58 protein-coding genes are annotated in these 55,081 nt (G+C 72.1%); 31 read left to right on the forward strand and 27 right to left on the reverse strand.

Translation table 11 applies throughout. The annotated features are described in order from the left end of the window. Positions 1-213 precede the first annotated feature (213 nt). Together NUM_RS07165 and NUM_RS07170 are read left to right on the forward strand one after the other, a co-directional pair. Positions 214-1,251: an ABC transporter permease gene (locus NUM_RS07165; protein ID WP_207123859.1), complete on the forward strand. Its 1,038-nt coding sequence runs from the start codon at positions 214-216 to the stop codon at positions 1,249-1,251. Next, positions 1,248-2,048: an ATP-binding cassette domain-containing protein gene (locus NUM_RS07170; RefSeq protein ID WP_207123862.1), complete on the forward strand. Its 801-nt coding sequence runs from the start codon at positions 1,248-1,250 to the stop codon at positions 2,046-2,048. The genes NUM_RS07165 and NUM_RS07170 overlap by 4 nt, the downstream gene beginning before the upstream one ends. A 181-nt stretch (positions 2,049-2,229) precedes the next feature. On the opposite strand, the gene NUM_RS07175 is transcribed toward NUM_RS07170, so the two are convergent. Beyond that, positions 2,230-3,135: a phytanoyl-CoA dioxygenase family protein gene (locus NUM_RS07175; protein WP_207123864.1), complete on the reverse strand. Its 906-nt coding sequence runs from the start codon at positions 3,133-3,135 to the stop codon at positions 2,230-2,232. 144 nt (positions 3,136-3,279) lie between these two features. On the opposite strand from NUM_RS07175, the gene NUM_RS07180 reads away from it, so the two are divergent. Beyond that, the gene (locus NUM_RS07180; protein WP_207123866.1) at positions 3,280-4,203 is read left to right on the forward strand and encodes a helix-turn-helix transcriptional regulator; all 924 of its coding nucleotides are present in this window, start codon (positions 3,280-3,282) and stop codon (positions 4,201-4,203) included. A 104-nt stretch (positions 4,204-4,307) separates the two neighbouring features. Here the strand turns inward: NUM_RS07180 and NUM_RS07185 are convergent, their stop codons facing one another. After that, positions 4,308-5,051, reverse strand: coding sequence for a TetR/AcrR family transcriptional regulator (locus NUM_RS07185; RefSeq protein WP_207123868.1), 744 nt, complete (start codon positions 5,049-5,051; stop codon positions 4,308-4,310). Positions 5,052-5,122: 71 nt separating this feature from the next. On the opposite strand from NUM_RS07185, the gene NUM_RS07190 reads away from it, so the two are divergent. Continuing rightward, positions 5,123-5,599, forward strand: a complete 477-nt coding sequence (locus NUM_RS07190) for a VOC family protein (RefSeq protein WP_207123870.1) — start codon at positions 5,123-5,125, stop codon at positions 5,597-5,599. A gap of 58 nt (positions 5,600-5,657) precedes the next feature. Beyond that, positions 5,658-6,347, forward strand: a complete 690-nt coding sequence (locus NUM_RS07195; protein WP_207123872.1) for a hypothetical protein — start codon at positions 5,658-5,660, stop codon at positions 6,345-6,347. A gap of 76 nt (positions 6,348-6,423) precedes the next feature. Here the strand turns inward: NUM_RS07195 and NUM_RS07200 are convergent, their stop codons facing one another. Next, positions 6,424-7,053, reverse strand: a complete 630-nt coding sequence (locus NUM_RS07200) for a hypothetical protein (protein ID WP_225918387.1) — start codon at positions 7,051-7,053, stop codon at positions 6,424-6,426. Between the two features lie 204 nt (positions 7,054-7,257). On the opposite strand from NUM_RS07200, the gene NUM_RS07205 reads away from it, so the two are divergent. From NUM_RS07205 to NUM_RS07215, 3 genes are all read left to right on the forward strand, one after another. Continuing rightward, positions 7,258-7,917 carry a GntR family transcriptional regulator gene (locus tag NUM_RS07205; RefSeq protein ID WP_207123874.1) on the forward strand — a complete coding sequence of 220 codons (660 nt, stop codon included), beginning with the start codon at positions 7,258-7,260 and terminating at the stop codon, positions 7,915-7,917. A gap of 36 nt (positions 7,918-7,953) precedes the next feature. Then, positions 7,954-9,006, forward strand: a complete 1,053-nt coding sequence (locus NUM_RS07210; protein ID WP_207123986.1) for an aldo/keto reductase — start codon at positions 7,954-7,956, stop codon at positions 9,004-9,006. A 130-nt stretch (positions 9,007-9,136) separates the two neighbouring features. Continuing rightward, positions 9,137-9,715 carry a TIGR03086 family metal-binding protein gene (locus tag NUM_RS07215; protein WP_207123875.1) on the forward strand — a complete coding sequence of 193 codons (579 nt, stop codon included), beginning with the start codon at positions 9,137-9,139 and terminating at the stop codon, positions 9,713-9,715. 65 nt (positions 9,716-9,780) lie between these two features. On the opposite strand, the gene NUM_RS07220 is transcribed toward NUM_RS07215, so the two are convergent. Then, on the reverse strand, positions 9,781-10,692 hold the full coding sequence (locus tag NUM_RS07220) for a GNAT family N-acetyltransferase (RefSeq protein WP_207123877.1): 912 nt from the start codon (positions 10,690-10,692) through the stop codon (positions 9,781-9,783). 158 nt (positions 10,693-10,850) lie between these two features. Between NUM_RS07220 and NUM_RS07225 the strand changes: the two genes are divergently transcribed. The 3 genes from NUM_RS07225 to NUM_RS07235 all read left to right on the forward strand — a co-directional run bounded on the left by NUM_RS07225 (position 10,851) and on the right by NUM_RS07235 (position 12,516). Beyond that, on the forward strand, positions 10,851-11,333 hold the full coding sequence (locus NUM_RS07225) for a hypothetical protein (protein ID WP_207123879.1): 483 nt from the start codon (positions 10,851-10,853) through the stop codon (positions 11,331-11,333). Beyond that, entirely contained in the window at positions 11,330-11,854 is a 525-nt protein-coding gene (locus NUM_RS07230) for a hypothetical protein (protein ID WP_207123881.1), read from the forward strand. The genes NUM_RS07225 and NUM_RS07230 overlap by 4 nt, the downstream gene beginning before the upstream one ends. Before the next feature lie 77 nt (positions 11,855-11,931). Further along, positions 11,932-12,516 (forward strand): dihydrofolate reductase family protein, encoded by a 585-nt coding sequence (locus NUM_RS07235; protein WP_207123883.1) that lies wholly within the window; start codon positions 11,932-11,934, stop codon positions 12,514-12,516. A gap of 18 nt (positions 12,517-12,534) precedes the next feature. Here NUM_RS07235 and NUM_RS07240 read toward each other — a convergent pair whose 3' ends face one another. The 7 genes from NUM_RS07240 to NUM_RS07270 all read right to left on the reverse strand — a co-directional run bounded on the left by NUM_RS07240 (position 12,535) and on the right by NUM_RS07270 (position 20,619). Next, positions 12,535-12,849 (reverse strand): CU044_2847 family protein, encoded by a 315-nt coding sequence (locus NUM_RS07240; protein WP_207123885.1) that lies wholly within the window; start codon positions 12,847-12,849, stop codon positions 12,535-12,537. After that, complete coding sequence (locus NUM_RS07245; protein WP_207123887.1) at positions 12,849-16,331, reverse strand: serine protease; 3,483 nt, start codon at positions 16,329-16,331, stop codon at positions 12,849-12,851. Before NUM_RS07245 ends, NUM_RS07240 begins: the two co-directional genes overlap by 1 nt. A 63-nt stretch (positions 16,332-16,394) precedes the next feature. After that, positions 16,395-17,195, reverse strand: coding sequence for an alpha/beta fold hydrolase (locus NUM_RS07250; protein ID WP_207123890.1), 801 nt, complete (start codon positions 17,193-17,195; stop codon positions 16,395-16,397). Between the two features lie 224 nt (positions 17,196-17,419). Then, positions 17,420-18,166, reverse strand: a complete 747-nt coding sequence (locus NUM_RS07255; protein ID WP_225918388.1) for a DUF998 domain-containing protein — start codon at positions 18,164-18,166, stop codon at positions 17,420-17,422. 76 nt (positions 18,167-18,242) lie between these two features. Then, positions 18,243-18,902, reverse strand: a complete 660-nt coding sequence (locus tag NUM_RS07260) for an NADPH-dependent F420 reductase (RefSeq protein ID WP_308440553.1) — start codon at positions 18,900-18,902, stop codon at positions 18,243-18,245. 62 nt (positions 18,903-18,964) lie between these two features. Next, a complete protein-coding gene (locus NUM_RS07265) occupies positions 18,965-19,900 on the reverse strand; it encodes an SDR family oxidoreductase (RefSeq protein WP_207123893.1) in 936 nt (311 codons plus the stop codon). A gap of 86 nt (positions 19,901-19,986) precedes the next feature. Beyond that, on the reverse strand, positions 19,987-20,619 hold the full coding sequence (locus NUM_RS07270) for an NADPH-dependent F420 reductase (protein ID WP_207123895.1): 633 nt from the start codon (positions 20,617-20,619) through the stop codon (positions 19,987-19,989). A gap of 179 nt (positions 20,620-20,798) precedes the next feature. Between NUM_RS07270 and NUM_RS07275 the strand changes: the two genes are divergently transcribed. Then, complete coding sequence (locus NUM_RS07275) at positions 20,799-21,710, forward strand: LysR family transcriptional regulator (protein ID WP_207123896.1); 912 nt, start codon at positions 20,799-20,801, stop codon at positions 21,708-21,710. Positions 21,711-21,747: 37 nt separating this feature from the next. Here NUM_RS07275 and NUM_RS07280 read toward each other — a convergent pair whose 3' ends face one another. Next, complete coding sequence (locus NUM_RS07280) at positions 21,748-22,359, reverse strand: TetR/AcrR family transcriptional regulator (RefSeq protein ID WP_207123898.1); 612 nt, start codon at positions 22,357-22,359, stop codon at positions 21,748-21,750. A gap of 143 nt (positions 22,360-22,502) precedes the next feature. On the opposite strand from NUM_RS07280, the gene NUM_RS07285 reads away from it, so the two are divergent. Both NUM_RS07285 and NUM_RS07290 read left to right on the forward strand, forming a co-directional pair. Next, positions 22,503-23,237: an SDR family NAD(P)-dependent oxidoreductase gene (locus NUM_RS07285; RefSeq protein WP_207123900.1), complete on the forward strand. Its 735-nt coding sequence runs from the start codon at positions 22,503-22,505 to the stop codon at positions 23,235-23,237. A gap of 33 nt (positions 23,238-23,270) precedes the next feature. Further along, positions 23,271-23,906: an NADPH-dependent F420 reductase gene (locus tag NUM_RS07290; RefSeq protein ID WP_207123901.1), complete on the forward strand. Its 636-nt coding sequence runs from the start codon at positions 23,271-23,273 to the stop codon at positions 23,904-23,906. 84 nt (positions 23,907-23,990) lie between these two features. Here the strand turns inward: NUM_RS07290 and NUM_RS07295 are convergent, their stop codons facing one another. Continuing rightward, entirely contained in the window at positions 23,991-24,974 is a 984-nt protein-coding gene (locus NUM_RS07295; RefSeq protein ID WP_207123903.1) for a zinc-dependent alcohol dehydrogenase family protein, read from the reverse strand. 81 nt (positions 24,975-25,055) lie between these two features. On the opposite strand from NUM_RS07295, the gene NUM_RS07300 reads away from it, so the two are divergent. Continuing rightward, on the forward strand, positions 25,056-25,499 hold the full coding sequence (locus tag NUM_RS07300) for a winged helix-turn-helix transcriptional regulator (protein WP_207123905.1): 444 nt from the start codon (positions 25,056-25,058) through the stop codon (positions 25,497-25,499). Positions 25,500-25,575: 76 nt separating this feature from the next. Here NUM_RS07300 and NUM_RS07305 read toward each other — a convergent pair whose 3' ends face one another. Further along, on the reverse strand, positions 25,576-29,463 hold the full coding sequence (locus NUM_RS07305) for a beta-galactosidase (protein ID WP_207123907.1): 3,888 nt from the start codon (positions 29,461-29,463) through the stop codon (positions 25,576-25,578). 236 nt (positions 29,464-29,699) lie between these two features. Here NUM_RS07305 and NUM_RS07310 point away from each other — a divergent pair, with 236 nt between their 5' ends. From NUM_RS07310 to NUM_RS07320, 3 genes are read left to right on the forward strand one after another with little or no spacing between them, the layout of a single operon-like run. Next, positions 29,700-30,401 carry a TetR/AcrR family transcriptional regulator gene (locus NUM_RS07310; protein ID WP_207123909.1) on the forward strand — a complete coding sequence of 234 codons (702 nt, stop codon included), beginning with the start codon at positions 29,700-29,702 and terminating at the stop codon, positions 30,399-30,401. 21 nt (positions 30,402-30,422) lie between these two features. Next, a complete protein-coding gene (locus NUM_RS07315; RefSeq protein ID WP_207123911.1) occupies positions 30,423-32,096 on the forward strand; it encodes a glycosyltransferase family 39 protein in 1,674 nt (557 codons plus the stop codon). A gap of 43 nt (positions 32,097-32,139) precedes the next feature. Continuing rightward, positions 32,140-32,676, forward strand: coding sequence for a GNAT family N-acetyltransferase (locus tag NUM_RS07320; protein ID WP_207123913.1), 537 nt, complete (start codon positions 32,140-32,142; stop codon positions 32,674-32,676). Positions 32,677-32,811: 135 nt separating this feature from the next. Here the strand turns inward: NUM_RS07320 and NUM_RS07325 are convergent, their stop codons facing one another. The 3 genes from NUM_RS07325 to NUM_RS07335 all read right to left on the reverse strand — a co-directional run bounded on the left by NUM_RS07325 (position 32,812) and on the right by NUM_RS07335 (position 36,356). After that, positions 32,812-33,756, reverse strand: coding sequence for a phosphotransferase family protein (locus NUM_RS07325; protein ID WP_207123914.1), 945 nt, complete (start codon positions 33,754-33,756; stop codon positions 32,812-32,814). Between the two features lie 159 nt (positions 33,757-33,915). Then, the gene (locus NUM_RS07330; protein ID WP_207123915.1) at positions 33,916-34,680 is read right to left on the reverse strand and encodes a GNAT family N-acetyltransferase; all 765 of its coding nucleotides are present in this window, start codon (positions 34,678-34,680) and stop codon (positions 33,916-33,918) included. A 305-nt stretch (positions 34,681-34,985) separates the two neighbouring features. After that, positions 34,986-36,356: an MFS transporter gene (locus tag NUM_RS07335; protein WP_207123916.1), complete on the reverse strand. Its 1,371-nt coding sequence runs from the start codon at positions 36,354-36,356 to the stop codon at positions 34,986-34,988. 121 nt (positions 36,357-36,477) lie between these two features. On the opposite strand from NUM_RS07335, the gene NUM_RS07340 reads away from it, so the two are divergent. Continuing rightward, a complete protein-coding gene (locus tag NUM_RS07340; protein ID WP_207123917.1) occupies positions 36,478-37,356 on the forward strand; it encodes a LysR family transcriptional regulator in 879 nt (292 codons plus the stop codon). Positions 37,357-37,471: 115 nt separating this feature from the next. Next, complete coding sequence (locus NUM_RS07345; RefSeq protein WP_207123918.1) at positions 37,472-37,852, forward strand: VOC family protein; 381 nt, start codon at positions 37,472-37,474, stop codon at positions 37,850-37,852. 42 nt (positions 37,853-37,894) lie between these two features. Here the strand turns inward: NUM_RS07345 and NUM_RS07350 are convergent, their stop codons facing one another. From NUM_RS07350 to NUM_RS07370, 5 genes are all read right to left on the reverse strand, one after another. Then, positions 37,895-38,398, reverse strand: coding sequence for a hypothetical protein (locus NUM_RS07350; protein WP_207123919.1), 504 nt, complete (start codon positions 38,396-38,398; stop codon positions 37,895-37,897). A 96-nt stretch (positions 38,399-38,494) separates the two neighbouring features. Then, positions 38,495-38,734 (reverse strand): hypothetical protein, encoded by a 240-nt coding sequence (locus NUM_RS07355; protein ID WP_207123921.1) that lies wholly within the window; start codon positions 38,732-38,734, stop codon positions 38,495-38,497. Then, entirely contained in the window at positions 38,731-39,126 is a 396-nt protein-coding gene (locus tag NUM_RS07360; protein ID WP_308440554.1) for a MerR family transcriptional regulator, read from the reverse strand. Before NUM_RS07360 ends, NUM_RS07355 begins: the two co-directional genes overlap by 4 nt. 191 nt (positions 39,127-39,317) lie before the next feature. Beyond that, on the reverse strand, positions 39,318-39,755 hold the full coding sequence (locus NUM_RS07365) for an Hsp20/alpha crystallin family protein (RefSeq protein WP_207123923.1): 438 nt from the start codon (positions 39,753-39,755) through the stop codon (positions 39,318-39,320). Positions 39,756-40,161: 406 nt separating this feature from the next. After that, a complete protein-coding gene (locus NUM_RS07370) occupies positions 40,162-40,785 on the reverse strand; it encodes a TetR/AcrR family transcriptional regulator (RefSeq protein WP_207123925.1) in 624 nt (207 codons plus the stop codon). 69 nt (positions 40,786-40,854) lie between these two features. Here NUM_RS07370 and NUM_RS07375 point away from each other — a divergent pair, with 69 nt between their 5' ends. The 5 genes from NUM_RS07375 to NUM_RS37640 all read left to right on the forward strand — a co-directional run bounded on the left by NUM_RS07375 (position 40,855) and on the right by NUM_RS37640 (position 47,739). After that, positions 40,855-41,730 (forward strand): NmrA family NAD(P)-binding protein, encoded by an 876-nt coding sequence (locus NUM_RS07375; RefSeq protein ID WP_207123927.1) that lies wholly within the window; start codon positions 40,855-40,857, stop codon positions 41,728-41,730. A 48-nt stretch (positions 41,731-41,778) separates the two neighbouring features. After that, the gene (locus tag NUM_RS07380; RefSeq protein ID WP_207123929.1) at positions 41,779-42,813 is read left to right on the forward strand and encodes an amidohydrolase family protein; all 1,035 of its coding nucleotides are present in this window, start codon (positions 41,779-41,781) and stop codon (positions 42,811-42,813) included. A gap of 417 nt (positions 42,814-43,230) precedes the next feature. Next, positions 43,231-43,527 carry a hypothetical protein gene (locus NUM_RS07385; RefSeq protein ID WP_207123931.1) on the forward strand — a complete coding sequence of 99 codons (297 nt, stop codon included), beginning with the start codon at positions 43,231-43,233 and terminating at the stop codon, positions 43,525-43,527. 75 nt (positions 43,528-43,602) lie between these two features. After that, the gene (locus tag NUM_RS07390; RefSeq protein WP_207123934.1) at positions 43,603-45,060 is read left to right on the forward strand and encodes an SDR family oxidoreductase; all 1,458 of its coding nucleotides are present in this window, start codon (positions 43,603-43,605) and stop codon (positions 45,058-45,060) included. A gap of 294 nt (positions 45,061-45,354) precedes the next feature. Beyond that, positions 45,355-47,739, forward strand: a complete 2,385-nt coding sequence (locus NUM_RS37640) for a glycoside hydrolase family 95 protein (protein WP_207123936.1) — start codon at positions 45,355-45,357, stop codon at positions 47,737-47,739. 56 nt (positions 47,740-47,795) lie between these two features. Here the strand turns inward: NUM_RS37640 and NUM_RS07400 are convergent, their stop codons facing one another. Continuing rightward, positions 47,796-48,416 (reverse strand): hypothetical protein, encoded by a 621-nt coding sequence (locus NUM_RS07400; RefSeq protein WP_207123939.1) that lies wholly within the window; start codon positions 48,414-48,416, stop codon positions 47,796-47,798. A gap of 47 nt (positions 48,417-48,463) precedes the next feature. Further along, positions 48,464-48,910, reverse strand: coding sequence for an SUKH-4 family immunity protein (locus tag NUM_RS07405; protein WP_207123941.1), 447 nt, complete (start codon positions 48,908-48,910; stop codon positions 48,464-48,466). 110 nt (positions 48,911-49,020) lie between these two features. Here NUM_RS07405 and NUM_RS07410 point away from each other — a divergent pair, with 110 nt between their 5' ends. After that, positions 49,021-49,371, forward strand: coding sequence for an ArsR/SmtB family transcription factor (locus NUM_RS07410; RefSeq protein ID WP_207123942.1), 351 nt, complete (start codon positions 49,021-49,023; stop codon positions 49,369-49,371). Further along, the gene (locus tag NUM_RS07415) at positions 49,371-49,889 is read left to right on the forward strand and encodes an SRPBCC family protein (RefSeq protein ID WP_207123944.1); all 519 of its coding nucleotides are present in this window, start codon (positions 49,371-49,373) and stop codon (positions 49,887-49,889) included. The genes NUM_RS07410 and NUM_RS07415 overlap by 1 nt, the downstream gene beginning before the upstream one ends. 126 nt (positions 49,890-50,015) lie before the next feature. On the opposite strand, the gene NUM_RS07420 is transcribed toward NUM_RS07415, so the two are convergent. Beyond that, positions 50,016-50,936 carry a helix-turn-helix transcriptional regulator gene (locus tag NUM_RS07420; protein ID WP_225918389.1) on the reverse strand — a complete coding sequence of 307 codons (921 nt, stop codon included), beginning with the start codon at positions 50,934-50,936 and terminating at the stop codon, positions 50,016-50,018. Between the two features lie 87 nt (positions 50,937-51,023). Between NUM_RS07420 and NUM_RS07425 the strand changes: the two genes are divergently transcribed. Then, the gene (locus NUM_RS07425; RefSeq protein ID WP_207123948.1) at positions 51,024-51,917 is read left to right on the forward strand and encodes an aldo/keto reductase; all 894 of its coding nucleotides are present in this window, start codon (positions 51,024-51,026) and stop codon (positions 51,915-51,917) included. A gap of 149 nt (positions 51,918-52,066) precedes the next feature. Here NUM_RS07425 and NUM_RS07430 read toward each other — a convergent pair whose 3' ends face one another. Beyond that, positions 52,067-52,597 (reverse strand): CGNR zinc finger domain-containing protein, encoded by a 531-nt coding sequence (locus NUM_RS07430; RefSeq protein ID WP_207123950.1) that lies wholly within the window; start codon positions 52,595-52,597, stop codon positions 52,067-52,069. A gap of 84 nt (positions 52,598-52,681) precedes the next feature. On the opposite strand from NUM_RS07430, the gene NUM_RS07435 reads away from it, so the two are divergent. Further along, complete coding sequence (locus NUM_RS07435; RefSeq protein WP_207123952.1) at positions 52,682-53,329, forward strand: LysE family translocator; 648 nt, start codon at positions 52,682-52,684, stop codon at positions 53,327-53,329. Here the strand turns inward: NUM_RS07435 and NUM_RS07440 are convergent. Continuing rightward, the gene (locus NUM_RS07440; protein ID WP_207123954.1) at positions 53,301-53,945 is read right to left on the reverse strand and encodes a TetR/AcrR family transcriptional regulator; all 645 of its coding nucleotides are present in this window, start codon (positions 53,943-53,945) and stop codon (positions 53,301-53,303) included. The genes NUM_RS07435 and NUM_RS07440 overlap by 29 nt on opposite strands. Before the next feature lie 42 nt (positions 53,946-53,987). On the opposite strand from NUM_RS07440, the gene NUM_RS07445 reads away from it, so the two are divergent. Both NUM_RS07445 and NUM_RS07450 read left to right on the forward strand, forming a co-directional pair. Further along, positions 53,988-54,329, forward strand: coding sequence for a rhodanese-like domain-containing protein (locus NUM_RS07445; RefSeq protein ID WP_207123955.1), 342 nt, complete (start codon positions 53,988-53,990; stop codon positions 54,327-54,329). Next, complete coding sequence (locus tag NUM_RS07450) at positions 54,326-54,904, forward strand: YceI family protein (protein WP_207123956.1); 579 nt, start codon at positions 54,326-54,328, stop codon at positions 54,902-54,904. Before NUM_RS07445 ends, NUM_RS07450 begins: the two co-directional genes overlap by 4 nt. Positions 54,905-55,081 lie beyond the last annotated feature (177 nt).

A 55,081-nucleotide genomic window follows, 5' to 3' on the forward strand; every position in this document is an offset into this window, starting at 1 on the left:
CGCGAGGGCCACCGGCCCGTTGGCTGCGGGCCGGCCTCGCGACCCCCGCTGCTCGCCGCGTTGTCGGCCAGCCCGAGTGCAAGCCCGGCACACGAACTGCCCTCCGCCTTGCGAGCAGACAAACGGGACTCGCCTCGCTCGGCCGGGGGCTCCGAAACAGACCCTAGGGCCCATCTCGACAAGATCCACCAGTCCCACCCTAGGAGGCTGACCGTGCCCACGACGCTTCGGGCGCCGTCTCGCGGCCGCGGGACCCGGTTCGCCGGCATCACGGCCCGCACCGTGTCCCGCGGTGCCCAACTGGTCGGCAAGCAGAACCTCGGCCTGCTGGCCGGTCTGGCGCTGCTGCTGATCGTCATCAGAACCCAGACCGATCGGATCTTCCTGATCGGCAACCTGTTCGACATCGGCGTCGCGATCTCGATCCTCGGCATCCTCGCGGTCGCCGAGATGGTGGTCATCGTCGCCGGCGGCCTGGACATCTCGATCGGCAGTACCGCAAGCCTCACCGGCGTCACGGTGGCGCTGCTGCTCAAGCACGGCGCCGGCACCACCACTGCGATCCTGCTGGCCATCGCGGTCGGGCTGCTCGCCGGCGCGCTCAACGGCGCGGTCGTGGTGTTCCTGCGGATCAACCCGATCATCACCACCCTGGCCAGCTTCAGCGCCTTCGCCGGCCTGTCCCTGGTGCTCTCGCACGGCCTGGACGTACCGGCCAAGAGCCGACTGTTCGACATCATCGCCATCGACGAGCTGTTCGGCATCCCGTACCCGTTGCTGATGTTGCTGGTGTTCGCGCTGCTGACGCACCTGGTGCTGCGCTACACCGTCGCCGGGCGGCACGTGTACGCGATGGGCAGCAACGCCGACGCGGCCCGCAACACCGGCATCAACCTCGCCTCGTACCGGATGGGCATCTACCTGTTCTCCGGGCTCGCGGCGGCGATCGGCGGCATCATGACCGTCGCGCGCGACTCGCTCGCGCAGGCCAACACCGCCGGCGCCGACCAGGGGTTGATCGCGATCACCGCCGCGCTGCTGGGCGGCGCCGCACTCACCGGCGGCCGCGGCGCGGTGCCCGGCGCGCTGCTCGGCGTGATCATCCTCGGCGTGCTGGACAACGGGCTGATCCTGATGCAGATCCAACCGTTCTACTCCCAGGTCGCCGTCGGCGTGTTGCTGGTCGTCGCGGTGGGGCTGCAGCAGTCCAGGATCCTGTCCCGGCTCGGATCGGCGAGGAGGAAGCCATGACCGACGCCTCCGTGCAGGTACCGCCGGGCGAGCGCACCGGCGGTGGTGGCGGCGACGGGGTGCCGCTGCTGGAGCTGCGGGACATCGCCAAGCACTTCGCCGGCGTCACCGCGCTGTCCGGCGCGTCCCTGACCCTCTACCCGGGGCAGGTGATGGGCCTGGTCGGCAACAACGGCGCCGGCAAGTCCACCCTGGTACGCATCGTGTCCGGCGTGCAGGAACCCGACGAGGGCAGCCTGCTGTGGAACGGCGAACGGGTGCGGCTGCGCAACCCCCGGCAGGCGCGGGCGCTGGGCATCGACACCGTCTACCAGGAACTCGCCCTGGCCGACGACCTGGACGCCACCGCCAACATCTTCCTCAACCGGGAGATCGGCTGGGGCGTCGGTCCGCTGCGCATCAACAACAACAAGCGGATGCGCCGCGAGGCGGTCGAGCTGTTCGAGCGGTTCGGCATCCAGGTACAGGCCTCCGGCGCCGACGTGCGCTCCATGTCCGGCGGGCAGCGCCAGTCCATCGCGATCGCCCGCGCGCTGCTGGGCGGCAGCAAGCTGCTGCTGCTCGACGAGCCCACCGCGGCGCTGGGCGTCAAGGAGTCCGGCCACGTCGAGGACCTGGTGCTGCGGCTGCGTTCGCACCAGGTCGGCATCCTGATCGTCAGCCACAGCGTCGAGCAGCTGCTCAAGCTGTGCGACCGGCTCTGCGTGCTGCGCCACGGCCAGATGGTCGGCGTGTTCGATCGCGCCGACCTCACCGCCCAGGACGTCGTCTCGCTCATCGTCGGCGCCAACGCCTGACCGACCGCGCGTCGTCCACCGGCGCGCGCCGGCGTGCGTGTCCCACCGGCGCGTGCCGGTACGTGTCCGGGTTGTGCGCCCGGCGCCGCACCGAAGGTGGCGCCCGGGCAGCTCGATCTCCTCGCGACCCGGCCGAGCGTGCGGCGGTCGTCGGCCAGCCCCGGGCTGGCGTGCGGCCGGATCAGCAGATGACCCCGCGCTTGCTGCGCGCGCCGTGCGCGGTGGGGTGGGCGCCGATCCAGCGCGGATCCGCCGGCTGGCTGGCCCGCTGGTATCGGGAGTCGCAGGAGAGCCGGAGCCGGTCGGTGTTGTTGTCCAGTCCACAGTGGACAGTGAAGAGGGTGAAGGTGAGCAGGTCGCCGGCCCGGAAGTCGGCGGTGAGCCAGCGGCCGCCCAGTCGCTCCCGCAGCTGACCCGGATCGTCGGTCAGCGCGCCGTTCCACAGCAGGCCCTCGTGGCTGGCGTCGTGCTCGGCGCTGGCGCCGTTGCTGCAGAACTCGTCGACGTCCCGGCTGCCGTACCCGGCGCGCAGGTCGTCGTGGGTGTGCGACCGTTCCAGGATCGCCAACCCGCCGAGCGTGCGGTCGATGTCGCCCAGCGGGGTCCACGCGGTGAGCAGGTCGAGCGTGCCGCGGTTCATGAACACGCTGTCCATGTGCGGCGGGGTGCCGGAGCGCGGTGGCACCGCACGCAGCCAGGTGTAGTCGAAGTGCCGCACCGCCTCGCCGAAGACCGCCTCGTACAGCTCGATCATCCGGCCGGTGTAGAGCAGGTCCAGCAGCGGCGCGCTGTGCGCCGCGACGTCGGGTACGAAACCGTCGAAACCCGGCGCGGCGATCGCATCGTCGGCCCCGCTGCCGGGCTCGCACCGCCCCTGCCGCGCGAGCGCCGCCAGCAGATCGTGCCGGGCCGCCAGCACCTCGTCGCGCGCCAGGTACCCGGGCAGGAACAGGTACCCGTCGGCCGCCAGCCGGCGCCGCAACTCCGCCGCGTCGCCCACCACGTCGTCGGAACGGCGCAGCGCCCCCACCCCGTCGCCGAGGTCGACCCCCTGGGCGCTGATCCGGCCGTCGGCCATCGTGGACATCTCGTACCTCCTGACTCGGGCCTGGCTCTGCTTGCACGGGCTCTGCTCGCTCTGGCCTTCACCGTAGGTCGGGCCGCTCCGGCCGTGTTGCACGAACTGACCCGCCGCCTTGTCGATTCTGGCCGGGCCGGCGATGCTGGGTACATGGCCGAGCGATCGCCGCTGCCATCCCAGCTCGTCGTCCGGGCAACGGCCACGACGCCGGTCGGCGCCGTGCGTGCCGCCGGCCGACTGCGCGCCAGCCACGGCCTGCCCGCCTCGCCCTTGCGCGTTCTGGACAGCTACGCCGCGGTCTACCTGCTCGCCGGCTCGGGCCGCTACGCCGACGCCAACGGCACCCGCACCGCGCTCGCGCCCGGCGACCTGTTGCTGCTGTTCCCCGGCCTCGGCCACACCTACGGCCCGCAGCCCGGCCAGACCTGGAGCGAGCTGTACCTGCTGTTCGACGGCCCCGTGTTCGACCTGTGGCGCTCCACCGGCCTGCTCGACCCGGCCCGACCCGCGCGGCGCCTGGCACCCGTCGACCGCTGGGCGGCCGCGTTCGAGCGGGTGTTCGTCGAACTGCAGCGCACCGGCACCGGCGCCGCCCTGTCCACCGTCTGCGCGCTGCTGACGGTGCTGGCCGACGCCGAGCCCACCGCGCCGCCCGAGGACGCCCAGGCCGACCACTGGTGGCTGTCTCGGGCCAGCGCGCTGCTGGACGCGGACATCCGTCGCGAGCAGCCGCTGGAGGCGATCGCCGCCCGGCTGTCCATGTCGTACGACGGGTTCCGCAAGCGGTTCCGGCGCCTCGCCGGCGTCGCACCGGCCCGCTACCGCACCCAGCGCTCCATCGACCGGGCCTGCGAACTGCTCGCCGAGGGCGAGCTGACCGGCCGGCAGATCGCCGCCGCACTCGGCTTCAACGACGAGTTCCACTTCTCCCGCCGGTTCCGGCAGCTGACTGGCAGCACACCCAGCCAGTTCCGCTCCGCGCTGCCGTCGCTGCCGCACCGCGCCACCGTCGTCTCCGGCCGCACCGACGGCCCGGCCGTACCGGATGGGCGGCAGCCGCCGCACCGACGCTGAGCCGTTCGCGCGGGTTCACGCGCGATCGTCGCCGGGTCGGGCGCTGCGACCGGGACGCTGAGCCGTTCGCGGGGGTTCACGGCATGGCTCGTGCCGGCCGTCGACTATCTGCCGGCGACGAGGCCTTCGATGCCGTCGAGGACCCGGTGCAGCCCGAACTCGAAGGCGTGTTCGGTGTCGCGCACCCCGCGGTACGCGGTCGTCGCCGCGGTTCCGACGCGGACCGCCAGCCGGTAGCGGTCCCGGTCGAGCAACCGGTCGAGGTGCGGCGCGAGTGTGGCCCACCACTGCTCGTCGCTCTGCGTGGCGCCGAGCCGCCGCCACTCGATCAGGTTCGCGGTGGCGCCACGCACGTACTCCAGCAACAGGGTCAGCACCGAGTCCATCTCGACGTCGGTGAGGCCGATGCCCTCGACGGCGCGCAACTCGGCGTCGTACTTGCCGATCACGCCCGGGCCCTGCGGTGGGCGGCGCGGAAACAGCGTCAGCAGCCACGGATGCCGTTCGAACATCGCCCGGTTGGCGCGGGCGACCTGCTCCAGCTGGTCCCGCCAGCCGCCCTCGTACCGGTAGCTCACCTCGGCGCTGACCCGGTCGACCATCAGGTCGAACAGCTCGGACTTGCCGGGCACGTGCCGGTACAGCGACATCGTTCCGGCGCCGAGGCGCTCGGCGACGCGGCGCATCGACAGGTTGTCCAGCCCGTCCGCGTCGGCGATCTCGATGGCGGCCGCCACGACCTGATCGAGGGTCAGCTCCGGCCGACGGCCGAGGCCGGAGTGCGGCCGCGCGTCCCACAGCAACTCGAGCGTGCGCACCGGGTCACCGGGCTCGGCGGATGCGGCCATCGACGACCTCCTCATTCGCGTGTACTGTACTCGAATAGATTGCGTACGGCATACGCGAATGGAGGACGCTGATGGTGGCATCGTTCCGGGTGGGGCTGCGAGTGGCTGACGTGGTGGCTGCCGCGGGCTTCTACCAGGGCCTGGGCTTCGACGAGTTCGGCAGCATCCCGGGCCCCGACGGGCGGTCGGTGATGACGATCCTGCAGCGCGGCGAGGTGCAGCTGATCGTCGACGCGCTGGTCGGCATGCCGTTCCCCGACACCGACCGGGAACGCCGGATCCAGGCCGGTCCGCGCGGGCTCGGCGTCGCGATCGGTCTGGTCGTCGACGACCTCGCGGCCAGCTACGACTACTGCCGCCGCGCCGGCTGCACGATCACGTCCGCGCCGCGTGACGAGCCGTGGGGCCACCGGGTCTTCGAATGCCTCGACCCCCACGGCTACCAGTGGGAGCTGTCCGAGCCCGTGGCCGGCGACCAACCGGCCGACAGCCTGGAAGCCGCCCGGGCCAGCTGGTTCGACACCCCGGCCGCCAGCGACGGGTCGTGAACCGACCGCACGACTCGCCGTGGGACCGATCCCAAGGTTCGACCGGTAGCATCCCGGCATGTCCGAATCCTTGGCTCGGCCACCGCGGCCCAACCAGATCACGGTGGCCGGCGTCGGCCTGATCGTGGGCAGCGGTATCGAGACGGTGGTCGCCGCGATCGCCGCCATCGCCGCGATCCGGGACAGCCTCGGCTATCACGAGCTGCGCGTGCTCTCCCTGCTGGTACCGGTGGTCGGCATCCTGGCCGGCGGCGTGGCCGTGTTCGGCGGGGTGCAGCTGCTGCTCGGCGGCAACCGGAACCTCGCCTACGCGGGTGCGATCGCGTCGCTGGTGCCCGGCACGCTGTGCTGTGTGGCCGGCGGCGCCTTCGGCATCCTCGCGCTGGTGCTGTTGCCCCGCCCGGAAACCCGCGCGCACTTCGGCGAACCCGTACCGGCGCAGAACCCTTCGCCGAACGCGCCGTTCGCCCCCACCTGGCCCGGCCCCACCCCACCGGCGCCCCGACCGACCACGCCGACAGCCGACGACACCCCGCCGGCACCCGGCCCCACCCCGCCGGTGGCCGAAGACGCCCCGCTGGCGCCCACGCCCACCCCGCCGGCAGCCGACGCCAACCCGACGTACCCGGATCCCGCGATCGCGCCGCAGAACCCGGATCCGGCCGCGCCGGGCGCCGACGTCTCTCGGCAACAGGACCGGCCGGAGGAATCGGACCGGCCCGAACACCCCGATCGGCCCACGACGTGAGGTCCTGACGTAGGGCCCGGGTCGACAGTCTCGCCACGACTCGCACGAACCCCGCCGGTACGGTCCGAGTCCGTGGTCATCGCTTTGCCGCGACTGCCTCGGCCGGCCGGAGCCCGGCACCGGACACCGCCCGCCGGGTCCGGCGGCGGTGATAGTGCACGGTCAACACGGCGAGCAGCGGCCCCCAGGCAGCCAGCGGAAGGTACGCGGCGGCGAATGCCACCGACTGCCAGCCGTGCATGACCAGCCCACCGCCGTGCCGCACACCGGTGACCGTGCTGTCCAGCACGTAGTGCATGAACAGTGCGTACGGAAAGATCATCAGCAACGTCGACCCCACGGCTGCCGGGATCACCGCGGCGCGCACGGGCACCGTTCGCCCGCCGAGCCGCGGAAGCCACCGCGGGAACACCTCACCCCAACGGCACACCAACCCCAATGCCAGGAACGCCAGCGCCTCGCTGACGATGCTCAGGCCAACGACGTACACGCCCATCCAGCTGTCCGGGATCAGCGACGGCCCCTCCCCGGGGCGGTGCCCGGACACGCGCTCGACCACCGGTGCCCCGAACGCGAAACCGACGATGCGCCAGACCGAGGACGGCAGCACGGTCAGGCTCGTCAGGTACGCCGTCACCACCGCCCAGCGCGGCACTCCCGCCGCGGTCGGTCCGTGCAGTCTTTCCAGTAATCCCGGTCCGGCCATGGCATCCCCGTCTCTTCGCTCGGCGCGGCTGACGGCTCCAGTGTCGGAACCTCGACGTGCGCGCCGCATCGCGTCGACGTGGTACCCGGCTACCTCCGCCGGGGGATTCGCCCCCCGGCCCGCCGTGGCACGATGCGCCGGTCGAGTCGACCCTCGCCCGAAGACCAAGATCCGCCCGCGAACTGAGCCCCTAGACTGGCGGGCGTGGGGGCGCAGGCGCGGGACGGCGACGAGCCGGAGTCGGTACGGGTCGCCCGGGTGCTGCGCGAGCAGATCATCGACGGCGTGCGCGAGCCCGGCTCCCGACTGGTCGAACGCGAACTGTCCGCCGAGCTCGGCGTCAGCCGGGTACCGGTGCGCGAGGCGCTGCGCAGCCTGGTCGGCGAGGGCCTCGCGGTGCCGCGCCGCAACAGCTGGATGACCGTCCGGGTCTTCACCGAGCGCGACATCGACGAGCTGATCGAGGTGCGTACCGCGCTGGAGCCGCTGGCGATCCGCCGCGCCGCCGAACGCCACGAGCCCGACGCGCTGCGCCGGATGCGCGCCGCACTCGACGCCGAGGGCGACGCCGCCCGCCGCGGCGACGGTACCGCCGCCCGCCGCGCCGCCGCCGACTTCCACGAGGCGATCACCGCCGCCAGCGGCAACACCCTGCTCGACGAGGTCGCGGTGACGCTGTCCGGCCGGATGCGCTGGCTGCTCGGCCAGCACGACGAGTTCGCCGAGGTCTACGACGAGCACGAGGCGATCTACCAGGCGATCGCCGCCGGCGACGGGTCGGCCGCCGCGGAGCTCGCCCGCCGGCACCTGCGCACCAGCCGTACCGCCGCGCACCAGACGACCGACCGGCGAGAGTTGACCTAGAGTTCGGTCTAGCATCTAGCGTCTCGGGGCATGACGATGCGTTACCGGCCGCTGGGCGGCACCGGCATCGAGGTCAGCGCGTACTGCCTCGGTGCGATGATGTTCGGCTCCGAAGGCAACACCGACCTCGACGAATGCACCCGCATGATCCACACCGCGCTGGACGCGGGCATCAACTTCATCGACACCGCCGACGCCTACGGCGAGGACGGCGGCTCCGAGCGCATCGTCGGCGAGGCGCTCCAGGGCCGCCGCGACGACGTCGTACTCGCCACCAAGGTGCACTTCGCGATGGGCGACGGCCCCAACCGCAGCGGCAACTCGCGCCGCTGGATCGTGCGCGCCGTCGAGGACAGCCTGCGCCGGCTCGGCACCGACTGGATCGACCTCTACCAGGTGCACCGGCCCGACCCGACCACCGACATCGAGGAGACCCTGTCGGCGCTGACCGACCTGGTCCACCAGGGCAAGATCCGCGCCTTCGGCTGCTCGACGTTTCCCGCCGACCACCTCGTCGAGGCGCACGCCACCGCGACCGTGCGCGGCCTGCTGCGCTTCCGCACCGAGCAGCCGCCGTACTCGATCCTCGCCCGCGGCATCGAGCGGTCCATCCTGCCGCTGTGTCAGCGGTACGGGATGGGCGTGCTGACCTGGAGCCCGCTGGGCTGGGGGTTCCTGACCGGACGCATCCGCAAGGACGCCCCGGTCGACCTGACCACCGGTCGCGCCGTGCACAACCCGTCCCGGTTCGACCCGAGCCTGCCCGCCAACCAGCGCAAGTACGAGGTGGTCGAGGAACTGGTCACGCTCGCCGACGAGCTGGGCTGCACGCTGCCGCAACTGGCGATCGCGTTCCCGATCGTGCACCCGGCGGTCACCTCGGTGATCCTCGGGCCCCGGACCCCGAGCCAACTCGACGACCTGCTCGCCGGTACCGAGCTGCAACTCGACGACGCCACACTGGACCGCATCGACGAGCTCGTCCCGCCGGGCACCGACCTGATGGAAGCCAGCTGGAACCCACCGGCGCTGACCGACACCACCCTGCGCCGCCGCCCCACCACCGACCGCGCCGCGGCCGATCGCTGACCGAGGCTCCGGGTGCGGCCGACACTCCGGGGTCGGACCGCACCCCGGCCTGAACCGACTCGCGCCGGCACCGATCAGTTTGGCCCGCCGGGATCGTCGGAGACGGTGAAGGGTTCGAACGGAGGGTGCCATGATCGATCTCAAACCGGCGGGGGAGCAGCTGGCGCTGCTGGTCGGCGCGGTGCGCGACGACCAGCTCGACGGCCCGACACCCTGCACCGAGTACGACCTCGGCGCGGTGATCGGGCATGTCGACGAGGTGTCGCAGGGGTTCGCGCGGCTCGCCCGCAAGCAGGTCGACCCCGCCGACCCGGCGTCACCGACCCGGTTCGACGACGGCTGGCGGCAGCGGGTCGCCGCGCATGCACGGGAGCTCGGCGCGGCGTGGGACGAGCCCGGCGCCTGGCAGGGCAGTACCGACGTGGGTACCGAGCTGCCCAACGAGACCTGGGGCAGGATCGCGCTGACCGAGCTGGTCGTACACGGCTGGGACATCGCCCGCGCCGCCGGCCTGCCCTGGCAGCTGCCCGATGCGACGCTGCACGCCTGCCTGGCGCACGTCGAGGTGTTCGTGCCAGCCGCGCCGGTGCCGACCCTGTGGGGGCCGCGGCAGTCGGTCGCCGACGACGCGCCGCTGATCGACCGGATCGTCGCCATCACCGGCCGCGACCCGCACTACGCCGCACCCGGACACGTCGCTCGTAGGTGACGGTCCGGCCGCCGCTGACCGGTCCGGCGGGCCGGCGTCGCCGGTACGTCGCGCCCTGCCGTCGCTCACCGGGCCGCGGAGGGCAACCCGGTCAGCGGCAGCGGCGCCCGCATCGTGACGCTGACGATGCCGTACGAGAAGCCGAGGTGCTCGTTGAGCCGGCGCATCGCCTCGTTGCCGCGCTGGGTCCAGGTGTAGATCTCGGTGATGCCGTGCTCGGCGGCCCACGCCATGCTGGTGCGCTTCAGGGTCGCGGCGACCGACCTGCCGCGCCACTCCCGGCGTACGGCGGTGTAGCCGACCTCCGCCCGCTCCGGGCGATCGGAGTCGAGCTTCAGGCCGGCGACCCCGATCACCTCGTCCCCGGCGACGGCCACGAACATCGCGGCCGGGTCGTTGATCCAGTCCTTCTCCCACTCGGCCAGCGAAACCTGCAACGGGGTCGGATGGTCCATGTCCGGCAGGGTCGGCAGCGCGACCTGGTGGTACGCCGCGGGCCACAGCTCCGGGCGCTCGGCGACCGACACGATCTCGTACCCGGTCGGCGCCTTCGGCCACGGTTCGGCACCGATCCGCCGAACCTGCTCGACCTCCCGGTTGCGCTCCACGAAGCCGAACCGTTCGGCGAACAACCGGGAACCCTCGTCGTCGACGAAGGCGCCCGCCGTGTCGAAGCCCTGGGCAACCGCATGGGCGGCGATCACCCGTACCAGGTGGGTGCCCACCCCGCGGCGGCGGAAGTCGGGATGGACCATCGCCGTCAGCGACGCCCGCTGACCGTCGCCCGAGGGTTCCGCCACTCCGCTGCCGACCACGGCGCCGTCGATCTCGGCCAGCACGATCAGCCGGCCGGGGCGCCCGTTGTCCCGGATCTCGGCGACGGTCGGGCAGCGCTCGTAGGGCATGACCGCGATCCGCACCGCGCGCCAGGACTCGTAGTCGGCGTCGGTGCGCGCCGTCCGGATGGTGGTGGCCATGGCGTCAGCCTGCCGCAGCGCGCCGGAAAGGCAACGTCATTTCTCGGGTTGGCCCCGGCCGTACCTCGCGATGTCCGGTGATCGGGCTGGTACCGGCGTGCTCGGCCGCATCGCTCGGGTGGTTGCGGGTCGTTTCGGGCGGCTGTCACTATTTGCTCGTGGACACACCCGGGCCGCTGCTCTTCGTCGAGGAGGTGCACCGGTTCCCGCCGTGGCACCGGCAGCAGACCCGGCCCGGGCTTGCCCTGGTGTACGAGTCGGCCGCCGGCCAGCTCAGCGCGCCGGTCGGCGGCTACACCGCCGGCGAGCTGTGGTGGCGGCACCCGCGCCGGGTGTACGGGGTGGACCTGACCCGGCAGCGCCTGCAGGTCACCGCGACCCGCGCCGACGGCGAGCGGATCCGGGTCACCGGCGTCGCCCGCGTGCACGATCCGGTCGCCGTGGTCGCCGCCCGCTCCGTCGACGGCTGGCGCGACTGCCGCAAGCACCTGACCAGCCTCGCCGAGCGCCCGCCGGCGCAGCGCCGGGCAACCTGGGACGCCGGCGACGGAATCCTGCTCACCGACATCGAGACCGGCCCCGTCCCCGCCGGCCACGCTCCCGACGCGGGGACCGAGGCGGGCGTCGAGGTCGAGCGGTGACGCGGGAGTTCGTGTCCTGGGCCGTCGGCGTACCCGGGCACCTGCTCGGTGGCTGGGACACGCCTCTCTGGGTGCGCGAGCTGGTGTGGTGGGCGCTGCTGGCGGCCGCCGGGTTCGTCCTGGCCCGGCTGCTCGGTGCGGTGCTTCTGGGCGTGGTGAAGGTGGCCGGCCCGGCGCTGGTCGTGCTCGCACACGTGCTGATCATCGTGCTGCAGGGGCTGCTGCTGGTGCCCGACTTCCTCCTGGCGAGCCTGTCGCGGCGCGCCACCGGGAGAGCGCCGACGCTGGTCCACCGGTACGGGCAGGCCGTGCTCGCGGCGGGCGCCTGGGCCGAGCACGGCGTACGGCGGCTGCCGGCGCGGCTGGAGCTGGCGATGTGGCGCGGCCGGGTGCTCGGCTGGCTGCTGGTGATCGTGACCCTGGTATTGGCGTGGAACGCCGCGTCCTGCGCGGCGACGCCGACCGGCCTGGTGTGCCAGCCGGGCCTCGCGCACGTCACCGACTGGCTCTGGCCGGACTGACCCTCGGCAGCAACGGCGATGAGTTTCCCGGCGTTGTCCAGTCTGCATGGACGTAATCCGACTTCAGGGAGCTCATCATGACCGCGACCTACACCATCGACGTGTTCAGCAGCCTGGACGGCTTCGGCACCGCCACCGGCGACTGGGGCGGGTACTGGGGCAAGCAGGGCCCCGAACTGCTCGAGCACCGCCTCGGGCTGTACGACCGGCCGCAGCGCATGGTCTTCGGCGCCAACACCTATCGCGCGTTCGCGAGCCTGCTGTCCGGCGGTACCGAGGAGGCCGTGCACGACGAGTGGGTGACCCGGATGCGTCACATGCCCGCGACGATCGTCTCGACGACGTTGACCGAGCCGCTCGACTGGCCGGACGCGACGGTGGTGTCCGGTGACGCCGTCGAGGTCGTCGGCCGGCTCAAGCAGGAGTCGCCGGTGCCGCTGCGTTCGCACGGCAGCCTGTCGATGAACCGTGCGCTGATGGCCGCCGGCCTGGTCGACCGCGTCCAGGTGACCGTGTTTCCGGTGATCACCGGGCAGACCGGGACCGAGCCGATCTTCGCCGGTGCCGCCGACTTCGACCTCGAACTGCTCGAGTCGCACACCCTGGACGGCAACATCCAGGAACTGGTCTACCGGCCGACGCTGCACCGGGCGGCGCCCTGAGCCGGCCGACGTGGTCGCTCAGCCGTCGTGTTCCCACTCCAGCCGGACCACCAGGCTCGCCTCGCCGCTGGCCTCGGCCAGCACGCTGGTCAGCTTGCCGGACTTGATGGCGAACTTGAGGCCGAACTCGACGCCCACCTTCTGCGGCCGGCGGGGCAGCCCGTCGTGCACGGTGCGGTAGACCCAGCTGCCGATGCGGTGGATCGACTCGGTGGCGTCGGCGAGGTCGAGCCGGTTGAACGCGGTCGCGTCGCCGCCGGCGTCGGCCACCCGGATCTCGGCCTCGATGGTCTCGCCCGGCCCCACCTCGACCTGCTCGATCCGTGACTGCATCAACTGTTCCCTTCGTCGTGGTGCCCGTGCCGGCTCCCGGCCCTGCCGTCCCCGAGCCGCGTGCCGATGCTGCCGGCCGCGCGCCGCGCGCCGAACTCTTCGTCCTTGCGTCGCGCGCCGATCCGGTCGGCCCCGCGGCTCGTGCCGAGCCGGTCGTCCAGGGCGCGCAGCGCCCGCGCCGCGCGCGGGCGCGGCACCGCGGGATCGGCGAGCAGCTGAGCCGCGGCGGCGCGAAAGCTCCACGCCAGCCTAGCGTCGCCGGCCAGCACCGCTGCCGCGTCGCGGGCGGCGGCGCCGTCCAGCGACGCCAGCGTCGCCAGCGCGTCCGCGCGCAGCCCGGGATCGGCTGCGGGGGCGGTGATCCAGCCGACCAGCCGGTCGCGTGCCGCACCCGGCGCGAACCGGCCCAGGTGCCACAGCGCCTCGGCGCGCTGCACCCCGGGCAGCCGCGGATCGTGTGCCAGCCGCAGCAGCAGCTCGGCCGCCAGCTCGTCGAGACCGACGCCGGCCAGCACCCGCGCCGCGCCGAACCGTTCCAGCACCGTGTACGTGCCGTCGCCGGCCAGCGTGCGCGTGGCGCGCCGCGTGCTGTCCGGCGCACGGTGGTGCACCTGGGCGATCGCGGCGGCCGCCCGCAGCGCCACCAGCCGCGGCGCGGTGCGGTCGGGCTGGGAGTACCGGAGCGGGGCGGTGACCGGGGCGGGATCCGGTTCGTCGCCAGGTGCCTGTACCAGCGCCTCGAACAGGTCCAGCGCCTCGACCCGCTCGACCAGCGGGCGGCCGGGCTCGACGATGCGGGCCAGCACCGCGGCGTCGAGCATCCCGGCCTCCGCGGTACCGGTACTCGCGCCGTCCGGGCCGCCGAGATCGGGTGGCAGCAGCTCGGCCAGCAGCCGCGCGGCGCGCATCCACGTGGCGCCGTTGTCGCCGGTCGACACGACCTGACCGAGCCGGAACGCCGCGTACCGCCGGTCCCGGTCGGTGCCGACTGCGGCGAGTGTCCGCATCGCCCACAGCCGGCCCTCGGTGGCCCGCGGCCGGTACGCAAGCTCGCGCAGCAGCCGCCGGGCCGGCTCGCTGTCCCGCTGCTCCACCAGCGTGCGGGCGGCCTCGATGCGGGTGACCAGGGCGGTCCGCGGGTCGTGCATCACCGCCTCCAGGCACCAGCCGCCGCCCCCGCGTACCAGCAGGACCCGCAGCACGTCGCGCAGCCGGGCCAGCGACACCTCGTCGTCGAGCCGGCGGATCCGCCGCAGGTTCGGGCGTACCAGCTCCAGCAGCTCGCGCCGATCGGCGTCGGGCAGCGCGATGCCGTCGCGCAGTACCGCGCAGAAGTTGCCGACCGCGGCCCAGGCGCCGACCGTGCCGCCGCCGCTGACCAGCTCGACCGCGTCCAGCGTGATGCGCCGCGCCCACGGCTCGCCGCCGGAGCGGCCCCCCAGCCCGAACCGGCGGCCCAGCAGCAGGCGGCGCAGCAGCGGTACCGGGTCGTTGCCCAGCTGGATCCACCGGGCCAGCCCGAACAGGTCCCGGCTGCTCGGACCCAGCGCGTCGATGTCGGCCAGCCACGCCGTAGGGTCGAAGTGCCGGGCGGCATGTCCGGCGGCGAGGTACTCCGCGAAGCTCTGGTGGCTGAACGCCAGCCCGTTGCGCTGCGCGACCAGCAGCCCGCTGCCCAGCAGCAGTTCGCGCAGCAGCGAGGCCAGGGGCACCCCGGCCGGCACCTCGGTCGCCTCGTGCACCCACGCCTGCGCCTGCTCGATCGTGGGCGCCTCGGCCCGTTCGAGCCACCGGTGCGCCAGCTGTTCCAGGCAGGCCTCGGTATGGTCGAACAGCCAGTCGGCGAACGACTCCGCCGCCGGGCCGAACGGCCCGAGCGTGCGGCGCAGCTCGTCGCGGGTGCTCAGCCGCACCCGTCGGGTGTACAGCAGCGCCTGCACCGTCTCCCGGTACAGGCTGGTGCGGTCGGCCGGCAGCGACGCGTCCGGGTCCCGCTCGTACACGATGGCCGCGATCGTCGCCAGCAGCGGCACCTGCACCAGCGAGAACAGCCGGGCCCGGCGCACCTCGGCGAGAAACCCGGCGCTGAGCGCCTCGGCGCGATCCGGGGTGCGCCAGGCGAACCAGTGCCGGGCGAAGGCGGCCAGCCCGGGCCGGTCGAACGGGTCGAGCACGTATTCGCCGTACCGGTCCGCGGCGCCGGTGGCCACCCCGTCGGCGAGCGCGTCCAGCTCGCCGTCCGGCAACACCCGGCTGGTGATCAGGAACCGTGCGTCGGTGCCGAACTCCGCCAGCCGGTCGTGCAGCACCGCGAGCAGCCGGGAGCGCTCCGCCGCGGCGAGCACCTCGTCGACCCCGTCGATCAGGTACAGCCAGCTCGCGCCCGGTGCCGGTGGCGCCTCGAACAGGGCGGGCTCGATCGCGCTGTCCAGGTGCATGCCCAGCTCGGCGGTCACCGCCTGCGACACCGCCACCGGGAACGGCGCCCGGGTCCGGACCAGTCCGGCCGCGGACAACCGGACCGCCACGACGGGCCCGGCCTTCGGCGCCGCCGCCCGGTCGGTGTCGGGATCCGCGGCGAGCCACCACGCCGCGGTGTCCACCGCCAGGTGCTGCACCAGCGTCGACTTGCCGCTGCCCGGCCCACCCAGTACCAGCACGTTGCGGTTGCGGCGCAACACATCGGGGACCGCGGCCGGCTCGGCGTCCTCGTCGGTACGGCGGGTGTGCTGCCGCACGTACACCGACGACAGCGGCGGCGGCCGGTCGTCCAACCCGTACGGCAGCCGGTCGACGACCCGGTGCTGCGCGGCGAGCAGCTGGTACAGCGGGGTGCCCGGATCCGGCCGCAGCAGCGACACCGTCGGCGCCGTGGTCCGAAACAGCTCCGGATGCTCGTCGAACAGGTCCTGCACCGCCGCGGTGCGGATCAGCCAGCCGCCACGCGGCGTCGCGTAGTCACGTGACCCCTTGACCACCCCGTACACCTGGCCGGTCGCCGGGTCGAGCACCGGACCGCCGCTCATGCCGCGGTGGATCTCGGCGTTGGTGACGTTGAGGTACCGCGCGCCGCTGCGCCCGCCGACCCACAGCTCGACGCCCTCCACACCGATGCCGGGATCCGGTGTCGCCGCGGTGAACCCGTACGCGACCAGCCGCCGCGGCACCTTCGCGCCCGGCTCGGCCAGCCACGGCACCGGATGGTCGATCGCGACGCCGACCCGGATCACCGCGAGATCCGGGAAGCCGTAGAACGAGCCGGCGCCGAACTCGCCCGGCGCTCGAACCACGACCTCACCGGGCAGCTCGTGCCCCTCCCAGCGCAGCAGCACCCGGTCCGGCTGCTGCCACACCACGTGCGCGCAGGTGAGCACCACACCGTCGGCGGCGAAGAAGCCGCTGCCCAGGTGCGCCCCGCCGGACCACACCTGCACCGTCGACCGGCGCCCCATCTCCAGCGCCACCCCGAACCGCACCGCCATTCCCGCAGCCTACGAACCCGCCCCCACCCGAGGCGAGACCGTACGGTGCGGGGTGGGCACCCGCTAGACGGTGGCGAGGAAGTCGCGCACCGCCGCGGCGAACGCCTCCGGCGCGTTGGTGTACACCAAGTGGTCGGCTTCCACCTCGACCGCGCGGGTGTCGGCGCGGCGCTCGACCATCGCGCGCACCTGCTCGGCCGGAACGACCCCCTCGGTGCCGTGTACGAGCAGGGCCGGGCAGCTGGTGGCGGTCCAGTCGTCCCAGTGGTCACCGTGCACCTGCTCCTCGGAGTCGTACATGTCCTGCGGGTGGAACGGCAGTCGCCAGCTGCCGTCGGCGTCCCGCCGAAGCCGGTCGGCGAAGTACGGCGCCGCCGGCCCCAGGCCCGCGACCAGCGCCTCGCGGCTCGCTGCCCGGTACGGCAGGTTCAGCAGGAAACTCAACGGGTTCGGGCCGTCGAGGCCCAGCGCCGCCGGCCCTTCGGCGTCGACCAGCGCATCGACCCGCCCCGGATGGCGGGCGGCGAACTGGTAGGCGTTGATCGCGCCGAGCGAGTGGCCGAGCAGTACCACCCGGTCCAGCGCCAGGTGGTCCAGCAGTGCCTGCAGGTCACCGAGGTAGCCCTCGCGCGAGTAGTCGGCCGCGCGGTCGGACTCGCCCTGGCCGCGCTGGTCGGGCGCGATCACCCGCCACTGCGGGCGCAGCGCCTCGGCCAGTGCCGCGAACGTCGACGCCTCGGACAGGTGTCCGTGCAGCGCCACCAGCGGCCGGCCGGTACCGCCGAAGTCGAGGTAGGACAGCCGGCGCCCGTCGATGACGAGTTCGGCGCGGGTCGCGCTGTCGGTACGGATGGTCTCGGTCATGGTCGCTCCTTGGCTCCGACGTGCTGTCGAGGAAGACCGTAACAGCAGTTTGCTCGATCGTGCAGCACGATCGAGCAACTCGATCGTGCAAACTCCCGAGTGGTCACCGGCGTGGCCGGTGTAAGCGACGCTGGGCAGACCGTTCCGGTTCGCGGCGGCACGCGCGATCCGGACGCCACTTCACCGGAAGATCTGGGAGATGAGGATCCCGACGAAGCGCTGCGCTAGAGATCGGCGGTCTTCACCTGGTGGCCGGCGCCCGGGCCGCCTGCGTGGCGCGATCGCCGCAGGATGCCGACGGCGAGGGCCGCGATGCCGGCTGCGGCGGCGGCCGCGAGCAGCCGCTCGAACAGGCCGCTCAGGCTGGGGGCCAGGACGTCGGCGGCACCGAGCGCGAGGAACAGGATCCCCGTCCCGCGGGCCGGCCACGCCCAGGACTGCCAGCCGGGAACGCGCCGCATGGCGTGGGCGAGGAAGAAGCCGGCGAGCACGAGCACCAGCAGCCCGATCGAGGTCATGGTGTTGTCCAGCGTTCCGCCGGAGTTCGAGATCATCCGGGTGGTGGTGCACCCCGGGTCGGCCATCCGGCAGGCCACTCGTTCGAAGGGGGTCAGCAGGTCGCCGAGGCCGGCGACGGACAGGGTGAGCAGGATCGAGCCCACCGTCGCGGCCCAGCCCCCCGAGCGCAGCGCGGGCCAGACGGAGCGGAGCGTGAACACGATGGTCGCGGCCCCGCAGAGCGTGATCACGATCAGCAGGAACAGCGGGTGCGGCGCGGTGACCGCGTACATTTCGCTGATCGAATGTGCCAGGACTCGGTAGCGCGGGCCCTGCCACGAAGCGGCGACGAGCCAGCTGGCCACGAAGATCACCTGGGCCGTGAGGCCCACCTGCGCCCAGCGCCGGATGCTGGCCCATCGCTCGGGCGGGCCGTGCACCGGGCTGAGCACGTCGGATTGTCCAGTGGCCATGGTCTCGTCCTTCCGTCCTGCCTGTGGCGCCGCGCCGGATGTGGCGGGGCTTCGGGAGATGTCGTTGACTCTTCGGTTACCGGGTGGCGGTGGCCAGCGCCGCACGGATGGCGTCCTCGCCGGCCGGCTGGCCGTTCTCGTTCGAGTACGGCCCGTACGGCGTTCCCCACACGGGCGTGCCCGTCTCCTGCGGCCAGCTGTCGGCCAGCGATCCCGCGTCCACCACGCCGTACCCGATGGAGTCGATGAATGCGGTCACCGCCGCCTTCGCCGGCGCGGAGTCACCGGCGATCGGCAGAAACGAGCGGTCGGCGGCCCCGGCCGGGCGGGGAAGTGCCAGCAGGTGCCGGAAGAAGATGTTGTTGAACGCCTTGACGATCAGGGCGTCCGGGACGTACCGCGAGAGCAGCTCGCTCGACGTGCGGGAGTTGTCGTCGAGTTCGGGGATGTGCCCGTCACGCTCGGGGCCGTAGTTGCAGGTGTCGATGACGGTCTTTCCGGCCAGCGGCACGGCGGGCAGGCGGGGAAGGGCGCTGAGCGGTACCGCGACCACGACGAGGTCACCGGCCGCCGCGGCCTCCTCGCTCGTCGCCGCGGACGCCCGCGGCCCCAGCTCCTCGACCGTGTCCGCGAGTGTCTCCGGGCCACGCGAGTTGCTGAGCACCATCCGGTGCCCGGCCCCGACCGCGAGGCGGGCAAGGGTCCTGCCGATGTTTCCGCTTCCGATGAATCCCACCGTCGCCACGGTCTTCACGCCCTTCGAAACAACCGAACCTGTCGGTTGTCGCGCTCCCGGAGTCAGCCGGCGGGGAAGTAGTTTCCGTTGTCCAGATTGGCGAGCAGGCCGGGCTGGGCGGGTTCCCAGCCGAGGATCCGGCGGGTGAGGAGGTTGGACGCAGGGTAGCTCTGCGTCACGATGTTCGTGAGGAACCCGAAGTACCCGGGCGTCATCAGCTCATCGTTGGGGACGCTCACGGCGGGCAGGCCCAGGCGGCTCGCGATGGCCTCGGCGATGTCGCGGAACCTGATGCCCCCGTCCTCGACCGCGTGCCAGTACCTGCCGGCCGCCCCCTTCTCCAGGGCCATCCGGAACAGGATGGCGGCATCGTGGACGTGCACGGCGTTCCACAGATTCGCGCCGTCGCCGGGATAGCCGACGAACCCCTTGTCCTTCGCGAGCGCGATCAGCATGGGCAGGAAGCCGGCGCGATCGCTCGTGCCGTGCGCGATGTTGGCGAGCCGTACGACCGAGGACCGCACCCCCTGCTCGGCGAGGTCGACGACGGCGCTCTCCACGACGTTGCGGGCCCGCAGGGTGCCCCGGTGCTCCTCGCCGGCGGGCAGGGCCGGGTCGTCCTCGGTGACCGGCCGCCCCAGGTTCCCGGGCGAGCCGATGCTTCCCGCCACGACCAGCGGCTTTCCGGTGCCCGCGAGCGCCGCACCGTATGCGTGCATGATGGGGAGCTCCGCGGCGGCCACGGCGTCCATCCCGCCGGAGGGCAGCAGGTCCTGCCGGTGGCCGACGTGGACGACGCCGTCGGAGTCCGCGGCTGCCTGCTTGAGCCCGTCGAGATCCTGAAGGTCGCCGCGGTGCACCTTCGCGCCGAGGGCGGACAGGGCCGCCGCGGACCCGTCCGACCGGGCCAGACCGGTGACCTCGTGCCCGGCGGCGATGAGCTCGGGGATGATGTACGAACCGGAATGGCCGGTCCCCCCAGCGACGAATACGCGCATCTGACTGTCCTTGTGAGGGTAGGTGCAGGGGGTTTTCTCGCGCCGGAGAATGGCGTCCGGCGCGAGAAAAAGTGGCGGAGACGAGCTCAGCCGAGAACGGTGATGCCGAGAGAAAAATTGGTGTGCTTGACGGAGTGAGTCATCAGCCCCAACTCCAGCAGACCGACGTTTTCCAGTGCCCGCGCCATGAACAGCTCTCCGATGTCCCAGGGGCGTAGCCCCAGGCTTTCGACGAACGAGGACAGGCGTGCTTTCGCCTGCTCGTCGTCGCCGGCGATGAAGATGTCGAGCGGGCGGTCCTCGGCCGGGCCGGCCGTCAGGATGTGGGAGAACACGGTGTTGAACGCCTTGACGACGGGTGCGTCGCCGGGAGCCGCCTTGGCGAGTTCCTGAGCGCCGGAACTGTTGTCGGGCACCACGAAGCCCTGCAGATCGGGGGTTACGGGGTTGGTGATGTCGACGATGATCTTGCCGCTCAGCGCGTCCCCGTACTCCCACACCACCGCCGCCGCTCCGGCGTACGGCATCGCGAGAATGACGATGTCCCCGGTCGGGACGGCCCCGGGAGTGCCGACCGAGGCGCCGCCGAGCGCGGCGGCCAACTCCTTGGCCTTGACCTGGTCGCGGCCGATGATCTCGACGGCATGGCCGCCGGCGAGTGCCCGGCCGGCCAAGGCGCGAGCCATGTTTCCCAGTCCGATGATGCTGATGGCGGTCATGGGCGTTCCTTGCTTTCCGGGCTTTGGCCCTGCAGTCAATTCGGCGTCGAATTCTCGTGTCGCATTCACGTCGACGCCTTGGGTGTCCGTTTTCGATGCTGCCATCGAATCCGAACAGCGTCCAAGACCTGTTGAAGCGGTGGTGATACCCTGGGGACATCACCGGATTTAGGGGTTCCGTGGATCTGGATCTGCGCAAGCTGCGCTACTTCGTGACCGTGGCCGACCGGCTGCACTTCGGCCGCGCCGCCGAAGAGCTGCACATCGCCCAACCGGTGCTGAGTCGACAGATCCGCGCGCTCGAGCACGATCTCGGGGTCTCGCTGTTCAGCAGGGACCGCCACGGGGTCGAGCTGACAGCTGCGGGAAGGCAACTGCTGGCCGACGCCGGTCCGTTGCTCGCGTCCACCCACGCGGTCCGCCGGCGGGTTTCCGCGGCCGCGACCGGCACGCGACGGCTGATGGTCGGTTTCCGGGCCGGTATTCCGGTCATTCCGGCGACCCGTGCCTTCGAGAAGCAGCACCCGGACGTGCTCGTGGACGTGCGGCGGATCGAAGGCGACGACCAGGCGGCGATGCTGCTCGACGGCCGCATCGACATCGGCTACGTGCGGCTGCCCATCGACGAGGCCGGCCTGCGCATCATCCCGCTGTACGCCGAGCCGCGGATGGCGGTGCTGCCCGCTGGGCACCGGTTCGCCGGCAAGGACGAGATCACCGAGGCCGACCTGGCCGGCGAATCGCTGATCTGGCACGGAGACCAGGGCGCGCAGCCCACCAAGCTGCCGTTCCGCAACGCCGGGTACCCGGTGCGCGGGGTGGACGAGACGCTCGAGCATGTCGCGGCCGGGCGGGGCATCTCCTTCCTGGCTCGCTCGGCGTCGGTGTTCTACTCGCATCCCGACGTCGTCTACGTGCCCGTTCCGGAACTGGCACCCGACCAGGTGTGCCTCGCGGTGACGGCATCGCAGGCCTCGCCGGTGGTGCGTGACTTCGTCGCTGCGGCCCGGTCGGCGGCCGGGATCACGTCGGAGTGCGGGAACTACGAGATGTGGCAGCTCGGCGGCGAGGCCGCCGCTACGCCTGAGTAGCCCGCTCCTGCTCTGCAGCGTGCCATCGCGCGGCGAGTCAGCTGGACACTGCCTCCCGTGGGTGGTCGTCGCCGACCGCGGCGGGGATGGCGTTGTCGATGAGGACCGCGGCGATGGCGGCTGCCGTGGGGAAGGCGTCGGCGTCGAGGACCCGGGTACGGGCTGCGGCGCCGTCGATCAGCAGCGCGAGCTGCTCGCCGAGCTGCTCGGGGTCGGTGGCGCCGGCTTCGCGGGCGGTGTCGGCGAGCCGCGCGGCGACGGCCATCTTGTACTCGCGTGCGTACCGGGACCCGGGGTGCTCGGGGTCGTGTAGCTCGACGGCGGCGGCGATGAACGGGCACAGCGGAGCGTTGGGCGGCACGTCGAAGGCGGCGAGGAGCCGTTCCCGCGGTGTGAGGTCGGTGCGGTCGAACACGTCGGACAGCACCGACGGGTCGAACCGGCGCAGGTACTCGGCGACGAGCTCGTCCTTGCCGGTGAAGTGCTGGTAGGCCGTGCGCTTGGACACCTGGGCGGCGGCGCAGAGCTGGTCCATGCCGGTGCGGTTGATGCCCTGCTCGCGAAACAGCTGCTGCGACGCGCCGAGGATGCGCTCGCGGGCGCCCCGCCCGCGACGACGGCCCGTGGGGCCCTTCTCCAACTCCGCCATGCGCTCAGCCTACCGCAATGGGAAACCGGTCGGTGTACATAGTTGCGGCCGGGCCGATCGCCCCGTACGGTAGGCACACAGATCGGTGTACATAACATCGACACCCAGGTGCGCACGGAGGCACCGACTCGAGGGAGCGACTGATGGGAAAGCTCGACGGCAAGGTTGCGGTCATCACCGGCGGCACCACCGGTCTGGCCCTGGCCGGCGCGAAGCTGTTCGTCGACGAAGGCGCGTACGTGTTCCTCACCGGCCGCCGCCAGGAGGCCCTGGATGCGGCCGTGAAGGAGATCGGCCGCAACGTCACCGGAGTCCAGGGCGACGCCGCCGACCTGGCCGACCTGGACCGCCTGTACGAGACGGTCAGGCGGGAGAAGGGCAGCATCGACGTGCTGTGGGCCAGCGCCGGCGGCGGCGAACCAGCCCCGCTCGGCGAGATCACCGAGGCCCAGTTCGACACCTGGTTCGGGCTCAACGCCCGAGGCACGCTGTTCACCGTCCAGAAGGCTCTGCCGCTGTTCAACGACGGCGGCTCGATCTTCATGACCGGCTCCAACGCCTCTCTCAGCGGCTACCCCGGCTGGAGCGTCTACGCCGGCAGCAAGGCCGTCCAGCAGGCCTGGGCCCGCGTCTGGCTCAACGAGCTCAAGGACCGCCGCATCCGCGTCAACGTCCTGACCCCGGGCCAGGTCGCCACCGCCAAGCAGGAAGAGCTCTTCGACGAGGCCACCAAGCGCCAGTTCGAGTCCCTGATCCCCCGCGGCCAGATGGGCAGCCCGGACGAGATCGCCACCGTCGCGCTCTTCCTCGCCTCCGACGACTCCAGCTACGTCAACGGTGTGGAACTGGTCGCCGACGGCGGCGTCGTCGCCGTCTGATCCCGAACAACCACCTCGAGGGCAGGAGATCTCATGAGCACCATCAGCATCATCGGCACCGGGAACATGGCCCGCACCATCGGCGTGCGGGCGGTGGCCGGCGGCAACGCCGTCGAGATCATGGGCCGCGATCGGGCCAGGGCCGCCGACCTGGCCCAGACTCTCGGCGGCGGTACCACGACGGGAGAGTGGGGCGCCGCCCCGGCCGGGGACATCGTCATCCTGGCCCTGCTGTACGACGGGGTCGTGCCGGTCGTCGCCCACTACGGGGAGGCTCTCGCGGGCAAGGTCGTCATCGACATCAGCAACCCCTTCAACGCCACGTTCGACGGGCTGGTCCACCGCGAGGAGACCTCGATCGCGCAGCAAGCCGCCACGGTGGCCCCGAAGAGCGCCAAGCTGGTGAAGGCGTTCAACACCGTCTTTCGCCAGGTCCTCGAGAAGGGCCGGCCCGACATCTTCCTCGCCGGTGACGATGCGCAGGCCAAGAAGGACGTGGCGGTGTTCGTCGAGAGCCTCGGGCTGCGCCCGCTGGACGCCGGCGGCCTGACGATGGCGCACTGGCTGGAAGGAGCGGGCGTGGTCACGGTCGGCCTCGCCAACCACGGGGTGGGGAACCTGGACTTCTCCCTGGGCGTCACCGAGCTTCCGGCCTCGGCGACCACCTGACCGGAGGCAAGCGGCTCGACCGTGCCACCGGGGGCGGCTCGTCAGCCGCGGTTCGCCGCCGGCGGGACGGGCTCCTCGGTGGCGCTACACCGTGACGACGATCTTCTTGCCGGCGTGCAGCCCCTGGTCGAAGCGGCGATGCGCCGCGACGATGTCGTCGAGCGCGAACATCCGGTCGATGGCGGGCCGTAGCGCACCCAGGCGCACCCCGGCGTCCAGGAACGCCGCCGCACGCCGGACCACCGCGGGGTCGCCGAGATGGTCGAAGGCCCGGTAGTCGACGACGGTGACCGGTGTGTCGCCAGGGTCGGGGGTGGGTCGCGGATCGAGGAACCCGGCCGCGACCAGCGTCCCGCCGGGGCGGGTCGCCGACAGCAGGTCCGGCTGGCCCGGCCCGCGGACGAGATCCAGGACGATGTCCACGCCGGCTCCTCCGGTCAGGCGGTGTACGGCGTCGGCGACCTTCTCGCGATCGGTGCCGATCACCTCGGTGGCCCCCGCGGCGAGCAGCTCCGCGGACCTCGCGCTCGCGCGGGTCACGGCGATGGGCACCGCGCCGACCTGGTGCGCGATCTGCATCGCCGCCCGCCCCACGCCACCCGAGGCGCCGGAGACGAGAACCCGATCGGCGGGGCGCATTCTCGCCGTCTCGACGAGCGTGTGGTAGGCGGTGAAGTACGCGACCCAGAACGACGCCGCCTGCGGGACGTCGAGTCCGGCCGGCCGGCGGATGACCGTGCTTGCCGGGATCGTGAGCTGTTCGGCGTAACCGCCCCGGACGACCGAGTCCGGGATGGCCGTGACCACCACCGGGTCCCCTGGCCGCAGCCCGGTGACCTGGGCGCCGATGGTGTCGATGACGCCGGTGGCCTCGATCCCGAGGCGGGCATGCGGCAGCGGGACGGGCGCCGGCGAGGCGCCGGAGCGCATCATCGCATCGATCGGATTGACGGCGAACGCCTCGACGCGCACCCTTACCTCGCCGGTCCCGGGCTCGGGCACGGGGTCGTCGACGATGCGCAACACCTCCGGCCCGCCGAACTCGTCGAAGACGACGACTCGTGGCATGGTGGCTCCTTCGTGTGGCGGTTTCGTTCTCGCCTCACCACGCTAGGTCGACGTGCGTTACCTGCAGGTACCTTGGATCTCATGCAGAACACGGCAGGGCCGGCCTTCCTCGCCGACTGCCCCACTCGTCTGTCGACCGAGATCCTCGCCGACAAGTGGTCCGCGCTGGTGCTCTTCGGGCTCAGCCAGCGCCCGCGCCGGCACGGCGAACTGATCGAGGCGATCGGCGGCATCTCCCGCAAGGTCCTGACCCAGACGCTGCGCCGCCTCCAGCAGTACGGGCTGATCGAGCGCGACGCCGAAACGGCGCGGCAGGTCGAGTACCGCCTCACCGACCTCGGTCAGACCCTGATCGAGCCCATCGAGGTCCTGACGAGCTGGGCCAGGGACCACGGCGCGGCGGTCGCCGATTTCCAGGAGGCGGCCGAAGCCGGCTCCGCTGGCGGGCCACCGCGCGACGTGCCAGAGGTCGCCGACGGTGCTGGCGAACCGACTCGACACGGCAGTGCTCGATCCAGCACCTGACCTCGCTGCGGCACCGCGTTGACCCCGGGCCGAAGCCCGGCGCCAGCCGTTCGGCGCCGGGCTTCGGATGGTGTGGTCAGCCGGTGCAGGTGAGTTGGGCGTCGGCCCAGTCGGCGTTGTCGTGGCCGACGCCGTCGCCGGCATCACCGACCTGCAGGACCAGTTCGTGTACCCCGGTGACGTCGGCGGTCAGGTGCTGGGCCGCGGTGGTCCCGGTCAGGACGCCCGTGCTCGCCACCGTCCTGCCGTCGGCGAGCACGGTGAAGGTGACCGAGCCCTTCCCGCCGGCGGAGTCGTCGACACCCACGACGCTGCTGAACGACGTGCACGTGCCGGACAGGTCGAGTACCACGGTGCTGACCGCGTTGGTGCCCACGCCCTTGGCGTACGTGGTGCCGCGGATGGTGATCGGGCTCCCGTCGCCGGCGCCGCTGCCGCCGACGTTGGTGTCGCGCTCGACCGGCCCGTAGCCGTTGGTCGCGGAGACGAACGGAAGGTCGCTGACGTACGCCAGCCCGGCGGGGCGGATCGTGACCGGATAGGTGGATCCGGTCTGGGCGGTGGCGCCGTCCTGGCGGTAGCCGACGATCGCCGCCAGCGAGTACGTGCCGGCCGCCGCGTCCGAGCCCACGGTGACCTGCCAGCTGAGCGGCGCCGTCCGCCCCGGCGCGAGCGTGGTCGGTGCGGTCCGGATCGCGGTGGCACTCCAGCCGGCGGGTACGTCCAGGCTCGCGTCGACGGCACCGAGGCTGCCGCCGGCGTCGTTGCGCAGCGTGCCGCTGACGGTGAAGCGGTCCCCGGGTTTGGCCTGGTCGGGCACGTCGGTACTGGTCAGCGGCGTGACGGAGGCCCGGCTCGGCAACGTGGGCCGGCCGTAGACGCTGGCACTCCAGTTCGGGGCGTGGTTCTGGTGGACCGTGACCCCGCCGCGCACGGTACCGAGGTCGGTCAGTGCAACCTGTTCCGGGCCGTTGCCGGTGCCGCCGTCGCTGGTCACGGCCAGCGCGATGGTGTTGTCGCCGCGCGGGTCCAGTACGCCGTCGGGCACCGGGAAGGTGTGCTGCGGCCCGACGTTGGCGATGTACTGGCCGACGTTCCAGCCGTTGACGTAGAGCAGTGCGCGGTAGTTCGCGTCCGAGCGCGCGGTGTCGGGATCGCCGATGGTCAGGCCGATCGAGGCGTCGTCGTCCGCCGGTACGTCCAGCGACACGTGGGTGCGGTACCAGGTGGTGCCCGGTGCCGCACTGCCTTGCGGCAGCGTGGTGTTCGCCCAGGAAGCGTCGGGATAGCCGGGCAGCTGCCAGCCGTGCCGCTCGCCGTAGAGGCCGCCGGCGTTCATCACACCCCGCGCGGTGTCGACGATGTTCTCGCCGCCGAGGTTGCCCTGGATCCGCCAGCTGATGTCGGGCTGCGCCGCGCTACCGGCGGGGTCGGTCATCGTGGCCGCGATGAGGCCGCGCCCCTCCTTGTGCGCGTCGTTGACGCCGCCGTCCTCGTTGTGCCCGTCGTTGCGCACCATCACCGACAGCACGTGCGAACCGTTGGTACGCAACCGATCCGGGATGGTGAAGCTGACGGTACCGGTGGTCGGTGGGCTGCTCGCGCCGGTCTTGAGCACGTCCTGACCGAGGTACACGCCGTCCAGCCACGCCTGCAGCATGCCGGCGCCGCCACCGCCGTAGCGCAGGGCGACGGTGCTGGCGTCGGCGGTGCCGGTGTAGTGGCCGCGGTACCAGACGTCGCCCTGGTGGAAGCCGTAGTCGTCCGCGGTCAGTACCGGCTGGCCGGCCGGCGGCTCGGTGGTGGAGTTCGTCGTGGTCCGGTCGGCGCGCTGCCAGGCCGAGTCGTCGAACGCGGGCGCCGACTCCGCGGAACCTGCCGTCGTCTTCCAGGTCGCGGTGCTCAGGTCGGGCAGTGTCACCGGCTGTACGCCCGGCAGCGTCGAGGTGGCGAGCAGGCTGCCGCCCGGCTGGGCGGTGGTGGCCACGTCGTCGCCGTTCCAGACGATCGACCGGATCCTGGCCGGCCCCCACACCTCCAGCGGCGCGGGGTCGGTGGTGTCGCCGGTCAGGTGCAGGCTGGCGCCGTGCGAGGTCGCGGTGCGCACCAGTTCCGGGCCACGTTCGAGCACCGGGCCGGCCGCGGTGTCCTGCTGCCAGAACGTACCGGCGGTGTCGGTGTCGGCCAGCAGCAGCGTGAGCGGATCCCGCCCGCCGCCGCTGATCCGGACCCGGGCAAGACCGTCGTGCGCGTAGTCGAGCCGCAGGTCGCCGCTGGTGGCGTCGTAGCTGCTGGCCACCGATCCGGACAGCACCTGCACCATCGGTGCGCTGTCGTAGCGCAGTACGGTCTCGCCGTCCTCCCCGTGCGGCGCGTACAGCAGCGCCAGCTGGCCGGCGCCGGTGTCCAGGTGGGTCATGATCGGGGAGGTGGAGTACACCAGGTGCGGGCTGGCGGTGCCGGCCGCGGCGTCCAGGTCGTAGTTCGCGGTGAGGATCTTGGCGTCCTGCCCGTCGATGCGCAGCCGACCCTGCTGCGGCACGGTGTAGCTGCCGTCCGCGGTGTCGACCGGGAAGCTGAACGCGGTGTCGGTCGTGGCGTTGGACGGGTCGTGCATCGCCACGTAGAAGTGGGTTCCGGTGTCGGGGTTGACGTCGTGGTAGACCTTGATCGCGGAGCTCGACGGCGTGATCGGGTCACCCTTGTCGACCTTGGTCACCGGCTCGACGCTCTGCAGGAACAGGCCGAGCTCCTTCATCGTGGTGGCCTTCGGCCGGATCTGCCGGGCCTCGCTGATCGCGGCGCCGTAGTCGTACGAGCTGTAGACCACCGGCGCGGGCAGCCAGCCCCAGGAGGTACCGCCGTAGGTCATGTAGACGTTGTGGATGCTCAGCCGGTTGGCGATGTCGGTGCCGTAGGTGACGCGCTCGTAGCCCGAGCCCTCCTGCTGCGACATGCACTCGTAGCTGCCCGGGCCGCCCCAGTAGTCGAACCAGCCGCCACCGCGTTCGGCGACGAAGCCGGGGGTGTTCGGCGAGGCGGTCGAGCCGCCCTTGGCGCCGCCGGCGCCCCAGATGCCCCAGTCCGGTGCGACGGTGGGCGATCCGGGGGTGTTGTTGCTGTGGCAGGAGCCGCCGCCGTAGCCGTCGAACGCGTACAGGTCGGTCGGCCCCTCGACCGTGCCCGGTACGTCGCTGCCGGTCGGCACCCACACGCCGTTGCGGCCCTTGTCGTTGTGGAAGATCGGCACCGTGATGCCGTCGTGGCGAACGGTGTCGTACAGGTGTCGCAGGTAGTTCTGCTGCGACGTGCCGGTCGAGGCGAGTTCGTTCTCGATCTGGTAGAGGATCACCGGCCCGGTGCCGTTGGTGTACTGGTGCCGGGCGAGGATCGTGTCGATGCGGTGCAGCCACTCGTCCGCGGCCGCGAGGTAGTCCGGCGCGTCGCTGCGCGCCCGGCCGGCCTGGGTGGTCAGCCAGCCGGGGAACCCGCCGCCGTTGGTCTCGCCGTTGATGTACGGCCCGGGGCGGGCGATGACGTACAACCCGGTCTGCTGGGCGATGTCGAGCAGCTCGTCGACGTCGCGCACGCCGTTGAAGTCGTACACGCCGGGCCGGGGGGAGTGGTAGGCCCAGTCGAAGTACAGCGAGACCGCGTTGTACCCCTCGGCCTTGATCTTCTGCAGGATGTCGCGCCACAGGTCCGGGCTGGGCAGCCGGAAGTAGTGGAACTCGCCGGACCAGACGTAGGTGCGCTTGCCGTCGAGCAGCAACGAGTACTGGTCGAAGGTGACCGTGTGCGCCGTCGAGGTGCCCGGTCGGTCGGCGGGGGCCGGGGCGGCGCCGGCCGTTGAGTCGAAGCTTGCCGCGAGCAGCGCGACCGCGAGGGCCACGGCGACCACGGCCCGGGTGAACGTGCGCCGATGCGAGCGAGCGGAGGGGACGCGAGAGTTCGAACGCAACATCGTGCTGCTCCTGGTCTCTACCAGTAGAAACTCACCTGTCCACGGGGGTGGATTGCGTTGGAGTTTGATCGTTCGCGAGCGAAACTGTCAAGAGTTGTCCGAAGGATCGGCGCCACGGTGGCGTTCGATTCTGGTGAATCGTGAAGGATTGCCGCCAAACGCCGTCTTGTCCCCGCAATCCAGGTCAACGCGCCGGGCAGATTGACTGACTGGATCAGTCAGTCAATACTGTCCGCATGCGCGGACGGGTACCGCCGCGGCCGGTGACGGAGATCGCCGAGGCCGCGGCCCGGGTGTTCATGGCCAAGGGCTACCGCGCGGCCGGGATCTCCGACGTCGCCGCGGCACTGGAGCTCAGCCACGGCGCCGTCTACACGTACGCCCGGAGCAAGGAGGCGCTGCTCTACCTCGCGCTGCTGCGACTGGCGCGGCCCGAGGTGCTGGCCGAGCTGGCGATTCCGGTGGCCACCCCGACCGCCGAGCAGTTCACCGCCGCGGTCGAGACCGGCGACGACCCGTTCCCCGTGCTGACCGCGGCCGGTCCGCACCGCCGGCACGTGGCGGTCGCCGAGGAACTCGCCGCGGTGATCGACGAGCTGTACGCGTTCATCGAGGACAACCGGCACCTGCTCGCCCTGGTCGAACGCTGCGCCCCCGACCTGCCCGAGCTGGCCCGGTACTACTTCGTCCAGCGCCGGCGCGCGCTGCTCGCCTCGCTCGGCGACCTGCTGCGACGACACCTGCACGCCGGAGCCCTGCGTCCGGTACCGGACGTGCCGGCCGCGGCGCGGTTCATCGTCGAGACGATCACCTGGTTCGCCTGGCACCGCCGCGACGACCCCGACTCCGGCAACCTCGACGACGACGCGTGCCGGCGCACCGTGCGCCACCTGCTGCTCGCCGCGTTCGTCCCGGGTGCCGACCACCAGCCGACCTGACTCCTCGAACGGAGACCCTCCGTGCTCGATCGCCCCACCCCCGCCGTCGACGAACCCGCCGCCGCCGACCCCGCCGTCGACGACCCCGCCGTCGACGACCCCGCCGGCGACGGACCCGCCGTCGACGAACCCGCCGGCGCCGGACCCGTTCCCGCCGACCTCGGGCCCACCGCGACCCGGACGGCCGTTCCCGGCGAGCGTGCCCCGGCGATCGCCGGCGAGGCGACGCCGCAGCGGCTTGCCTGGCGTCCGGTACTGGCCGTCATGGCCGTCGCCGGAGGCGTCCACCTCGCCGTGGCGACCCGGTTCGGCTGGCATCGTGACGAGTTCTACTACGTGATCTCCGGGCGGCATCTGGCCTGGGGCTACCCCGACCAGCCGCCGCTGGCCCCGCTGCTGGCCCGGTTGGCCGCCGACCTGCCCGGCGGGGTGCTGCCGCTGCGGCTGCTGGCGATCGCCGCCCAGCTCGGCTGCGTACTGCTGGTCGCCGCACTGGTCGCCGAGCTCGGCGGGCGTCGCCGCGCCCAGACCATCGCGGCCGGCGCCATCGCCGCCTGCCCGGTGTTCGTCGCCGCCTCGATGCTGTTCGGCACCACCGTGCTCGACCAGCTGGCCTGGGCCGCCGTGTTCCTCACCGTGACCCGCGCGCTGCGTACCGGCACGGTCCGCGCCTGGCTGCTGGCCGGCGCGGTCGCCGGGCTCGGGTTGGAGAACAAGGACACCATCGGCGTGCTGCTGCTCGGCATCACCGTCGGCGTGCTGCTGTTCCACCGCGCGGCGCTGCGTACCGCCGGGCCGTGGGCGGGAGCGGCGCTGGCCGTGCTGCTGACCGTACCGAACCTGCTGTGGGATGCCCGGCACGGCTGGCCCGAACTGCACATGAGCGCGGTACTGGCGGCGCAGCAGGGCGGCCCGCTCGGCTCGGCGACCCAGCTGCCCGAACTCGCCCTGCTGCTGGCCGGCCCGCCACTGGTCACGCTGTGGTTCTTCGGGATCCGCTGGCTGGCCTCGGCGCCCGGCCGCAACCACCGGTGGATCCTCGTGGTGGCGGCGACCGCGATCGTGGTGTTCACCGCCGGTGGCGGCAAGAGCTACTACCCGGCGCCGGTGCTGGTCGGGCTGTTCGCCGCCGGCAGCGTCTGGTTCGAGGCCCGCAGCACACCGACGGCGTCGCGGCGGCGCTGGCGGTACCCGGTCGCGATCGTCGCGTGCGGGGTCTTCGCGGTCGTGTTCGGGCTGCCGGTGCTGCCGGTGCGCGCCGAGAACGTGCTACGTGCGGTCAACCCGCAACCGGTGGAGACCTACGGCTGGCCGTCGTTCGTCCGGCAGGTCACCGCGGTCGCGAAGACGATGCCGGCCGGTACCACGATCTTCACCAGCAACTACGGCGAGGCCGGGGCGCTGACCATGCTCGGCCCGGCCGACGGGCTGCGACTGCCGGTCGCCAGCGGCCACAACGGATACCTGCTGTGGGGGCCACCGGCTGGTACCAACCCCGACCACGTGCTGTGCGTCGGCGAGTTCGACCGCCACTACCTGCACCGGGCCTGGTCGAACGTGCGGGAGATCGCGCCGATCACGACGCCCGGCGGCATCGTCGACGAGGAGACCTCCCAACACGCCGCCATCTACGCCTGCTCCCGCCCACACGGCACCTGGACCCAGCTCTGGCCCACCCTGCGCCACCTCGACTAGCGCGGGCATCCGGGCACCGCCGCCGGTCGGGTAGCGTTGCGGGATGATCGACACCGTCCGGCTTCGACTGCGCCGGCCGCGCAGGGGCGACGTCGATGCCGTGTTCGCGTACCGATCCCGGGCGGAGGTCGCGCGCCATCTGAGAGCCGGACCGTGGAGCCGCGAGAAGACCGAACGCGAGCTCACGCGGTACGCGACGGCGGCCTTCGGCACGTTCGGCGACGAACTCGTGCTCCTCGCCGAGACCCGGGACGGCGGCGCGGTCGTCGGTGAGGTCGGGCTCCGGTGGCCGGATGCGACCGGAGCGGCGGAGGTCGGGTACGTGTTCAACCCGGAGTTCGGCGGCCAGGGGTTCGCCACCGAGGCCGTTCGGGGCGTCGTGTCGGCCGCGTTCGAGCGCTGGGCGGTCGCGCAGGTCATCGCGATCACCGACGCGGCGAACCGTGACTCCCGGAGGCTCTGCGAACGCATCGGCATGCACCTGGCCGCGACGTCCGTCAGTACCGACGGGCGCCGCGTCGACGAGTGCACGTACGTGCTGTCGCGGGACCGGTACGACGAAGCGCAGCGGTCCCGCTGAGCCCGCGGCGGTTCGTCGTCCCGGCCATCCGATCCCGCCGGCCGGGCAGCCCGATGCGGTGGTGCCTCGTGTTGCCCGGTGAGCGGGTGCCGCCGGTCGGTGCGGCAGGCCGGAACCTCAAAGAGCGACCGGCAGCTATCCGAGGCGCTGTAGCGCCGTCTCGATCAGGACCTCGACCCGGGCGGTCATCCCAGTCACCTCGACGGGGCGGCGCCCTGCGACCTGACCGCGGATCCACTTCGGCTGGCTGTCGCCATGGTGCAGCAGGGCATACAGGTCCCACCACGGATCGAGAGCCACCCCGGCGATCGACTCGTAGCGCGATCGAAGCTGCTGCGACCACTCGGGCGAGTGGAGCGCCGCCAGGTACCGCCGGCAGTGCCCGAGGTCGATCGCGCGCGAGCCTCGGTGGATGCCGTTCCAGTCGGTCAGCCCGGTGATCCTCCCGCGCGACCACAGCATGTTGACCGGCAGGAAATCGCCGTGCAGGAACACGGCATCGTCCTTCGGCGGCGGCGCCGCCATGGCAGCGAACGCCGCCTTCCACACGGCCGGCTTCCGTGCGCCGGCCGGCACCTGAAACCCGTCGAGAGGAGCGATCCAGGAATCCGTCCAGGGGTCGAACGTCTTCGCGGGCAGGTCGAGGGAATGCAGCGACACGGCGATCTCCGCGATGCTCGTCAGCCACGACCGAGGGTCCGCCGGATCGAGGTGAACGTGCCCCGGCAACCGGGCCATCAGCAACGACGGCGCGCCGCCGGTCGATGCGCCGGCCACGTCGGTGGCCAGGATGCTCGGGACCGGGAGCCCGCTTCCCGCCACCACACCGAGGTTGGCGATCTCCTTCGCCAGGGCCTCCTGCAGGCCGTGCCCGGCCGGGTACTGCCGGAGGACGACGAAGCGTCGCACTCCCCGTCGCTCGACGGTCACCCGATGCACGGCGGAGCAGACGCCGCCGGTCAGTCGGCGGTAGCCGACGACGCGACTGCCCCGACCCATCGACGCGGCAACCCAGGAGAGGGTCTCCGCCGAAGGCCGACGCTGCCTGAACCCGCCGTCTCTCCAGTCGCCGTCGGTCATGTGAGCGAGGCTATTCGGCGGGAACCCGCGGCGACAGCGGTTTCTCACCCGTGGAGGTGGTGACTGGACCACCGCGGACGATTCGCCATGGAGCAGGCGGGCGAGCTGGACGCAGCGGGGAGTCGCCGGCGTGCCGGCCGGCGGCTCCCCGGCCGGCCGCTACGGCCGCCGCGTGGGCAGCGAGAGGTAGAGGCGGGTGCCGTGCGGGCGGAAGCCGACCCGCTCGTAGACCCGGCGGGAGCCGTCGCCGGAGTACTCCAGCCACACCGATCCGGCTCCCTGGGCGAACATCGCCTCGGCCAGCGCCGCGGTCACCGCGGTCGCGACACCCCGCCCGCGACATGCGGGCCGCGTACCGACCCCGCCCAGCTCGGCGGTGTCCTCGGCCGTCGGGGTGCACGCCGCCCCACCGGCACAGCCGCCGTCGGCCGCCGGTACGAACCGCACCGCCCCGCCGTCCTCCTGCATGCGCCGCAGCCGGGCCACGCCCTCCGGCGAGGACGCGAAGCCGTCGCCGAACGCCTCACCGAGCGCGGCGTCCAGCGCCGCGTACTGCTCGTCGGTGACCGGTGTCTCCACCCGGGGAACCGACCCGGCCCGAGGAACCGTCAGCGTGTCCGGGACGCAGACGAGGTACTCGTGTACCGCCTCGGTGGTGAAGCCCGCCGCGCGCAGCGCCGGCTCGACCTCGGGTGCGGCCTGCGGCGCGAACTCCAGCCGGGGCAGCAGACCGCGGTCCCGGAACTGGGCGACCAGGCCGGCGACGTCGTCCGCGGTCGGCGCGGCGCCGGGCAGTGGCGTGGCGTAGTTGAGGTAGGGGCTGTCGGTGTCCGGGCTGAATCCGGCGACGAACCCGCCGGTCTCGACGACCAGCGGGCGGCGGCGAAGGTTGGCCACGGCGAAGCGTTGAATCTGGGTGTCCATGATGGGTACTGACCTCACGAAGTCTCGAACGAAGCCCCGACGGCGCGGGGCAGGAGAGAACGGCGGTGTGCGAGACACCGCATCGTGGGGCCGCCGCGGAAGGGCTGGCAGTGCGGCTGCTGCAGGGCAGCCGTTCAGTGCCGGCGGCGGCCGCTGGGGCGCGCCGAGTTCATGGGCTTCGTTCCTCACCGTGAGCGCGTCTGCGTGCTGGCAGAGCGCCGGTCAGCATGCCAGGTCGGCCGGCTCGCGACAACCGGTTATCGGAGCCGATGCGGCGGTCACCGCAGCAGAGCGGGGCCCGGCGATCATCTCGACCCGCGCTCGGCCGGCGCCTCGGGGGCCCGTTGCCGCGCGCGGGTGCGGTTCCGCGCCATGGCGCTGGCCAGGCCGAGCAGGCAGACCGCCGCCGCGATCAGGAACGGTACGGCCGGCGTGCGTGGCGTCAGGATGGCGGCGGCGCTCGCGGCGGCGACGGTGGCGCCGATCTGGCGGGTGGCATTGAGGATGCCGCCGACCGCGCCGGCCGCGTCCGGTCCGGCGTTCTCGACCGCGTAGCCGACCAGCGCCGGCAACGTCCAGGACACGCCGAGCCCACACAGCAGCAGCCCGACGCCCAGCAGTACGGCATGGTCGCCGGTCACCGCGGCCGCGGCCAGGCACAGCCCGACCGGGAAGGCGGCGAACCCCAGCCGGATCGGCACCACCGGCCCGTACCCGGCCGCGAGCCGCCCGGTCAGCAGCGGGTTGACGGCCACCAGCAGCGTCATCGGCAACAGGACGATCCCCGTCCGGGTCGGGCTTGCCGACAGCAGCAGCGGGATCGAGAAGATCACCGTGGTCAGTGCGTAGTTCACCGCCGCGGCCCAGCCGAACGCGGTCCACACCGGACGGTTGCGTCGCAGCGGACCCGGGATCAGCGGCGCCGCCGCGGCCCGGTCGACCAGCGCCGTGCCGTACGCGAGGGCCAGCGCGATCAGGCCGAACAGCACGGTCTGCGGCCACGAGCGTTGCCCGGCCCGGGTGATCGCGAGGGTCGCGGTGGCCAGCGTCGCGGCCAGCCCGAGGTGGGGCAGCCACGAGATCGCCCGGTCCCGCCGCGCCGTGGCGACCCGCGACCGGCACAGCACCAGTACGACCAGCGCCAGCGGCGCGTTGAGCACGAACACCGCACGCCAGCCGGACAGCCCGATCAGCCACCCGCCCAGTACGGGGCCGGCCGCCATCGCGGCGCCGCTGATCGCCGCCCAGGCGCTGATCGCCCGGCCGCGAGAGCGCGGCTGCGGGTACAGGTGGGCGATCACCGCGAGCGAGCTGGGGATGATCGCCGCAGCGAACAGCCCCAACAGCGCCCGGAACACCAGCAGCGCGGCGAGATCGGGCGAGCACGCGCATGCCAGCGAGGCGGCGCCGAAGCCGGCCACCCCGACCACGAAGACCCGGTGCCCGCCCAGCCGGTCGGCCAGGCTGCCGCCCAGCACGAGCGCGGCGGCCAGCGCCATGGTGTAGATCGTGGTTGCCCAGCCGACGCCGACGACGCCGGTGTGCAGCGAGGTCATGATGCTGCGCTCGGCCACGGCGAGCACCGTGGTGTCCAGCAACACCATGAAGTACGCCAGGGACAGCCCGAGCAGTTGCGGGGTCCGGGAACGCGAAGCGGGAACGGCGGGTGCGGACACGACTCTCCTTGCACCGACGGTGACGGGACCTCGCCCCACGCTGCGCCCGTACGCCGTCCGGCTCGACCGGCCCGGCCGCATCCCCGTTCGGAGAATCCGAACACCTGCCTACGCTGGGCGGGTGGACCTGGACCAACTGCGCACCGCCCTGGCGCTGCTGCGGCACCGCACCATCAACCGCACGGCCGCGGCCGAGGGCCTCGCGCCGTCGTCGGTGTCCGACCGCATCCGCCGGCTGGAGGCCGAACTCGGCGCACCGCTGTTCTCCCGCGACCACACCGGCATGCACCCCACCACCGCCGGCAGCGCCTATCTGCGGGCCGCGGCCAGCGCCCTGGTGGCACTCGACGCCGCCGCTGAGCACCTGCACGCCGCACCGGGACTGGTCGTCGGCGCGCAGGCGTCGGTCGCCGACGAACTGCTCCCCGCGGTACTCGACGAGCTGCGCCGAAGCCACCCCGACCTGCAGGTGGGGCTTCGGCCCGATCCCGACCGCGGGCGGGTGTTGGCCGCGCTCGACGGCGGCGAGATCGACGCCGCGGTGCTGCTCGACACCGGTGCGCACGTCGGCGATCTCGGCTTCCCGCCGCCGGAGCCGACGCTGGACCATCTCGACCTGCGTGCCGTACCGATGAGCATCGTCGCGCAACCACGGCATCCGCTGGTCGGGCGGTCGGTGCGCATGGACGAGATCCGGCGCACCGGCGGACTGCTCGGCCGCGAACCCGGCTGCTCGTTCTGGATGGCCACCCGGCGCTGGCTCGGCCCCGACGTCGACCTCACCGCCGTGGGCGGATTGGCCCAGGTACGCGACTGGGTCGCCACCGGCCGAGGCATCGCGCTGCTGCCGCACTTCGCCGTCCGGGCAGACCTCGACGCCGGCCGCCTCGCCGCGCTGGACGTGCCGGTACCGCCGTTGCAGTTGCGGCTGATCTGGCGGCACGACGACGACGCGACCGACCGGCTCCGCCCGCTGCTCTACGCGCTGACCCGGGCGTGACCGTCGGATCCCTGCTCGCCAGGGCCTGTCCCGCTGGGTACGATCGCGGTTTCGCTGCGGGGCGTGAGCGCCCCTCGGCCACACGATGTCCCCGGTTCGAGAGTGGGTTTGGTTCATGGCGGCGCGTATCGGTGAACTCGTCCTCGGTTGCCGCGACCCCCAGCTGCTGGCGCGGTTCTGGTGCGAGGTGCTCGACTTCGTCGTGCTCGACCAGGAGGACGACGGCACCCTGGAGATCGGTCCGCGCGAGGGATGGGGCGGCCCGCAGGCCACGATCATCCTCAGCTACCGGGACGAGCCGGAGCCGGGCAAGTCGCGGCTGCACATCGACCTCAACCCCACCGACCGCGACCAGGACGCCGAACTGGAACGCCTGCTGAAGCTCGGCGCTCGCCCGGCCGAAATCGGCCAGACCGGCGAGGAGCCGTGGCACGTGCTGGTCGACCCGGAGGGCAACGAGTTCTGCCTGCTGCGCGCCCGCATCGACCCGGTCTGAGCTCGAACCCGGCGTCCCGGGCCCGCTCGTCGGCCGGGCGGCTCAGGCGGGCTTGCTGGCCAGCGTCGCGCGCAGCCGGTCGATCGTGCGCAGGATCTCGGCTCGGTTGCTCGCCGACTTCAACCACGTCGGCAACCTGGCCACCAACGTCTGCCCGCCCACCGGCCCGCGCTCTCGCAGGTGCGCGCCGACGTAGCCGGCCAGGATGTCCAGGTGGGGTTGGTTGAACGCCCACAGCGTCCGACCGCCGCAACAGTCGGCGCGCAGCCACAGCGGCAGGTGAAAGAACGGATCGAGCCCGCAGCCCCAGTGCGAGGCGAAGCCGGTGGCATCGCCGGGCCAGTCACGGACGTGCCCACAGCCACCGCACACCAGCCGGCGCGGCCACGCGGTCGAGTACCGGCCCCGCGGCTCCTCGGTGGGTCGCGGAGCCACCTCGGCTCGGTCCCGACAGGACGGGCAGACCACCTGGATCGGCTGCTCCGCCAACGCGTACAGCGACACGCCGGGATCGGTGAACCGGCTCGACGATCGATCGGCATCCACCCGGCCATTGTGACCGGCGCCGGTTCCGCGACGCATCCCGGTTCCGCCTGCCGCAGCGCGTGCCGGCGGGCGAACGTCTCCGGCCCGGCGGGGCCGCTACGCGTACGCCGGCTGCGGTGGCTCGGCGTCGCTGCGGGCGAGCGCGCAGGCGCGGCAGCGATGGGGGCCGGTGGGGCGGGCTGCGGCCAGGTCCCAGCCGTCGGATTCGGCGACCGCACGCAACAGATCCCAGTCGTAGCAACTGTCGTCGGTACACGCCAGGCGGCAGCGGCACCCGTCGCAGATCAGCTCGTAGTACGGCTGCCCGTCCTCGTCGTGGTAGACACGTCGGCTCATCGATCACCCATCTCCCCGCGGTCGTGGCCCCGCCGGCGCCCGCCGGCGGCCTGTCGTTCGGAACTGTCCTGGAGCTGTTGGTGCAGGGCGGCGATCTCGGCCCGGGCGTAGGCCAGCTCGACCTGCAGGGTCACGATGCGGCACGCGGCGTCCATCGACAGTCCCTCGTCCACCAGCACCCGCGCCTGGCTGGCCAGGCCGAGGTCGTACTGGCTGTAGCGGCGATGCCCGCCCGTGGAGCGCCCCGGATCCAGCAGCCCGTTGGCGCCCAGCTGGCGGAGAAACGCCTGGCTGACCCCCAGCAGCTCGGCGGCGGTGCCGATCGTGAACGCCGGCGTTCGCGTCCCGATCAACTCGGGTGACCCGAAGCCGCTCGTGTTGTCTGCGATCACCGACCGCCACCTTTCTGGCCTTGCTTGGTTGCCCACCTGGCTGGGAGACGACCCAGCGAGGTGGGCAACCGGTCACGAGAGAGCCCTCGGAATCGATCCGTCGCAGGGCATCACCTCCCCGTACGGCCGTGCTCGGCGCCGGCGCGCACCCTGTCCGGGTGGCCCCGTCGAGGGGCGAGGGCAGGACGCGGTCAGCCGGCTTCGATCACCTTGCGGTCCCCGCCGGTGGCCCGTGCGATCGGGATCCGGCGCGGCTTGGCATGCTCGGCGACCGGGATCGTCACCGTCAACACCCCGTTGCGGTAGTCAGCCGAGACGCTCTCCACATCGAGCCCGTCGCCGAGCACCATCTGCCGGGCGAAGGTCCCCACCGGGCGCTCGCGCATCAGGAACTCGGCGCCCTTCGGCGCATCCGTCTCGCGCCGCGCCCGCACCGTCAGCGTGTTGTTCTCTGCCGTGATCTCCAACGAGTCCTCGTCGATTCCGGGCAGATCCATCCGCACCTGGTACGCGTCTCCGGACTTGAAGGCGTCCATCGCCGCCCAGCGGGGCCGCCGGGACGGCTCGTCCAACCAGCCGTTGGCGAACTGCTCGATCTCCCGGAACGGATCGAATCGCACCATGCTCATCAACCATCACTCCTGCAACGATCAACAAACACCACAAGAACGGATCTGGCCGGCACTCAGGCCAGCCTCATCGGCCCTGCGGGCCACGGGCGCTGCCCACCGCGCCCGAACCAGCCCCAGCGGCCGCGACGACGTGGCCACCACCGGCCACGGGCCACTCGGCCACGGGTCGCCGACATCGACACTCACCTCCACAGCGACAAACCACCCCTGACTGCGAGGGGAAACCTGTAGTGGCGAGACCAATTTTAGCGAACCGACGGACGTCGTCAAGCCGATCCGGCCGGCCGTCGGGCAGCGTGGAAATGGGCGGGCGACCGACACCGCCGTGCCGCGATGCGTTGCCTGCCAGCGGTTGCCGGTACCGGCGTGTCCGCGAGATCTCCGACCGCCGGCGACGTGCGTCTCAGGCCGTGGTGGGTGCCGGCAGGACCAGCCGGACGAGCCGCCCGATCTCGTCGAGGTCGACGTCGGTGGCCAGGCTGGCCTCGTCGGGCCGCGCGTCCACTGGGCGGTCGAGGCCGAACAACAGGCGGGGCAGTCGCGGGTGGACGACGAGTCCGATCAGCTCGTCGGCCATCGGCCCGGCCGTCTCGCTGGTCTGCCCCCAGCCGTCGACCAGGTACGCCGCCAGCTCGCGGGACGTGGTCCCGAACACGACGTCGTACAGGCCGGCTGCCAGCTCCGGCAGCCGGTCGGCCTCGGCGATACCCAGCCGCAGCATCCTGCCGACCGACGACCACCGCAGCAGCTGGACCAGGCGCCCGCAGTAGCGCGCCACCGCGTCGACCGGCTGTTCGGCGTACTCGGCGGGCGTGCGCATCCGCTCGCCGAACAGAGCGCGGGTGCGCTCGACGACGGCCTGGAACAGCGCGTCCTTGGTCGGGAAGTGCGCGTAGAGGGAACGCTTCGAGGTTTCCGCGCGTGCCGCGATCGCGTCCATGGAGGTCCGCTCGAAGCCGTCCTCGAGGAACGCGGTCTTCGCCGTGTCGAGGATGTGCTCGCGCAGAACTTCACCGCGTCGGGCCATGGCGTCCACCTCAAAGTATACGGTACAGTCGAGTTTACTTCCGTCGCGCACTGATCGGAGTCATCATCCATGATCGTGGTCACCGCCCCTACCGGGCAGATCGGCAGCAAGCTCGTCACCACCCTGCTCTCGCACGAGGAACCGCTGCGCCTCGTCGTTCGCGATCCCGCCAAGCTGCCCCACGCGGTGCTCGAGCGAGCCGAGATCGTCGTCGGCTCGCACCGGGATCGTGACGTGCTGGATCGCGCCCTGACCGGCGCCGACGCGCTGTTCTGGCTGATGCCGGCGTCGCCGACCGCGCGCAGTCCCTACGAGGCGTACGTCGGCGCATCGATTCCGGGCGCCGACGCCGTCGTCCGCCACGCGGTGCCGCGCGTGGTGATCGTCTCCGCGCTGGGACGCGGAGCACAGATCTACGCCGGGCACGTGTCGGCGTCGCACGCCATGGAGGACCTGTTCCGCAGCACCGGCGCGCACCTGCGGGCCCTGGCGCTGCCCACCTTCATGGACAACATCCTCCGGCAGACCGCCACGATCCGAACCGGAACCATCTCCGGCACCCTGCCCGCCGACTTCACGATGCCCTGGATCGCCACGAAGGACATCGCGGCGCTCGCTGCCGAGCAGCTGATCGATCGCAGCTGGACCGGGCAGGACTCCGTCGAGACTCTCGGCGGCGAGGACCTCTCCTACCGCGACGTCGCCGAGATCCTCACCGACGTCCTCGGCACACCCGTCCGGTACCAGCTCGGCGATCGCGCCGCGGTCGAGCAGTTGCTGACAGCGCGCGGGGTGTCCGCGGAGATGGCTCGGTCCATGATGGACATGGACCGAGCCGGTGAACGTGGCATCAACAACGCCACCCCGCGCACCGCCGGGAACACCACTCCCACCACCTTCCGCGCGTTCGCCGAGGAATTCGTGCGACCGGCCGTGGCCGGATAGCGCGCATCGAGGGCTCCCGGTTCGTCCACCACTCGTGAGGAAGAATCCATGACACTGATCTGTATCGAAGAGCATGCGATCGACCGGTCGATCGTCGAAGCGGCCGGGCCGGTCCTTGCCCGTGAAGCGCCGTACCTGCGTGCGCAGAGCTCCAGCGCCTTCCCGGTGCAGCCAGGGCCGGACCGGCGACCTGCCGTCGACATCGACCACGCGAATCGGCTCGGGGTCGACCTCGGCCCCGGGCGAATCCAGCGGATGGACGAGCATGGCATCGACCTGCAGATCGTTTCCTGGACCAGCCCGATCCAGCTGGTCCCGGACGAGGTGGCGATCGCGCTGTGCCGCTCGGCCAACGACCGGCTGGCCGACGCGGTCGCCGCCCGTCCGGACCGGCTGCAGGGCATGGCGGCGTTGCCGTGGCAGCAACCGGCCGCCGCCGTCGACGAGCTCGACCGTGCGGTGACCGAGCTGGGCCTGCGGGGCGTGCTGATCCTCGGACGCCCCGGCGCCGGATTCCTCGACGACCTGGTTTACCGGCCGGTACTGGAGCGCATCGCCGCGCTTCGGGTGCCGCTGTACGTGCACCCGTTCTATCCGATCCCGCAGGTCCAGCAGGCCTACTACGCGGGCTTCAACGACAAGGTGTCCGCCGAACTCGCGCTGGGTGCGTGGGGCTGGCACCACGAGGCGGGCGTTCACGTGCTGCGTCTCATCCTCGCCGGCGTCTTCGAGCAGCTGCCCGAACTGCAGGTCGTCAGCGGCCACTGGGGCGAGATGGTCCCCTTCTACCTCAGCCGCCTGGACGACGTGCTCTCCCCGGGTGACACCGGACTGTCCCGAACCATCACCGAGATCTACCGCTCGAACGTCTGGGTCACGCCCAGCGGAATGTTCCATCGCCCGCAGTTCGACTTCGTCCGTACCGTGATCGGGCTCGACCGGGTGATCTGGTCGACGGACTATCCCTTCGTACGGCTGGAGGGCACGCAGGAGTTTCTCGACGAACTCGACATCACGCCCGGCGAGCGCGAACAGATCACCCAGGGCAACGCCGAGCGTCTCTTCCGGCTCGGCGAGGTGTAGCCGGGTCAGAGGCGTAGCCGGGTCAGCGGTGTAGCCGGGTCACGCCGCGGTACTCGGTTCCTCGAGGATGTGTCCCGAACCGCCGGCAGCCATCGAACGCGGTGTCCATGGCCGGCGCAGTGTCCGAGGCCACGGTGTCGCCGGGCGTGGATGCCGGGACTAAATCGCGTCCCGGGTCGGTTACGCGAGGAGACGGGGTACTACCCCGCTCGTAGCCCCACCCGAGACGGCTGATGTCCGTCTGACTCGCGCCTGGCGGCCGGGTGGTGCCGCAGCGGTCCGACAGCGGCTGCTCGTGTTTCGAGTGACAGGCGGTTGTCGATGTCGTTGTCGGTGCAGGTGGATCAGAGGGGCGGCCATCCGGTCGTCCTCGTGGCCGGTGAGCTGGATCAGCCAGCTGTCCCCAGACTTCGTGGTGTGCTGTTCGAGACGTTCCTGGCGCACCCGGTGGTCGTCGTGGACCTGACCGGGGTGTCGAGCGTCGGGATGCACGGCGCCGGCGCGGTGGCGATGTGCTGCTACACCGCGGGCAGGTTGGATCGCGACCTGCGCGTCGTGCCGGGTCTGGCCCTGACCGCGCTCGCCGAGCGCATCGGTGCCGCCGGCGTGCTGTGCAGGTACCGGAGTGTCGACTCGGCGCTGGCCGGCCCCGGCGTGCTCGTCGGTGCGGGTGCGCGCGGCGGTACCCGGGCCGCGTGGGCGGGTCTCGGCTGAGCCCGGGACACCGTGGCGCTGTCTGCTCTGGGCAAACCGGCATCGCGGTCCGATGAGAACAGCCACGATGGAGGTATGCGCTGCGTCGTGTTCGGAGCCACCGGCTACATCGGCGGACGGCTGGTACCTGAACTGCTCGACGCGGGGCACCAGGTCAGCGTCGTCGCCCGCTCGCCGGCCAAGCTCGCCGAACGGCCCTGGCGCGATCGGGTCGAGGTGCACCGCGGTGACGTCCTCGACGCGGACAGCGTTGCTGCCGCGATGCGCGGCCACGACGTCGCCTACTATCTCGTGCACTCACTGCACAGCCGCGACTTCGCCGACCGGGATCGCACCGCGGCGCGGCGAGTGGCCGCGGCTGCCGCCGATGCCGGCGTCGGACGGTTGGTGTACCTGGGCGGCCTGCACCCCGACACGCCGACGCTGTCGGCCCATCTGGCTTCCCGCAAGGAAGTGGGAGACATCCTCCTTGCCGGCGACGTGGACGCGGTCGTTCTGCAGGCCGCCGTGATCCTCGGCTCCGGTTCGGCGAGCTTCGAGATGCTGCGGCATCTGACCGAACGGCTCCCGGCGATGGTCACCCCGCACTGGGTACACAACCGTATCCAGCCGATCGCGATCCGCGACGTGCTGTACTATCTGGTCGCCGCCGCCACGCTGCCGGACGGGCTCAACCGGACCTTCGACATCGGCGGCCCGGACGTGCTCACCTATCTGGCGATGATGCGGCGCTATGCCGTGGTGGCACGGCTTCCCCGCCGCATCGTGCTGCCGGTCCCGATCCTGACGCCGTGGTTGTCCGCGCAGTGGGTCAACCTGGTCACCCCGGTACCGGGGTCGATCGCGGTGCCGCTGATCGACTCGCTGATCCACGAGGTGATCTGCCAGGAAGACGACCTCACCGCGCTGGTCGCCGACCCGCCCGGCGGGCGCCTGCACTTCGAACAGGCGGTGGAACTCGCGCTGACCCGTACCAGCCACGAGCAGGTGACCACCCGATGGTCGGACGCCGGCTGGCCCTCCGATCCCTCGCAGCCTTCCGCGGCCGACCCCGATTGGTCCGGTAGCACCGTGTACACCGACACCCGCGAGCGACACAGTTCCGCGCCACCCGAGCGAGTCTGGCGGGTCGTGGAGGGTATCGGTGGCGAGCACGGCTGGTACTCCTTCCCGCTGGCGTGGGCGGTCCGCGGCTGGGCCGACCGGATCTCGGGTGGCGCCGGCCTGCGCCGCGGTCGGCGCGACCCCGACCGGCTGCACACCGGGGAAGCGCTGGACTGGTGGCGAGTGGAAGCCATCGACCGCGGCCGCCGACTGTTGCTGCACGCCGAGATGAGGGTGCCGGGCCAGGCGTGGCTGGAGATGTCGGTGTCGCCCGCCGACGATGGCGGCACCTGCTACCGGCAGTGCGCGATCTTTCGCCCGCACGGGTTCGCCGGGCATGCCTACTGGAAGCTGATCTCACCCTTCCACGACATCGTGTTCGGCGGCATGGCCGCCAACATCACCGGCGCTGCCGAACACGAGAACTGAGCGGACCTCGGGCCGGCACCCGAGAGCGCTTCGGCGCTGATTCCGGCGGTACGGACCGCGGTCAGCGCGGCCCTGTCCGCCAGTGCTCGCCCAGCCACCTGACGGCCCGCGGCGACCGGCGCGGGTGGCGCGCGATCGGAGACCGCGCAACTCGAAGGCGCGCTCGCCGGGTTGGGCGACCGGCGGGTCGAGGCGGTTCGGCCGGGTCGGCAGGGTTCCGGACGCGGGGGAGGAGTGCTAGGTTCGCTGACTGATACATCGGGTCGATTACGAGACGACGGCGGTGGTTTCGGGATGAACAGCGAGCCAGTCGAGTCAAACATGGGATCTGTCGGCCGGTTGTCTCGGCGTGGGTTCCTCGCGCTCGCCGGCATCGGCGTGGCCGTGACCGCCGCCGGCAGCGAACTGGCCGCCGGGGCCGCCGACGCCGCACCGGCCGGCTACCGTCGGCCCACCCGCTCGCCGCTGGTACCAGCGGACCAGGCGATCACCCTGTGGTACCCGCAGCCGGCCGACCCCGACGCGATGATCCAGCAGGGCCTGCCGGTCGGCAACGGCCGGCTCGGCGCCCTGGTCTCCGGCGACCCGGCGCACGACCTGCTGCTGCTCGTCGAGGCGAGCATGTGGACCGGCGGACGCAACGGCACGCTCGGCGGCGACGGCCAGTTCCCGTACGGCAGCACCGACTTCGGCAGCCTGACCCTGCTCGGCAGGCTGACGCTGGACCTGCCCGACCACGCCGGCGCCACCGACTACCGGCGTGCACTGGACCTCAGCAACGGGCTGGTCACCAGCACCTACCGGGTCGGTACCGCGCGTTTCCGGCGCGAGACGTTCGTCAGCGCGCCCGACGACGTGCTGGTCGTCCGGCTCACCGCCGAGGGCGGCAGCTTCACCGGCAGCCTGACACTGGCCGGTACGCACGGCGAGACCACCGACGAGGCGACGATCCAGGGCGGCTTCGACAACGGACTGCGCTACGCCGCGCTGGTGACCGCGACCGCCGACGGCGGCACGGTCGGCGTCGCCGACGATGCCGTGACTTTCACCGGCTGCGGTGCGGTCACCGTCGTTGTCGCCGGCGGCACCAACTACGTGCCCGACCCGGCCCGCGGCTGGCTCGACCCGGACACCGACCCGATCGCCGACGCCCGGCACACCGCCGCCGCGGCGGCACGGCTGCCGGGCGACGCCCTGCGCGACACCCACGTCGCTGACCACCGCGCCCTGTTCGACCGGATGACCGTCGACTTCGGACAGTCCACAGCAGACCAGAAGGCACTGGACACGTGGGCCCGGCTCAACGCCCGTGCCGCCGACGGTGCCGCCGCAGACCCGGAACTGGAGGCGAGCTACCTGCAGTTCGGCCGGTACCTGACCATCTGCGGCTCGCGTACCGGGCTGCCGATGGGGCTGCAATCGGTGTGGCTGGACCGCAACGACCCCGACTGGATGGGCGACTACCACACCGACATCAACCTGCAGATGAACTACTGGCTCGCCGACCGGGCCGGCCTGTCGGGCCAGTTCGACGCGTTCGCCGACTACTGCGTTGCCGCGCTGCCGTCCTGGACGGCGCTGACCCGCGAACTGTTCAACGACCCGCGCAACGGCTTCCGCAACTCCACCGGCCGCATCGCCGGCTGGACGATCGCCATCTCCACCAACATCTACGGCGGCAACGGTTGGTGGTGGCACCCGGCCGGCAGTGCCTGGTTGTGCAACTCGCTGTACGACCACTACCAGTACACAGTGGACAGACAGTACCTGGCGAAGATCTTCCCGCTGTTGCGAGGAGCCTGCGAGTTCTGGCAGGCGCGGCTGCTGACCGCCACCGTGGACGGCCACGAGGTACTCATCGACGACGCCGACTGGTCACCCGAGCAGGGGCCCCCCGACGCGAAGGGCATCACGTACGCGCAGGAGCTGGTCTGGGCGCTGTTCGGCAACTACGTCGAGGCGTGCCGGCTGCTCGGACGCGACGCCGACCACGCCGCGACCATCGACGCGTTGCGCGCCAAGCTGTACCTGCCGAAGGTCAGCCCGACCACCGGCTGGCTCGAGGAGTGGATGACGCCGGACAACCTCGGTGACCCCACCCACCGGCACCTGTCGCCGCTGGTCGGCCTGTTCCCGGGCGACCGGATCCGGCTCGACGGCAGCCCCGCCGACCTGGTCACCGGAGCCCGCAACCTGCTCACCGCGCGCGGGATGCAAAGCTACGGCTGGGGATGCGCGTGGCGAGCGCTGTGCTGGGCCCGGCTGCACGACGCCGACCGCGCCTACCAGCTGGTGATCACCAACCTGCGGCCCTCGCTGTCCAACAGCAACGGCAGCGCGCCGAACCTGTTCGACATGTACAGCTTCGGTGCCAGCCGCAGCACCTTCCAGATCGACGCCAACCTCGGCACCCCGGCCGCGATGCTGGAAATGCTGCTGTACTCCCGGCCCGGCGTCATCGAACTGCTCCCGGCGCTGCCGTCGGCGTGGCAGTCCGGCCGGGTCACCGGCATCGGCGCCCGCGGCGGCCACCGCATCGACCTGACCTGGACCCCCACCCAGGTCACCGCCACCATCCACGCCGGCAGCACCGCCGACACCACCGTCCGCCACGGCTCCCGCGCGCGAACCCTCCCGCTGCACGCCGGCCACCCCACCACCGCCCACTTCCCCCGCTGACCGGCGACGCCGACCGGTACGCCACCACGACAACGGGCGGCGTACCGACAGGGCACTCAGCCTTCGGCGCCCTGCGACCGGCCGAACGGGGTGAACACGAACGACTCCGGGAACGGACCGTCGCCGTACCGCAGCGCGTACAGAATCGGCTGCGGCTCGTCGAAGCTGCCGCTGAAGTGCAGGCTGACCAACCCCGGATCGGCGTCGCTGGCGTAGACCAGTGTCTTGGAGTAGTGCGGGTTCGAGCCGCCACACAGCACCGAAGGCGGACCGAGCTCGCTCAGCACGTCGTCCAGGCGCCGATCCTGGGCGCACCACTCGACAGCCTGGGTATGCAGCCGCTCGTGGACCTCGCCTGGAATCAGCCGGTCGACCACGAGCCAGTCGTACCGCCAGGCGATCTCGGCGTAGACCGAAGCGACGGCGCCCAAGTGGTCCTGGTATCCGGGAAGTGCGGTCAGAAATCCACCGCGCACGCCGAGCGAAGTGAACGCCTGCCGTGCCCGGAGCGCCTCTGTCTCGTCTCGCACGGCTTCGTCGAGACCATCGACGAAGGCCATCGCGTCCAGCAGTATCCGAAGCGTGACCTCGGGGCCATACATGCTCGGACGGCGGAGCGCGCTGTTGAGCTGACGCAGGTGGTACTGGCGGACCTCGTCCAGGCTCGGCCGGGTCACGGGCCTGTCGTTCCTGCGGCCAGTCGTGCCCGGCTCATGATGATCGGTCACACGCTGATCCCGTAGCCGAGTTCTTCAGCGGCGATGCTCCAGAACGAGTTCTCGTCGGCGACGGCCGGCGCGTCGCGTTCCCGGAACCGGGCCAGCAACGCGTCGGTGAACCGGTCGGCGGCCTGCTCGGCCTCGTCGGCCTCGTCGGCCTCGTCCGACTCGTACGCCTGTGCCTCGGCGTCGGCCTTCGCGTACTCGTGGGTGAACGCGACGAACGCCTCGACGCTGGAGTTGACCAGGTCGGGCTGGTCCTCGTCGGGCAGTATCCACAGTGAACCGTCGTCACGGCGCACGCCCAGGGCGCTGATCCCGGGGTCCAGCGCGACGATCGCGTGCGGCACACCGTCGACCGAGCGCTCGGCCAGCGGAGCGGCCTGCCACTCGCCCGGATAGGGGCAGCCGGCGGAACCGGCGAACAACGCGACCAGCGCGGCATCATCCATGCGCAGAATCTAGCCGCGCCCACCGACATCCGACCGAGGGCAGCGACGCGGATCGAGCCGGGACCTGCCATGCCTTGACAGGAATATAACCACAGAGGCATATTGGGGGAGTGGATCGGCTCTGGTCGGCGCTGAGCGAGACGCACCGGCGACGCATTCTGGACCTGCTGCGGGACCGACCGTGCTCGGTGACCGAGCTGGTCGAGGCGCTGGGCCTGGCCCAGCCGGCAGTGTCCAAACACCTGCGGGTGCTGCGCGAGGCGGGGCTGGTGCGGGTGCGCATCGAGGCGCAGCGCCGCATCTACAGCGTCGACCCGGCTGGCATTCGCGCCCTCGACGACTGGTTGACGCCGTACCGGCGGCTGTGGAACGAGCGGCTCGACGCGCTGGGGTGGCACCTGGACGCCACCGACGACGATCCCGGGCATCGCAACGCCCACCACGATCACGGGAGGATCTGATGGAACGCGGAACACTCATCGAACACGAGGGCCGGCCGGCGGTCCGGTTCGAGCGCCACTACCGGCACTCCGCCCAGCGGGTGTGGGCGGCGATCACCCAACCGGACGAGCTGGCGCACTGGTTCCCCAGCGCGGTACGGATGTCGGCGGAGGTCGGCGGCGCGATCGAGTTCACCGAGGACCCGAACGTGGCGCCCGGCACCGGGACGATCCTGGCCTACCAGCCACCGCACCGGTTGGCCTACAGCTGGGGTGACGACGAGCTGCACTTCGACCTCGTCGAGGACGGCGCCGGCGGCTGCGTCCTGACGATGGTGCACGTACTGGCGGCGCGCGACACCGCGGCCCGCACCGCGGCGGGCTGGACGATCTGCCTGGCCGAGCTGGACAAGCAGCTGGCGGGCGAGAACCCGGCCGGGCCGCACAGCGCCGACGCGCAGCCGTGGCGACCGGTGTACGACGAGTACGTCGCGGCCGGCATGCCGTCCGGCGCCCCGATCCCCGGCATGACCGACTGACGACCGCCGGCCGGCTCGGACCCGGACGGGCGGCACGACGCCGGCCGCCCGGCGTCACGCCGGCACGATGCCGGCCGCCCGGCGTCACGTCGACACGTCACGTCGACACGATGCCGGACCCCGGCGTCACGTCGGGGTGGTGCCGGATTCGGTGGCGTCGGCGGGTTCGGTGGTGGCGAGGGTGGCGGCCCAGGTGGCGAGCAGTTTCAGGTTGTCGGCGGTGGGGGTGTTGGGGTCGGCGGTGTAGACGTTGAGCCGCAGTTCCGGTTCGGAGGCGAGCGGCATCGACTCGAAGTTGAGGTCGAGCCGGCCGACGACCGGGTGGCGCAGCCGCTTGCGGCCGCTGCGGTGGAACTTGACGTTCTGCGCGGCCCAGTGCGCTCGGAACAGGTCGCTGCGGGTGGACAGCTCGCCGATGAGGGCGACGAGGTCCTTGTCGTGCGGATTGCGGCTGGCCTCCAGTCGCAGCATCGCGGCGGCGTCCGCGGCGATCCGGTCGTGGTCGACGAAGAACTCCTGCGCCGCCGGATCGAGGAAGGCGAACCGGGTGGTGTTGGCCGGCCGCTTGCCGGTCGCCCCGGCCACCGGCGAGGCGAGGACGGGAGAGTACAGCGCCCGGGCCATCGGGTTCATCGCGAGGATGTCGTGTCGGGCGTTGCGTACCCAGGCGGGCGCGTCGCTGATCGCGTCCAGCACCTGCTGGATGACCGGCCGTACGGTGGTCGCGACGGGTCGGCGGCGCCGGTTGGTGGCCGGGCCGGCGGCGCGGGCGAGCGCGAACAGGTGCTCGCGTTCGGCCTCGTCGAGCTGCAGCGCGTTGGCGACGCCGTCCAGGACGGAGTCGGAGGCGCCGGCCAGGTTTCCCCGTTCCATCCGCACGTAGTAGTCGACGCTGACGCCGGCGAGCAACGCGACCTCCTCCCGGCGCAGCCCCTTGACCCGCCGGTGTCCGCCGTAGGCGGGCAGCCCGGCCTGCTCCGGGGTGATGCGTTCGCGCCGGGAGATCAGGAAGTCCCTGACCTGGGCACGCTGCTGCGGGGTGTCCACCCGGTCCACGGTAGGCGCGGGTACGCCGGCCAGGGAGGTAAAGCTGTTACCTCTCAGGCGGGCGGCTCGGCTCCTAGCCTCGAAGCCATGACCTCGACTCCAGAACTGATGTTGAACAACGGTGTGAGCATGCCCGCGCTCGGGCTCGGCGTGTTCCAGAGCCCGCCGGAGGAGACCGCGACCGCGGTCGAGACGGCCCTGCGGGTCGGGTACCGGCACATCGACACCGCCGCCGCGTACGGCAACGAGCGGCAGGTCGGCGAGGGCATCCGGCGCTCCGGGCTGGACCGCGGCGACGTGTTCGTCGAGACCAAGGTGTGGGTCAGCGACTACGGCTACGACACGACGTTGCACGCCTTCGACAAGGCCACCCGCAAGCTCGGCGTCGAAGCGCTCGATCTGCTCATCCTGCACCAGCCGGCCCCGGACCGCTTCGACCAGACGATCGCGGCATACCAGGCGTTGGAGACGCTGCTGGCCGACGGCAGGGTACGGTCGATCGGCGTCAGCAACTTCATGCCGCACCACCTCGACGAGTTGTTGAAGCAGACCACGATCGTGCCGGCGGTCAACCAGATCGAGCTGCACCCGTACTTCGCCCAGCCGGAGGTCCAGCGCGCCGACGCCGCGCACGGCATCCTCACCCAGGCGTGGTCGCCGATCGGGGGCATCACGTTCTACCCGGGCTGGGGTGAGCACCGCCGCAACGTCCTCGACGACCCCACCATCGGCGCCATTGCCGCCGAACACGGCAAGTCCGCGGCGCAGGTGATGCTGCGCTGGCAGCTGCAGCACGGCCGCTCCGCGATTCCGAAGTCCACCAACCCGGGCCGGATCGCCGAGAACTTCGACGTGTTCGACTTCGAACTGACCGCCGACCAGCTGGCCCGCATCGATGCGCTGGACACCGGTGTACGCAACGGCCCCGACCCCGACGTGCCGCGCCCGGAGATGTTCGCCCGGGTCATCCCGGAGGACTGAGCCCGCCGAACGTCACGCAGCCAGATCGGGCCGCGCCGCGCCTCGTGGCGGCTCGACCCCGCCTGGCGCAGCCGATACAGGAGCGCATCGAGCGGCGTGCCGGCGCCGACTTCGAGACGGGCATCGGTACCGACCTGCCGCGGGCCGGGTCAGCTCGTGGTGCGGCGACGCTGCCGGTAGGCGGCGACGCGGGCCCGGTTCTGGCAGGTCACCGAGCAGAAGCGGCGGTCGTGCGTGGGTGAGGAGTCGACGAACACGTCGGCGCAGGCCCGCCCGGTGCAGACTCCCAGCCGGTCACTGCCGTACCGGTCGAGGTGGTCGCGCAGCGTCAGGGCGGCCGCCGCGACCAGCGCGTGTGCCGGCGCGCCGACCGTCCAGGCGGCCCGGACACCGTCCGCGCCGTCGAGGACGGTCGGGCGTACCCCGGTGTCGGTGAGCAGCGCGACGACCAGCGCGACGCGTTCGGTCGGATCGGTACTGGCGAAGACGGGGTGCAGCAGGTCGGCGGCCCGGCGCAGCGCCTGCTCGTCGGCGTGCTCGTGGGGTACGCCGAGGTCGGCCGGCGGTCGGGCCGGGAACGGGTGGTCGGCCTCGCCGGCGACATCGCGCGGCACGGTGCCCCATTCGTTCACCAGCTGCACGAGCACGGCCGGCTGCATCGCGTCGAGCGTGATCGGCACTCGTTCAGTGTAACGCGCAGCCTAGCCTCAGCGCGTTGCAAGGCGTACGGTACTAAGCATGCCCAGTGCGTTACGGGTCTGCTCGTGATCGACGCCAGCCTGCTGCCCGCCTACGTCGTGGCCGTGCTGCTGATCGCCCTCGCGCCCGGCCCCGACATGGCCTACATCGTCGCCGCCGCGACCGCGCACGGACCGCGGGCCGGGGTGCTGTCCGCCGCCGGTATGGCGCTGGGCATGGTCGTGCACGTCACGGCCACCGCGGTCGGGCTCGCCGCGCTGCTGGCGGCCGTGCCGGTCGCGCTGGACGCGATCCGCCTCGCCGGCGCGGCCTACCTGGGCTGGCTCGCCGTGGACACGCTGCGGTCGGCCACCGGCGGCGGGCTCACCGGCCACGCCGCCCCGAGCCGCGGCCGGCTGCTGCGCCGCGCCACGCTGACCAATCTCGCAAATCCGAAGGTGATCCTGTTCTTCGCCGCGTTCCTGCCGCACTTCGTCCGGGTCGATCGCGGCGCGGTCGCCGGCCAGCTCCTGCTGCTCGGCGCGGTGTTCCTGCTCGTCGGGCTGGTGGTGGACAGCGCGATCGGCCTCGCCGCCGGCCAGCTGCGCACCGCGCTGGCGCCGGGCTCGCGGGCCGGCCGCGCTCTCACCGTGCTGGCCGGCGCCACCTTCGCGGTACTGGCCGTGCTGTTGGTGGTCGACGTCGTCACGGCGTGGCGCGCAGCAGCGCGGTGACGAGCCGGTCGAGGCCGGCGCTCGCGCGTGCGGCCGGGTACTCGCCGGTGAGCGCGGCGCGCAGGTCGGCGGCGAGCGGCGCGAGCAGTGCGTGGGCCAGGTAGTCGGCGTCGAGTTCCGGCCGGGCGTCGTGCAGCAGGATCGCCACGTGCCGATGCCAGAACCGGTACGCGCCGATCCGGTACCGGGCACCGGGGCTGGCGGTCTCGGACACCCGGATCAGGTCGAGGTGGGTGTCGAGGAACCGCGCGTACGCGGCGAGGAAGGCGCGCAGTCGCTCGCCGGGCGGTGCGCCGGGTCCCAGCGGCGGTTCGCCGGACAGGATCTGTTGCTGCAGCACGCTCTCGCGGGCGTCGAGGACCGCGACGGCGAGGCCGGCCTTGTCGCCGAACCGGCGAAACAGCGTGCCCTTGCCGACACCGGCGGCGGCGGCGACGGCGTCCATCGACACCGCGCCGACGCCGTGTTCGGCGAACAGCCGCTCGGCGGCGTCGAGGATCTTCGCCCGGTTCCGTACCGCGTCGGCGCGGGCCGCGGGCGCGGTGGGTGCGGCGAGGCGCAGCAACTCCGGGGGAGCACTTGCAGAAGCGGACTGCGGTCCGTTAATGTCGTCCATGGCAAGTGGACTGTAGTCCGTATCAATCGAAGGGCGCCACCCATGACCGCATCCATCACCCGCGACGAGCTGCGCGCGGCCGTCGAGGCCGGCACCGTCACCGTCGTCGACGCCCTCGGCGGCGAGTACTGGCAGCGGCAGCACCTGCCCGGAGCGATCCCGCTCGTCGCGGCCGAGGTTCAGGCCCGGGCCGCGGACCTGCTGCCCGACACCGCCGCGCCGATCGCCGTCTACTGCTCCAACCCCGCCTGCGGCAACAGCAAGGACGTCGCCGCGCGGCTCGAACGACTCGGGTACACCGACGTCCGGACCTACCGGGAGGGCATCGAGGACTGGGTCGGCGCCGGCCTGCCCACCGAGGCGACGACGGAGGCGCGGGCATGACCACCACACCCATGCCGGTACGAACGGTCGACGGGGTCACGCTGCCGGCGCCCGGCAGCTGGCGCATCGACCCCGGCCACGCCGAGGTCGCGTTCGTGGGCCGGCACTTCCTGATCACGAAGGTCCGCGGTCGGTTCACCGGGGTCCAGGGCGCCGTCGCGGTGGCGGAGACACCGGCCGACTCGTCGGTCACCGTCGACATCGACATGACCACCGTCGACTCCGGCGACGCCACCCGCGACGAGCACCTGCGCTCGGCGGACCTGTTCGACGTCGAGCGGTACCCGACCGCGACGTTCCGCAGCACCGAGGTGCGCTGGCACGGCACGCAGGGAACGGTCACCGGCGAGCTGACCGTGCACGGCGTCAGCCGGTCCGTCGAGCTCGCCGCCGAGTTCCGCGGGCACGTCCGCGATCCGTGGGGCGGCGACCGCGCCGTCTTCTCGGCCACCACCACCATCGACCGGGAGGCGTTCGGGCTGACCTGGAACATGGTGCTCGACAGCGGCAGCCTGCTCGTCTCCCGCGAGATCACCGTCGAGATCGAGGTGGAGACCGTACTGGAGCCGCACTGACCAGGCATGCCACGACCGCGAGCCACGGTCGGACCCAGCGTCGCCGGGCGCCCGATCCCGGGTGGCCCGGCGGCGCGGGGGCGAACCGTCTCGCTGCCCGCAACCGGATCCGGGCGGGCCGCCGACCGAGCGGGTGCCGGTACGACTCCGCCGTGACGGCGCCGAGGCGTCCCAGCT

Source organism: Actinocatenispora comari (genome assembly GCF_017312725.1).
GTDB lineage: Bacteria > Actinomycetota > Actinomycetes > Mycobacteriales > Micromonosporaceae > Actinocatenispora > Actinocatenispora comari.

Bases quoted from the DNA above. Each gene is read 5' to 3' on its own strand.
- NUM_RS07330 (WP_207123915.1), bottom strand. From the start codon at position 34,680: ATGGACACCCAGATTCAACGCTTCGCCGTGGCCAACCTTCGCCGCCGC.
- NUM_RS07290 (WP_207123901.1), top strand. From the start codon at position 23,271: ATGAGCACCATCAGCATCATCGGCACCGGGAACATGGCCCGCACCATC.
- NUM_RS07240 (WP_207123885.1), bottom strand. From the start codon at position 12,849: ATGCAGTCACGGATCGAGCAGGTCGAGGTGGGGCCGGGCGAGACCATC.
- NUM_RS07170 (WP_207123862.1), top strand. From the start codon at position 1,248: ATGACCGACGCCTCCGTGCAGGTACCGCCGGGCGAGCGCACCGGCGGT.
- NUM_RS07305 (WP_207123907.1), bottom strand. From the start codon at position 29,463: ATGTTGCGTTCGAACTCTCGCGTCCCCTCCGCTCGCTCGCATCGGCGC.
- NUM_RS07320 (WP_207123913.1), top strand. From the start codon at position 32,140: ATGATCGACACCGTCCGGCTTCGACTGCGCCGGCCGCGCAGGGGCGAC.
- NUM_RS07415 (WP_207123944.1), top strand. From the start codon at position 49,371: ATGGAACGCGGAACACTCATCGAACACGAGGGCCGGCCGGCGGTCCGG.
- NUM_RS07285 (WP_207123900.1), top strand. From the start codon at position 22,503: ATGGGAAAGCTCGACGGCAAGGTTGCGGTCATCACCGGCGGCACCACC.
- NUM_RS07370 (WP_207123925.1), bottom strand. From the start codon at position 40,785: ATGGCCCGACGCGGTGAAGTTCTGCGCGAGCACATCCTCGACACGGCG.
- NUM_RS07345 (WP_207123918.1), top strand. From the start codon at position 37,472: ATGGCGGCGCGTATCGGTGAACTCGTCCTCGGTTGCCGCGACCCCCAG.
- NUM_RS07375 (WP_207123927.1), top strand. From the start codon at position 40,855: ATGATCGTGGTCACCGCCCCTACCGGGCAGATCGGCAGCAAGCTCGTC.
- NUM_RS07195 (WP_207123872.1), top strand. From the start codon at position 5,658: ATGTCCGAATCCTTGGCTCGGCCACCGCGGCCCAACCAGATCACGGTG.
- NUM_RS07445 (WP_207123955.1), top strand. From the start codon at position 53,988: ATGACCGCATCCATCACCCGCGACGAGCTGCGCGCGGCCGTCGAGGCC.
- NUM_RS07450 (WP_207123956.1), top strand. From the start codon at position 54,326: ATGACCACCACACCCATGCCGGTACGAACGGTCGACGGGGTCACGCTG.
- NUM_RS07270 (WP_207123895.1), bottom strand. From the start codon at position 20,619: ATGACCGCCATCAGCATCATCGGACTGGGAAACATGGCTCGCGCCTTG.
- NUM_RS07390 (WP_207123934.1), top strand. From the start codon at position 43,603: ATGCGCTGCGTCGTGTTCGGAGCCACCGGCTACATCGGCGGACGGCTG.
- NUM_RS07295 (WP_207123903.1), bottom strand. From the start codon at position 24,974: ATGCCACGAGTCGTCGTCTTCGACGAGTTCGGCGGGCCGGAGGTGTTG.
- NUM_RS07215 (WP_207123875.1), top strand. From the start codon at position 9,137: ATGATCGATCTCAAACCGGCGGGGGAGCAGCTGGCGCTGCTGGTCGGC.
- NUM_RS07355 (WP_207123921.1), bottom strand. From the start codon at position 38,734: ATGAGCCGACGTGTCTACCACGACGAGGACGGGCAGCCGTACTACGAG.
- NUM_RS07185 (WP_207123868.1), bottom strand. From the start codon at position 5,051: ATGGCCGCATCCGCCGAGCCCGGTGACCCGGTGCGCACGCTCGAGTTG.
- NUM_RS37640 (WP_207123936.1), top strand. From the start codon at position 45,355: ATGAACAGCGAGCCAGTCGAGTCAAACATGGGATCTGTCGGCCGGTTG.
- NUM_RS07255 (WP_225918388.1), bottom strand. From the start codon at position 18,166: ATGGCCACTGGACAATCCGACGTGCTCAGCCCGGTGCACGGCCCGCCC.
- NUM_RS07220 (WP_207123877.1), bottom strand. From the start codon at position 10,692: ATGGCCACCACCATCCGGACGGCGCGCACCGACGCCGACTACGAGTCC.
- NUM_RS07425 (WP_207123948.1), top strand. From the start codon at position 51,024: ATGACCTCGACTCCAGAACTGATGTTGAACAACGGTGTGAGCATGCCC.
- NUM_RS07235 (WP_207123883.1), top strand. From the start codon at position 11,932: ATGACCGCGACCTACACCATCGACGTGTTCAGCAGCCTGGACGGCTTC.
- NUM_RS07365 (WP_207123923.1), bottom strand. From the start codon at position 39,755: ATGAGCATGGTGCGATTCGATCCGTTCCGGGAGATCGAGCAGTTCGCC.
- NUM_RS07405 (WP_207123941.1), bottom strand. From the start codon at position 48,910: ATGGATGATGCCGCGCTGGTCGCGTTGTTCGCCGGTTCCGCCGGCTGC.
- NUM_RS07190 (WP_207123870.1), top strand. From the start codon at position 5,123: ATGGTGGCATCGTTCCGGGTGGGGCTGCGAGTGGCTGACGTGGTGGCT.
- NUM_RS07300 (WP_207123905.1), top strand. From the start codon at position 25,056: ATGCAGAACACGGCAGGGCCGGCCTTCCTCGCCGACTGCCCCACTCGT.
- NUM_RS07175 (WP_207123864.1), bottom strand. From the start codon at position 3,135: ATGTCCACGATGGCCGACGGCCGGATCAGCGCCCAGGGGGTCGACCTC.
- NUM_RS07250 (WP_207123890.1), bottom strand. From the start codon at position 17,195: ATGACCGAGACCATCCGTACCGACAGCGCGACCCGCGCCGAACTCGTC.
- NUM_RS07210 (WP_207123986.1), top strand. From the start codon at position 7,954: ATGCGTTACCGGCCGCTGGGCGGCACCGGCATCGAGGTCAGCGCGTAC.
- NUM_RS07325 (WP_207123914.1), bottom strand. From the start codon at position 33,756: ATGACCGACGGCGACTGGAGAGACGGCGGGTTCAGGCAGCGTCGGCCT.
- NUM_RS07310 (WP_207123909.1), top strand. From the start codon at position 29,700: ATGCGCGGACGGGTACCGCCGCGGCCGGTGACGGAGATCGCCGAGGCC.
- NUM_RS07245 (WP_207123887.1), bottom strand. From the start codon at position 16,331: ATGGCGGTGCGGTTCGGGGTGGCGCTGGAGATGGGGCGCCGGTCGACG.
- NUM_RS07280 (WP_207123898.1), bottom strand. From the start codon at position 22,359: ATGGCGGAGTTGGAGAAGGGCCCCACGGGCCGTCGTCGCGGGCGGGGC.
- NUM_RS07265 (WP_207123893.1), bottom strand. From the start codon at position 19,900: ATGCGCGTATTCGTCGCTGGGGGGACCGGCCATTCCGGTTCGTACATC.
- NUM_RS07380 (WP_207123929.1), top strand. From the start codon at position 41,779: ATGACACTGATCTGTATCGAAGAGCATGCGATCGACCGGTCGATCGTC.
- NUM_RS07180 (WP_207123866.1), top strand. From the start codon at position 3,280: ATGGCCGAGCGATCGCCGCTGCCATCCCAGCTCGTCGTCCGGGCAACG.
- NUM_RS07440 (WP_207123954.1), bottom strand. From the start codon at position 53,945: ATGGACGACATTAACGGACCGCAGTCCGCTTCTGCAAGTGCTCCCCCG.
- NUM_RS07200 (WP_225918387.1), bottom strand. From the start codon at position 7,053: ATGGCCGGACCGGGATTACTGGAAAGACTGCACGGACCGACCGCGGCG.